Annotated in this window: 53 protein-coding genes (2 of these 53 only partly in view); 19 read left to right on the forward strand and 34 right to left on the reverse strand. The window is 59.7% G+C overall.

Annotated features, from left to right (window positions below):
* The 6 genes from IFT59_RS14790 to IFT59_RS14815 form a co-directional block, all read right to left on the reverse strand.
* On the reverse strand, positions 1–424 hold the beginning of the coding sequence (locus IFT59_RS14790) for an HD-GYP domain-containing protein (protein ID WP_082476371.1). Its footprint begins 812 nt before the window's first position; 424 of the gene's 1,236 nt are visible here — the first part of the coding sequence; it begins with the start codon at positions 422–424; the stop codon falls past the left edge of the window.
* 11 nt (positions 425–435) lie between these two features.
* Positions 436–2,628: an ATP-binding protein gene (locus tag IFT59_RS14795; protein WP_192087348.1), complete on the reverse strand. Its 2,193-nt coding sequence runs from the start codon at positions 2,626–2,628 to the stop codon at positions 436–438.
* Entirely contained in the window at positions 2,625–3,134 is a 510-nt protein-coding gene (locus tag IFT59_RS14800; protein WP_342366109.1) for a molybdopterin-dependent oxidoreductase, read from the reverse strand. The genes IFT59_RS14795 and IFT59_RS14800 overlap by 4 nt, the downstream gene beginning before the upstream one ends.
* Positions 3,135–3,475: 341 nt before the next feature.
* Positions 3,476–4,210, reverse strand: coding sequence for a helix-turn-helix transcriptional regulator (locus IFT59_RS14805; protein WP_062459805.1), 735 nt, complete (start codon positions 4,208–4,210; stop codon positions 3,476–3,478).
* A 102-nt stretch (positions 4,211–4,312) separates the two neighbouring features.
* Positions 4,313–5,770: a chemotaxis protein CheW gene (locus IFT59_RS14810; protein WP_192087349.1), complete on the reverse strand. Its 1,458-nt coding sequence runs from the start codon at positions 5,768–5,770 to the stop codon at positions 4,313–4,315.
* Between the two features lie 3 nt (positions 5,771–5,773).
* On the reverse strand, positions 5,774–7,876 hold the full coding sequence (locus IFT59_RS14815) for a methyl-accepting chemotaxis protein (protein ID WP_192087350.1): 2,103 nt from the start codon (positions 7,874–7,876) through the stop codon (positions 5,774–5,776).
* Positions 7,877–8,134: 258 nt separating this feature from the next.
* Here IFT59_RS14815 and IFT59_RS14820 point away from each other — a divergent pair, with 258 nt between their 5' ends.
* The 4 genes from IFT59_RS14820 to IFT59_RS14835 all read left to right on the forward strand — a co-directional run bounded on the left by IFT59_RS14820 (position 8,135) and on the right by IFT59_RS14835 (position 12,544).
* Positions 8,135–8,383: a hypothetical protein gene (locus IFT59_RS14820; protein WP_192087351.1), complete on the forward strand. Its 249-nt coding sequence runs from the start codon at positions 8,135–8,137 to the stop codon at positions 8,381–8,383.
* Between the two features lie 359 nt (positions 8,384–8,742).
* Positions 8,743–9,444: a gluconate 2-dehydrogenase subunit 3 family protein gene (locus tag IFT59_RS14825; protein ID WP_062577964.1), complete on the forward strand. Its 702-nt coding sequence runs from the start codon at positions 8,743–8,745 to the stop codon at positions 9,442–9,444.
* Positions 9,445–9,446: 2 nt separating this feature from the next.
* Positions 9,447–11,216 carry a GMC family oxidoreductase gene (locus IFT59_RS14830; RefSeq protein ID WP_062459814.1) on the forward strand — a complete coding sequence of 590 codons (1,770 nt, stop codon included), beginning with the start codon at positions 9,447–9,449 and terminating at the stop codon, positions 11,214–11,216.
* 11 nt (positions 11,217–11,227) lie between these two features.
* Positions 11,228–12,544: a cytochrome c gene (locus IFT59_RS14835; RefSeq protein ID WP_192087352.1), complete on the forward strand. Its 1,317-nt coding sequence runs from the start codon at positions 11,228–11,230 to the stop codon at positions 12,542–12,544.
* Between the two features lie 64 nt (positions 12,545–12,608).
* On the opposite strand, the gene IFT59_RS14840 is transcribed toward IFT59_RS14835, so the two are convergent.
* From IFT59_RS14840 to IFT59_RS14855, 4 genes are all read right to left on the reverse strand, one after another.
* Positions 12,609–13,583, reverse strand: coding sequence for a GGDEF domain-containing protein (locus IFT59_RS14840; RefSeq protein ID WP_192087353.1), 975 nt, complete (start codon positions 13,581–13,583; stop codon positions 12,609–12,611).
* A gap of 118 nt (positions 13,584–13,701) precedes the next feature.
* Positions 13,702–14,007 carry a hypothetical protein gene (locus IFT59_RS14845; RefSeq protein ID WP_192087354.1) on the reverse strand — a complete coding sequence of 102 codons (306 nt, stop codon included), beginning with the start codon at positions 14,005–14,007 and terminating at the stop codon, positions 13,702–13,704.
* Between the two features lie 39 nt (positions 14,008–14,046).
* A complete protein-coding gene (locus tag IFT59_RS14850) occupies positions 14,047–15,636 on the reverse strand; it encodes a globin-coupled sensor protein (RefSeq protein WP_192087355.1) in 1,590 nt (529 codons plus the stop codon).
* 681 nt (positions 15,637–16,317) lie between these two features.
* Positions 16,318–16,500 carry an ArsR/SmtB family transcription factor gene (locus tag IFT59_RS14855; protein WP_192087356.1) on the reverse strand — a complete coding sequence of 61 codons (183 nt, stop codon included), beginning with the start codon at positions 16,498–16,500 and terminating at the stop codon, positions 16,318–16,320.
* 281 nt (positions 16,501–16,781) lie between these two features.
* On the opposite strand from IFT59_RS14855, the gene fliQ reads away from it, so the two are divergent.
* Positions 16,782–17,048 (forward strand): flagellar biosynthesis protein FliQ, encoded by a 267-nt coding sequence (gene fliQ, locus IFT59_RS14860; protein ID WP_062459823.1) that lies wholly within the window; start codon positions 16,782–16,784, stop codon positions 17,046–17,048.
* A 21-nt stretch (positions 17,049–17,069) separates the two neighbouring features.
* Here fliQ and IFT59_RS14865 read toward each other — a convergent pair whose 3' ends face one another.
* Both IFT59_RS14865 and IFT59_RS14870 read right to left on the reverse strand, forming a co-directional pair.
* Complete coding sequence (locus tag IFT59_RS14865; RefSeq protein ID WP_062459825.1) at positions 17,070–17,441, reverse strand: hypothetical protein; 372 nt, start codon at positions 17,439–17,441, stop codon at positions 17,070–17,072.
* Between the two features lie 151 nt (positions 17,442–17,592).
* The gene (locus tag IFT59_RS14870) at positions 17,593–18,465 is read right to left on the reverse strand and encodes an MBL fold metallo-hydrolase (protein WP_174197741.1); all 873 of its coding nucleotides are present in this window, start codon (positions 18,463–18,465) and stop codon (positions 17,593–17,595) included.
* Between the two features lie 466 nt (positions 18,466–18,931).
* Here IFT59_RS14870 and IFT59_RS14875 point away from each other — a divergent pair, with 466 nt between their 5' ends.
* From IFT59_RS14875 to arsK, 4 genes are all read left to right on the forward strand, one after another.
* A complete protein-coding gene (locus IFT59_RS14875; protein WP_192087357.1) occupies positions 18,932–19,465 on the forward strand; it encodes a lipocalin family protein in 534 nt (177 codons plus the stop codon).
* Between the two features lie 300 nt (positions 19,466–19,765).
* Positions 19,766–20,098 (forward strand): metalloregulator ArsR/SmtB family transcription factor, encoded by a 333-nt coding sequence (locus tag IFT59_RS14880; protein WP_113111623.1) that lies wholly within the window; start codon positions 19,766–19,768, stop codon positions 20,096–20,098.
* A gap of 46 nt (positions 20,099–20,144) precedes the next feature.
* Positions 20,145–20,852 carry an arsenical resistance protein ArsH gene (arsH, locus tag IFT59_RS14885; protein WP_062459832.1) on the forward strand — a complete coding sequence of 236 codons (708 nt, stop codon included), beginning with the start codon at positions 20,145–20,147 and terminating at the stop codon, positions 20,850–20,852.
* Positions 20,849–22,069 carry an arsenite efflux MFS transporter ArsK gene (gene arsK, locus IFT59_RS14890; RefSeq protein ID WP_192087358.1) on the forward strand — a complete coding sequence of 407 codons (1,221 nt, stop codon included), beginning with the start codon at positions 20,849–20,851 and terminating at the stop codon, positions 22,067–22,069. Before arsH ends, arsK begins: the two co-directional genes overlap by 4 nt.
* Positions 22,070–22,115: 46 nt before the next feature.
* Here the strand turns inward: arsK and arsB are convergent, their stop codons facing one another.
* The 17 genes from arsB to IFT59_RS14975 all read right to left on the reverse strand — a co-directional run bounded on the left by arsB (position 22,116) and on the right by IFT59_RS14975 (position 37,940).
* Positions 22,116–23,186, reverse strand: coding sequence for an ACR3 family arsenite efflux transporter (arsB, locus tag IFT59_RS14895; protein WP_192087359.1), 1,071 nt, complete (start codon positions 23,184–23,186; stop codon positions 22,116–22,118).
* 83 nt (positions 23,187–23,269) lie between these two features.
* Positions 23,270–23,704, reverse strand: coding sequence for an arsenate reductase (glutaredoxin) (arsC, locus tag IFT59_RS14900; RefSeq protein ID WP_062577944.1), 435 nt, complete (start codon positions 23,702–23,704; stop codon positions 23,270–23,272).
* Positions 23,701–24,228, reverse strand: coding sequence for an arsenate reductase ArsC (locus IFT59_RS14905; protein ID WP_192087360.1), 528 nt, complete (start codon positions 24,226–24,228; stop codon positions 23,701–23,703). The genes arsC and IFT59_RS14905 overlap by 4 nt, the downstream gene beginning before the upstream one ends.
* The gene (locus IFT59_RS14910; RefSeq protein ID WP_192087361.1) at positions 24,225–24,578 is read right to left on the reverse strand and encodes an ArsR/SmtB family transcription factor; all 354 of its coding nucleotides are present in this window, start codon (positions 24,576–24,578) and stop codon (positions 24,225–24,227) included. Before IFT59_RS14910 ends, IFT59_RS14905 begins: the two co-directional genes overlap by 4 nt.
* Before the next feature lie 97 nt (positions 24,579–24,675).
* Positions 24,676–27,177 carry an ATP-binding cassette domain-containing protein gene (locus IFT59_RS14915; RefSeq protein ID WP_192087362.1) on the reverse strand — a complete coding sequence of 834 codons (2,502 nt, stop codon included), beginning with the start codon at positions 27,175–27,177 and terminating at the stop codon, positions 24,676–24,678.
* Positions 27,178–27,249: 72 nt separating this feature from the next.
* Positions 27,250–28,317: a substrate-binding domain-containing protein gene (locus IFT59_RS14920; RefSeq protein ID WP_192087363.1), complete on the reverse strand. Its 1,068-nt coding sequence runs from the start codon at positions 28,315–28,317 to the stop codon at positions 27,250–27,252.
* 23 nt (positions 28,318–28,340) lie between these two features.
* Positions 28,341–29,336 carry an ABC transporter permease subunit gene (locus tag IFT59_RS14925; RefSeq protein WP_197978120.1) on the reverse strand — a complete coding sequence of 332 codons (996 nt, stop codon included), beginning with the start codon at positions 29,334–29,336 and terminating at the stop codon, positions 28,341–28,343.
* Positions 29,333–29,569, reverse strand: coding sequence for a hypothetical protein (locus tag IFT59_RS14930; protein WP_062577932.1), 237 nt, complete (start codon positions 29,567–29,569; stop codon positions 29,333–29,335). The genes IFT59_RS14925 and IFT59_RS14930 overlap by 4 nt, the downstream gene beginning before the upstream one ends.
* A gap of 276 nt (positions 29,570–29,845) precedes the next feature.
* Complete coding sequence (locus tag IFT59_RS14935) at positions 29,846–30,907, reverse strand: ketopantoate reductase family protein (RefSeq protein ID WP_192087364.1); 1,062 nt, start codon at positions 30,905–30,907, stop codon at positions 29,846–29,848.
* A 72-nt stretch (positions 30,908–30,979) separates the two neighbouring features.
* The gene (locus tag IFT59_RS14940; protein ID WP_192087365.1) at positions 30,980–31,279 is read right to left on the reverse strand and encodes a Dabb family protein; all 300 of its coding nucleotides are present in this window, start codon (positions 31,277–31,279) and stop codon (positions 30,980–30,982) included.
* A gap of 143 nt (positions 31,280–31,422) precedes the next feature.
* Entirely contained in the window at positions 31,423–32,481 is a 1,059-nt protein-coding gene (locus IFT59_RS14945) for an iron-containing alcohol dehydrogenase (protein WP_192087366.1), read from the reverse strand.
* 9 nt (positions 32,482–32,490) lie between these two features.
* Entirely contained in the window at positions 32,491–33,348 is an 858-nt protein-coding gene (locus IFT59_RS14950; RefSeq protein ID WP_192087367.1) for an intradiol ring-cleavage dioxygenase, read from the reverse strand.
* Positions 33,349–33,386: 38 nt separating this feature from the next.
* Positions 33,387–34,445 (reverse strand): SDR family oxidoreductase, encoded by a 1,059-nt coding sequence (locus tag IFT59_RS14955; protein WP_192087368.1) that lies wholly within the window; start codon positions 34,443–34,445, stop codon positions 33,387–33,389.
* Between the two features lie 4 nt (positions 34,446–34,449).
* Positions 34,450–35,433, reverse strand: coding sequence for a zinc-dependent alcohol dehydrogenase (locus IFT59_RS14960; RefSeq protein WP_062459863.1), 984 nt, complete (start codon positions 35,431–35,433; stop codon positions 34,450–34,452).
* Positions 35,434–35,455: 22 nt separating this feature from the next.
* On the reverse strand, positions 35,456–36,469 hold the full coding sequence (locus tag IFT59_RS14965; protein ID WP_192087369.1) for a Gfo/Idh/MocA family protein: 1,014 nt from the start codon (positions 36,467–36,469) through the stop codon (positions 35,456–35,458).
* Positions 36,466–36,750, reverse strand: coding sequence for a YciI family protein (locus IFT59_RS14970; protein ID WP_062459867.1), 285 nt, complete (start codon positions 36,748–36,750; stop codon positions 36,466–36,468). Before IFT59_RS14970 ends, IFT59_RS14965 begins: the two co-directional genes overlap by 4 nt.
* A gap of 116 nt (positions 36,751–36,866) precedes the next feature.
* Complete coding sequence (locus IFT59_RS14975) at positions 36,867–37,940, reverse strand: 2,3-butanediol dehydrogenase (protein ID WP_062459869.1); 1,074 nt, start codon at positions 37,938–37,940, stop codon at positions 36,867–36,869.
* 504 nt (positions 37,941–38,444) lie between these two features.
* On the opposite strand from IFT59_RS14975, the gene IFT59_RS14980 reads away from it, so the two are divergent.
* Positions 38,445–39,347 carry an NAD(P)-dependent oxidoreductase gene (locus IFT59_RS14980; protein WP_062577915.1) on the forward strand — a complete coding sequence of 301 codons (903 nt, stop codon included), beginning with the start codon at positions 38,445–38,447 and terminating at the stop codon, positions 39,345–39,347.
* 94 nt (positions 39,348–39,441) lie between these two features.
* Positions 39,442–41,139 (forward strand): extracellular solute-binding protein, encoded by a 1,698-nt coding sequence (locus tag IFT59_RS23130; RefSeq protein WP_192087370.1) that lies wholly within the window; start codon positions 39,442–39,444, stop codon positions 41,137–41,139.
* Between the two features lie 136 nt (positions 41,140–41,275).
* On the opposite strand, the gene IFT59_RS14990 is transcribed toward IFT59_RS23130, so the two are convergent.
* Together IFT59_RS14990 and IFT59_RS14995 are read right to left on the reverse strand one after the other, a co-directional pair.
* Positions 41,276–41,704 (reverse strand): DUF3429 domain-containing protein, encoded by a 429-nt coding sequence (locus IFT59_RS14990; RefSeq protein WP_062577910.1) that lies wholly within the window; start codon positions 41,702–41,704, stop codon positions 41,276–41,278.
* Positions 41,701–42,696 carry an NAD(P)/FAD-dependent oxidoreductase gene (locus IFT59_RS14995; protein WP_192087371.1) on the reverse strand — a complete coding sequence of 332 codons (996 nt, stop codon included), beginning with the start codon at positions 42,694–42,696 and terminating at the stop codon, positions 41,701–41,703. The genes IFT59_RS14990 and IFT59_RS14995 overlap by 4 nt, the downstream gene beginning before the upstream one ends.
* Before the next feature lie 209 nt (positions 42,697–42,905).
* On the opposite strand from IFT59_RS14995, the gene IFT59_RS15000 reads away from it, so the two are divergent.
* Positions 42,906–43,322 carry a thiol-disulfide oxidoreductase DCC family protein gene (locus IFT59_RS15000; protein WP_249407601.1) on the forward strand — a complete coding sequence of 139 codons (417 nt, stop codon included), beginning with the start codon at positions 42,906–42,908 and terminating at the stop codon, positions 43,320–43,322.
* 126 nt (positions 43,323–43,448) lie between these two features.
* On the opposite strand, the gene IFT59_RS15005 is transcribed toward IFT59_RS15000, so the two are convergent.
* Together IFT59_RS15005 and IFT59_RS15010 are read right to left on the reverse strand one after the other, a co-directional pair.
* Positions 43,449–44,831, reverse strand: coding sequence for a GntP family permease (locus IFT59_RS15005; RefSeq protein WP_062459880.1), 1,383 nt, complete (start codon positions 44,829–44,831; stop codon positions 43,449–43,451).
* Between the two features lie 197 nt (positions 44,832–45,028).
* Complete coding sequence (locus IFT59_RS15010; RefSeq protein WP_192087372.1) at positions 45,029–45,952, reverse strand: helix-turn-helix domain-containing protein; 924 nt, start codon at positions 45,950–45,952, stop codon at positions 45,029–45,031.
* A gap of 145 nt (positions 45,953–46,097) precedes the next feature.
* Between IFT59_RS15010 and IFT59_RS15015 the strand changes: the two genes are divergently transcribed.
* The 6 genes from IFT59_RS15015 to IFT59_RS15040 all read left to right on the forward strand — a co-directional run bounded on the left by IFT59_RS15015 (position 46,098) and on the right by IFT59_RS15040 (position 54,301).
* Complete coding sequence (locus IFT59_RS15015; RefSeq protein ID WP_192087373.1) at positions 46,098–47,333, forward strand: ABC transporter substrate-binding protein; 1,236 nt, start codon at positions 46,098–46,100, stop codon at positions 47,331–47,333.
* Between the two features lie 84 nt (positions 47,334–47,417).
* Positions 47,418–48,326 (forward strand): carbohydrate ABC transporter permease, encoded by a 909-nt coding sequence (locus IFT59_RS15020; RefSeq protein WP_342366110.1) that lies wholly within the window; start codon positions 47,418–47,420, stop codon positions 48,324–48,326.
* Positions 48,326–49,177 (forward strand): carbohydrate ABC transporter permease, encoded by an 852-nt coding sequence (locus tag IFT59_RS15025; protein WP_184655817.1) that lies wholly within the window; start codon positions 48,326–48,328, stop codon positions 49,175–49,177. The genes IFT59_RS15020 and IFT59_RS15025 overlap by 1 nt, the downstream gene beginning before the upstream one ends.
* Positions 49,174–51,276 carry an alpha-galactosidase gene (locus IFT59_RS15030; RefSeq protein ID WP_192087374.1) on the forward strand — a complete coding sequence of 701 codons (2,103 nt, stop codon included), beginning with the start codon at positions 49,174–49,176 and terminating at the stop codon, positions 51,274–51,276. The genes IFT59_RS15025 and IFT59_RS15030 overlap by 4 nt, the downstream gene beginning before the upstream one ends.
* The gene (locus IFT59_RS15035; protein WP_192087375.1) at positions 51,273–52,370 is read left to right on the forward strand and encodes an ABC transporter ATP-binding protein; all 1,098 of its coding nucleotides are present in this window, start codon (positions 51,273–51,275) and stop codon (positions 52,368–52,370) included. The genes IFT59_RS15030 and IFT59_RS15035 overlap by 4 nt, the downstream gene beginning before the upstream one ends.
* Positions 52,370–54,301 carry a beta-galactosidase gene (locus IFT59_RS15040; protein WP_192087376.1) on the forward strand — a complete coding sequence of 644 codons (1,932 nt, stop codon included), beginning with the start codon at positions 52,370–52,372 and terminating at the stop codon, positions 54,299–54,301. The genes IFT59_RS15035 and IFT59_RS15040 overlap by 1 nt, the downstream gene beginning before the upstream one ends.
* 214 nt (positions 54,302–54,515) lie before the next feature.
* Here IFT59_RS15040 and IFT59_RS15045 read toward each other — a convergent pair whose 3' ends face one another.
* Complete coding sequence (locus IFT59_RS15045; protein ID WP_249407602.1) at positions 54,516–55,325, reverse strand: transporter substrate-binding domain-containing protein; 810 nt, start codon at positions 55,323–55,325, stop codon at positions 54,516–54,518.
* 237 nt (positions 55,326–55,562) lie between these two features.
* Between IFT59_RS15045 and IFT59_RS15050 the strand changes: the two genes are divergently transcribed.
* On the forward strand, positions 55,563–57,671 hold the 5' portion of the coding sequence (locus IFT59_RS15050; RefSeq protein WP_192087377.1) for an EAL domain-containing protein. Its footprint extends 174 nt past the window's final position; 2,109 of the gene's 2,283 nt are visible here — the first part of the coding sequence; the start codon lies at positions 55,563–55,565; its stop codon lies beyond the right edge, outside the window.

Below are 57,671 nucleotides of genomic sequence, written 5' to 3' on the forward strand. Positions count from 1 at the left end.
CTTTCTCGACCTCGATACGAAGCCACTCGGCCTTGTCAGCAAGCTTGTTGCGCGCGTCCACGAGGGCGACCAGGTTCTTGATCCGGGCCTGGAACTCCAGCGGGTTCACGGGTTTCGTCAGAAAGTCGATCGCGCCTGCATTGAGCGCCGCCATGCGCGTCGCCGTATCGGTATCGGCCGTGACAAATACCACGGGCTTGTCGCGGTAATTCTCGAAGCGAACGAGTTCGGTCAATAGCTCGATGCCGCTATAGACAGGCATCTGGAAATCGATGACGGCGATGTCGAATTCGAGCGCTGGAGCATCTGCCAGCACGTCTTCGGGATGAAGATAGGGAATGGCGACGCAGTCCGGCAGTTTCTCGACGAGTCTCGTCAGGAGAGAGAGGTTCGTTTTATTGTCGTCGACAAGTAGAATGCGCATGTGAACGTCCCTTATGCGACAAGGAGCTGCCTGTAGCGGGTGACTGTGTCTTCAAGGTCTGCAAGTACGGTTTCGGTGATTGATGCATGACGGAGGTCCTGAGACCGGTCAGCCACGTCTTGAAGACCGACGCTGCTTGCTGCGCCCTTCAGAGTGTGCAGCAGATGATCGGTATGACGGTGGTCATTGACGGCCAAGGCGGAGTGAAGATCTGTGAGGAGTAGGCTTGCGTCTTCGAAAAAGCTCGACAGGAGTTCGTCGAACGTCTCTTCGCCCAGTGCCTCCACGATCTCCAACCGCCGGGTTTCGAACGCGTTATCGATGCTCGGACTTTGGACAGCCTCCACAGCAGTTTCCGCAGCCGCCTCCAGAGACCCGATGATACCCCGAAGCTGATGCATTGAGACCGGCTTCGACTGGAACCCCGTCATCCCCGCCTCCTCGCAAAGCCGCCTGTCGTCGTCAGAAGCATTCGCGGTCATGGCGATGATGGGAGCATTCCGGCTAAGGCCGTTGGAAGCGCGAATTTGCTTGGTAGCCTCTATGCCGTCCAGCCTCGGCATCTGCATGTCCATGAGGACGAGATCGAAGCGGGTTGTCTCCGCCAGTTTGACGGCTTCCAGCCCGTCGTTCGCGATCGTGACCAATTGGCCGAGATGGGCGAGAAACCCGGCCGCGACCTGCTGATTGATCACGTTGTCCTCGACAAGAAGGATATTCCATGCCTGAAACTGTTGGGGCGCAGCCTTTGCCGCCAAGGCGTCGACAAGACCCTTCTCGGCCGGGTTGGCAGGGATTACGAACCAAAAGATGCTGCCCTCGCCTTTGCGGCTGTTGACACCTATTGTTCCCGACAGCGCCTCTACGATCTGCTTGCAGATGGTCAGTCCCAGTCCCGTACCACCGTATTTCCGGCTGATAGACGCATCGACCTGCGAGAACGGCTGGAATAGCTTGCCAAGACCTTCACCGTCGATCCCGATGCCTGTATCTTCAATCTCAAACCTCAGCTGTGCGTCTTGCGGCTCGCCAATCTCCAGCACGCGCAACGTGACGGTGCCCTCGCTCGTGAATTTGATGGCGTTGCTCAACAGGTTGAGAAGAACCTGACGCAGACGGGTGGGGTCCGATGATATGACCGGCGTGGTGAACGAGGTCGGCAGTTCCAGCGCAATGCGATTTCCATGTTCAGTTGCTCTGTCTCGTACCATTTCGACCGTGGCTGTGACGACGGCCCGAACGTCAACCGCGCGGGTCTCGACGTCCAGTTTTCCGTGTTCGATCTTTGCGAAGTCGAGGATTTCGTTGATGATCTCGAGAAGAGCCTGACCAGAACGCCTGATGGTCTGCAGGCCAGGTGCAACTGACGGCGGTAGGGGGGACAACTCCAGTAGTTCCGCAGTTCCGAGAATGGCGTTCAGAGGTGTGCGGATCTCGTGTCCCATCGTCGCCATGAACTGGGACTTGGCGCGGTTCCCGGCTTCCGCCGCGAGATATGACTCCTTCAGCTGGTTCGAAATCGCCTCCAGGCTGAGACCGGCAAGCTGAACTGACTTGAGCTGACGTCGCAGCGTAAGAATGAGGAATACCACGCAGCAGACAAGAAGTGCGACGAGACCCGCCGATTTCATCTGAAGGTCAAGGACTGCGTCCCGTGCCTCAGCCCGTTCGATGCTGACGGTGCTGTTCGTATAGAGAAGCAGTTTTTCCGTATTCTCTACGAGCCTCTCAAACTCTGAATCTGCTGTCTCTAGCTGCACCGGATCCACGGGGTCGCCTGCGGCCAGTCTGTCGAAAACTGCGCTGCGACCGAACACCGCGTCGCGAATGGCAGTGACCTGCTCGGCAACAGCCGCATCCAGCTTGAACTTTGTCTCGAACGAGGTTTTGTCGAGAATATTCATTCGCGAGTACAGAATGTCGTAGCGCGTCCCGAGAGCCTTGATGCGCTCCGGAGTCAGGTCGTTTTCAACGAGCATGATGTGCAGGGTCTCGTGCAACCGGCGGGCTTCCCGGTCGAGCTGGTAGACGGACCACAAAGCGTTCTCGCGAATGCCGTCCTGCAGGGCGGAGTATTTCCTTGAGATATCGGCAAACAGAAAAACGAGGCCCAGCAACAGCAACACGGCAAAGCACTGCAGCACGACGGTCGCCTTGCTGGCTTTCCGGATGATATCGCCACTCTGCTGGGCGGCAGTGATCATTCAGTGACCTCGATATCCTTGATCTGCCAGACCGACCGGGAGAAGTATTTCTCGTTGAACAGACCTTGGTCCTTATCGAAAGGATACACGAGGAAGAGCGGGCCCTTGTCGCGGACAGACATCAGCTTGCCGTCCATGCGGGTGGCGAGCATTGTGTCGAGCGAGGTTGCATCTTCCATCGGCAGGTCAGCGGCATAATCGTTGAGCGCAATGACCTTGAGCTTGTTGCCATGGGCCCCCGCTGCCTCGAGTACAGACCGCAGAAGCGGGCCGGAGAACTTGACCACGCCTTCGGTCCAGGGGGTCTCCATTTCACCCGTGCGGCCCGCAAGGGCTTCGAGCATAGGCATGTCGAACTGGGCTTTGCCACCGACGTTGGGATGATCGAGCTTGGTGCCAGTCACCGTAAGCACCACCTTGCCTTTCGGCAAGTCAAGCGCCGTCGCCTGAAGAGGAAGCAGCGCGCCGGCGACAATGACGGCTGCGATCATGATGCGGTTTATCACTTGAAACTCCAAGATACGAAGTAGACTCGCGGCGCGCGCGACAAGCTGTCAAAACGGGGGGTACCTATTGGCCAGCGTCCCATCGGGGCATGCGTGGTGGAATACACCGCGCGCTCCTCCCAGATCGGCGTCATGCCGATTGCGTGTTCAACGCTGTGGACGCCTTAATTCTAGGGCGGAGGCATTTATATTAGGTGAATCTTGAAATGAGAATTGGAGTAGAAAGAGACGTTACGAGACGTAGCGCTCAATTCTTACTTCTTTGCTGTTGCCTCAGGCGCTTACGGTCGAAAAGATGACCGCCCCCTTTGGCAGATCGCTTTTTAGCTAGGGCGATGCGATCAGGCGATGAGCCGGCGGCGTATAGCTTCGGCAATGGCCTGCGTTCGGTTGGTCGCGCCGATCTTCTTCACGGCCGACTTTATGTAACTGTTGACCGTATCGTTCTGGTATCCAGTCGCGACCGCAATCGCCTCGCTCGTCAGCCCGAGACTGGCCTGGGTCAGGCAGGCAATTTCACCCTTGGAAAGCCGAAGCTGGTGGGCAGCGAAGCGATCCATCAGCGGCTTGGTGACAGCCGTGTGAATGGATTCCGCTACCAGCGAAAGGAAGATCAACTCCTTTTCGTCAAACGGTGTCGAGCGGGAAAAACAGATCGCTCCGTAAATGACATCGTTCCTGAGGATCGGGATAAGCGTTCGGTTGTGCAGGCCGAAGGTTCGTTGGAGGTAAACGAGCCTCTGCGGCGGCGGAGTTTCCGCGTAGACCTCGCTCTCGACCACGATCACGTTCGAGGCCTTCGCGGCTAGGACGAACGGGTCGGTCAGATAGAGGCGATCCGCGTCATAGGCGTCGAGGAATGCAGGAGGCATGTCGGTGTCGATCGAAAAACCCTGACCGAACCTGTAGTGGTCGACGTCGAGACCGCTGATGGAGATGTAGTCAAAGGGAACCGCCAACCGCAGGCGGTCAACGATGTCGTTTTTTCCGAAATGACGGTGCTTCGGCACCGAACGCAGGTCGCAATAGTCGTCGAGAGCGTTTGGATCAAGAATGGAAAGCGCGCTGACGGGCATATCAGAATCCGTTGGAAGATCGTCAACACGAGTTTTGGCGTCTCAGCGTTAACAAAAGGTAAAGACTCAACCTTGGATTTTGCAACCAACAGTCGGGCTCTTTCAAGCGAGAGCTTTTCTGAGGTCGATATATGGGAGGAGCCGCCCGTCCGCTGACCGAACCATGAAGTCTCCCAGGATCCGATGCTCGAACCCGCTGGAGTCCGTAGCGTCCGGTCCTGTCGCACATTTCGAGGCCATTTCGATCCGTGCCAGACTGTCGACCACCAGGCCAGTCGTCTTGAGGCCGTCCGACACGAGCAGAACGCGACTTTCTTGGCCGGGAGGAACTGCAGGCAACCGGAGCCGTCTGGCAAGGGAGATGAGAGGGATAGCTGTGCCACGGTGGACAAACAGGCCCATCGTGCCGCGTCCGACATTGTTCAACGAAACGTAGTCTTCCGGCATCTCGACGATCTCCCGGACATCGGCAACCGGCGCTGCCATGTCTCCCCCTGCTCTGAAGACCAAGTATGGCAGCAACGCGTCTCCGCGCTGCCCCGGCGCTCGACCGGCCGCCGCTGTCTTGCGCTTGGTGGATGAAAGTCGCGAAAACATCAGCAGGACATCGTCACTCATCATTGTCCGCTCGTCGAGGACGAGAAACAATGTCCGTCCGTCGACGGAATAGACACCGCTGAGAACAGACCCGGTCTCTACGGCATTATCAGGCATCGCCATAATGTCGTCCAACGGTATCGGCCGTATATCGACGACGGTATCGAGCGCAAAGCCCAGCAGCCGGTCGTCGGGGTAACGCAGGACGAGGACGGACGACTGCTTGCGTTCCGACAGGACGCCCATGCCAAGCACCCGAAGCGTATCAAGAACCGGCACCTGGGTGCCATGATGATCGATGACACCGAGGCAGGTCTCCGTCTTCATCGGCGAATCCTTCAACTGCGCGGTCGGCGCGGTGGCCTCGACCACCCCGGCCGCAACGCCGAAAGAAAACGCGCCGCACGTGAACAGCAGAAGCGGCTTCGCATTCGAGCTCGTCTTTGCGACCGCCTTCACGACTGGCTCTTGCACCGACGGAATTCCCGGCAACGCCAAGATGCGCTCCGCTGCCAGGACCGAGATTACCTTTCCGCTGTGGAAGAATGAATGCGTGACCAAAGGTCCCCGTACGGCGGGTCGCGACACGCCCAGTTCATCGAGTGCCGCGACGTCTTCTGTCGCGATGCCCCGCACTTCGTCAGCAAAAATGCATATCAGCCTCTGTCTTACCCGCAGGACCAGAATCACGGCGCCGTAGGCCTCCGTCGCCGGCAGGCCGAGCATCGGTCGGATATCCATAACCGGGATGGTGCTGCCTCTCAATTCGAACAACCCGCACAAGCCGGTTGCCGCGATGCCTGCATTCGATAGCCCACCGGGCGCCGGAACGACTTCTCGGATATTCTCGACACTGATGGCAAGCATCGCCTCGCCAATGCGCAGGAGGCCGAACTGCTGCGTTGCAGGGCGACTGCCTCTCAGCACTTCCGGCATCGCGAGAGATCTGACCATCTGGTTCATGGGTTAACCCACTTTGCGCTGTTGCGCCGTCGATGACGTCAGGTCATTGATGAGCTCGACAACATTCCTTGAGACACGCTGCTGAGCATCCGTCGATTGCGCAATCTCCCGGATGGACTCGCCGGTCTTGTTCACGCTGCCGACGATCCGTTCGAAAGCTAGTCTCGCATGCTGGGACCGGTCCGTTCCCTGGTTGACGCGCATGGTCGATTCCTGGATGAGCTTGGATATCTCGTGCGCAGCTTCCGAACTTCTCTCGGCGAGCTTCCTGACCTCGCCCGCGACGACCGAGAACCCGACCCCATGTTCCCCAGCCCGTGCGGCTTCGATTGCCGCGTTGAAGGCGAGAAGGTTGGTCTGACTGGCGATCTCGCCAATCACCTTGACGATATCGGAGATTTCCGTGGAGGACTTCTGGATGAGATCGATTGCCGCGATCGCGCTGCCCAGCGCTTCTGAACCCTGTTCCGCATTGCCCTGCGTCTCGGATGCAAGCGTGGTGGCCGTGCGGGTGTTAGCGGTGATTTCCGCGATCGATCCGGACAGTTCTCCGACAATGCTGGTCATTTGCTGAGATTTCGAACGGATGTCATGCTCGAGCTTGACCTGATCGGTGATGTCGCTGGCATACTTCACCACGCGCACCGTCTCGCCCCGCAGATTGACGATCGGGCTGTAGATCCCCTGAATGTGCACTTCCCGGCAATACTTTCCGACGCGGGCAAAACGCCCCGAAAAGAATTCTCCCTTGTTGAGACGCAGCCAGAAATCCCGGTAGTCTTCCGAGACGATGTAATCCTGGCTGCAGAACATGCTGTGGTGTTGCCCCGTGATTTCGCGAAGCGAGTATCCCATGACCCGTAGGAAGTTCTCGTTGGCGGAAACGACATGTCCGTCGAGATCGAATTCGACGACTGCCTGCCCGCGCGAGATCGCGTCGACCCTTCCCTCGAACTCGATGTTGCGCAGTTTCGCCTGCGTGATGTCAGAGGCGAACTTTACGATCTTGATCGGGCGGCCTGCGAGGTCGAGGATCGGATTGTAAGTCGCCTGAAGCCATATGTCGTTACCGCTTCTGGTGAGGCGTCGGTATTCCCCTCCTTCGAACTGGCCACGTCCCAGCCGGTCCCAGAAGGAAGCGTATTCCGCTGTCTGCGTGAAGGCAGGGTCACAGAACATCCGGTGATGCTTGCCCCGGACTTCTTCCAGTGAGTAGCCGACGGCGGCAAGAAAATTCTCGTTCGCGTCAAGGATATTGCCGTGCAAGTCGAACTCGATGACGGCCTGGGCCCGGCCGATCGCGTTGACCTTGCCTTCGAACTCGGCGTTCCGGATCTTGCTGGCAGTCACGTCATAGGCATACTTGACCACCTTGCAGGGGTTGCCGTTGAGATCGAAGATGGGATTGTAGGTCGCCTGGATCCAGACATCCTTTCCGCCCTTGGCGAGACGACTGTACTCTCCGCTCTCATAGTCGCCGCGCCCCAACCTCTGCCAGAATGCCTTGTAGGCGGGTGTTCGGGTTTGGTCGTCTCCGCACAGCATCCGGTGATGCTGACCGATGACCTCTTCCCGAGCGAATCCCATCAGGGTGAGGAAATTTTCGTTCACTGCGAGGACGTGGCCTTCGAGGTCGAATTCGATCACGGCCATTGCGCGGTCGATCGCCGCTACTTTTCCCAGGAGTTCCGCCTCTACCGACTTGGTCGCTGTGACATCCATCGCGTACTTGACCACGCCAACGATCACGCCGTTGTCGTCGAGGATCGGATTGTAGCTCGCCCGTATCCAGACCTCGCGTCCGCCGCGTCCGATGCGCTTGAACTCACCGTCGTGGAGCTTGCCCTCCGCCAGATCATTCCAAAACGCGGCATATTCGGGAGCTTCCACGATCTCCGGCTCGCAGAACATCGAGTGATGCCGGCCACGCACCTCGGCCAGCGAATAGCCCATGAGGGAAAGGAAGTTCTCGTTAGCGTTCTTTACCGTGCCGGTTAGATCGAATTCGATGACCGCTTGCGCACGGTCGATTGCGCGTGCCTTGTTGCGCAGAACGGCGATCTCGTTGAGGTCCGAAAGGGTGCTGACAGAAGACTTTACAGTCATGGGAGAGCACTTTCGGTAACCAGGCAAACTTCGAATTTCATCACGAACCCCCTCCATCTGAAGCAACGGCACGACCGCGACGGTCTGATACCCGAATTTTAGAGGCAACTAACTAATGAAGGATTATTAGAGCCTGCGTCGTTAAGCGTCCGTTTCCGGTCGTACTGGCGCCGTCGCGGTAACCAAGTCGCTGTAACCAAATTTTGACGGGTTAGCGCTCATCCTTGTCCTGAATTGTAGTGAGTACGGGATAGGAACATGCGTTTCAGCGCTCAGCGGCTTGGCGATCTCGCCGGTATCATCCGGCATCTGAACTGGCGCCTCAGCCCGCTCAGCCGGATGGGTGTCGCCCGGATGGTCAACGACACGACGGCAGCGCTGGAAACTCTTGCTCGCAGCGAGGCCGATCTCTCGATATTGGAGCAAGCTGAAATACGGGCTATTGCCTCGCGGCTGATCGTGATCCTCCAGGACGCGTATTCCGGCAAAACACCGACAATCCACTGACGTCGGCAACCGGCCGTGTCCCTCCCGCCTTTTTGATCGGACCGGTCCTGCGGATCCCGCCACCCGAATTTCGAATGCCGAGAGCGATCCGCCGGCAAATTGACAATTGATAATAATACTCGATGAAGTCGAGCAAGCCACGAACTTCCCGCAGAGGTAGGCATTTGTGCGCACGCATGGCAGCATCGCTAATTAGCGCAAAATTTTTCTCATAAATCGTACCTCATAAGCATTGCATACTCAAACCTTGCGGGTTTAAAGGTCAGCAACGAATGAGGCCATATGTCGCAGCGACGGGTGCCTCACGTTTCCAGCCTATTCGGTTCCGGCCCCCTGTCGGGACACCAAGGAGCGATACAATGAGAGATGTCCCGGGGTTACCGTCCCGCCGTAGCTTTTTGAAAGCTTCGGCGGCAAGTGCAGCCGTCGTCGGCGTGGTGATGCAGGCGAAGGCGGAGACCCCGCCGGCCCCGCCACCGATCGAAGAATACCAGCCGGTCTGTCTCAAGCCCACTGAGTGGGCCTTCGTTATGGCTGCCACGGCGCGGCTCATTCCCTCCGAAGGCGAAGGTCCCGGTGCCATCGAGGCCCGCGTCCCCGTCTTTATCGACAAGGAACTGGCCGGTGGATTCGGTGAGGCGGCAGACTGGTACATGGAAGGTCCGCACGATGCCGCAGCCCATCCGTTCCGCGGCTGGCAATCGCCTTTGACGCCGCTGCAAATCTATCAGCAGGGTATCCCGGTGTTCGACGCATGGTGTCAGCAGACGCACGGCAAGATATTTGCCGAGCTTGACGCCGCAACCCAGGACAAGGCCCTGACCTCGCTCCAGAAAGACGAGATGAAGATCAAGCCCGAACTGCGCGACTTCTTCACGATCCTCTTGCAGAACACCAAGGAGGGCTACTTCGCAGACCCGATGTATGGCGGCAATCACGGCATGCAGGCCTGGAAATATATCGGTTTCCCAGGTGCCCGCGGCAGCTACAAGGAGTGGGTGTTGAAGCACAACGTCGCCTACCCGCTCGGTCCCGTTTCGATTTCCGGTGAGAGGGCATAACGATGGCACGCACTGCAAAGAAGAAGGACGTCGTCATCGTCGGTCTCGGCTGGACCGGCTCGATCCTCGGCATGGAACTCGCCAACGAGGGTCTGGAGATCGTTGCGCTCGAACGCGGCCATGACCAGAACACCGTTCCGGACTTTCAGTATCCGAACATGATCGACGAGCTGAAATACGGCGTTCGTCTCGGCATGATGCAAAAGCCGCGCAATTCGACCCTGACGATCCGTCGCAACGTCGATGAAGCTGCCCTGCCCTATCGCAGCCTCGGCTCGTTCCTGCCGGGCATCGGTGTCGGCGGTGCAGGGACGCACTGGAACGGCCTGAACTGGCGTCCGCAGCTCTCGGAATACCGTCTGCGCTCGCATGTGGAAGAGCGCTGGGGCGCCGGCATCATTCCGGAAGACATGAACCTGCAGGATTACCCCGTCAGCTACGAAGAGCTGGAGCCGTTTTTCGATCGGTTCGAGCATGTCGCGGGGATTTCCGGCAAGGCCGGCAATCTCAATGGCAAGAAAATCGAGGGCGGCAATCCGTTCGAGGCACCGCGCTCGCGCGAATACCCGATGCCGCCTATGCCGGTGACCTGGGACGGAGCCAAATTTGCCGAAGCCGCGAAAGCTGCCGGCTGTCACCCGTTCCCAAGCCCGGGCGGCATTGCCTCGCAGGCCTATGTCAACGAATACGGAATGCAGATGGGCCCTTGCAACCACTGCGGTTTCTGCGAGCGCTACGGCTGCTACAACTATTCGAAATCCTCGCCGCAGACGGCGATTCTCGACGCGTTGAAGCGCAAGCCGAACTTCGAATACCGCACCCATGCGGAAGTGTTGAAAATCGAAATGGCGCCCGACGGCAAAACCGCGACCGGCGTGACCTATTTTGACGAAAAGGCCGGCGAAGAGGTGTTCCAGCCCGCGGATCTGGTAATCCTGGCCGCCTACCAGTTGCACAACGTCCATCTGATGCTGCTCTCGGGCATCGGTCAGCCGTTTGATCCCGCAACGAACGAAGGCGTCACCGGTCGCAGCTATGCCTACCAGATGAACGGCGGCTACACGATGTTCTTCAAGGACGAGGTGTTCAATCCGTTCATCGGCACCGGTGCCAACGGCATGTCGATCGATGATTTCGGCATGGACAATATCGACTTCGGTCGTGAAGGCTTTATCGGCGGCGCCTACTGGCGTGCCGGCCAGTCCAACGGTCAGCCGATCCGCTCCATGGCGCTCCCCGCGGGCACGCCGACCTGGGGTGCCGGCTGGAAGAAGGGCATCGGCGAGTGGTACGGCCACTCGATGTCGATCGGCTCGCACGGTTCGCACATGTCCTATCGCGGCAACTATCTCGACCTCGACCCGACCTACAAGGATCGCCACGGTCGTCCGCTGATGCGCATGACGTTCAACTGGCAGCCGAACGACATCCGCATGACCCAGTTCATGAAGTCGAAGATGGAGCCGATCGCCAAGTCGATGAACCCGACCTCAATGCAGGAAGGCTTCAAGAAGGACGGCGCCATGTACGACGTGCGTCCTTACCAGACGACGCACAATGTCGGCGGCACTGTGATGGGTGACAATCCGAAGACATCGGCAATCAACCGGTATCTGCAGGCCTGGGACAAGCACAACATCTTCGTGATGGGCGCCGGCGCCTTCCCGCAGAACACCCAGTACAACCCGACCGGCATGGTCGGCGGCCTGGCCTATTGGGCGGCGCATGCGATCCGGACGCAGTACCTGTCCAATCCACGGCCCCTGGTGTGAGGAGCGCAACGATGAAAACCTTTCTTCGCGTCATTCTCATCCTCGCCGTTCTCGGCGTCGTCGGCCTTCTCGCCTTCATCTTCGTGCCGGTCCAGCGCACTGCCGCGGTTGCCCAGCTCCCGGCTGATTACAAAGCACCGGCAGGCAGTGGCGAATACGCCATGCGGGCCGGTGACTGCATGGCCTGTCACACCGCGGAGGGCGGCAAGCCCTTCGCCGGCGGCCGGCCGATCCACAGCCCGATGGGCACGATCTGGGCCACCAACATCACACCGGACAAGGAAACCGGCATCGGCAATTACACGCTCGATGATTTCCGCGCGGCGCTCTACGACGGCGTTCGCAACGACGGTGCGCATCTCTACCCGGCCATGCCTTACGAAAACTATCGCAAGCTGACGGAACAGGACATCCAGGCCCTCTACCAGTATTTCATGACCGAGGTGCCTGCAGTTTCCAACAAGGTCGAGGAAACGGCACTGTCCTTCCCGTTCAACCAGCGCTGGGGCATTCGCGCCTGGAACTGGCTGGCGCTGGGCAAGCCGGGCTTTGAACCTGTTTCGCAGGACGAGCAGTTCAACCGTGGTGCCTATCTCGTGCAGGGCGCCGGACACTGCGCCGCCTGCCACAGCCCGCGCAACCTGCTGATGGCGCAGGACGGTACCGACGAGAGCAGCGCTGCCTTCCTGACCGGCGGCGAGATCGACGGCTATACGGCACCTGACCTGCGCGGCCCGCAAAGCGCACCGCAGAAATGGTCCACCGAAGAGCTCGCGGCCTATCTTACGACTGCCCGCAACGCGCATTCCACGGCAACCGGCGAGATGATGCTGGTGGTGCGCGATTCGCTGCAATACATGACGCCCGAGGACAATCTGGCGATCGCAACCTACCTCAAGAAGATCGGCAGCACTGGTGGTTCCACGGCACCGGCAACGCCTTCGGCGGCGCCTGAAAAGGCCGAGGTTACCGACACCGAGAAAATGCTGACGGAAGCCAAAGCGGATATGCCGCTCGGTCCCCGCCTCTATCTCGACAATTGCGGTGGCTGCCACTTTGTCAACGGCAAGGGTGCCGCGGAAATCTTCCCGGAGCTTGACGGAAATTCGCTGGTTACCGCGAAGTCTTCAAAGGGCCTGTTGGATGTCATGCTGCACGGAGCGGAACTGCCTTCGACCAAGGACCGTCCCATGCGCGTGCGCATGCAGGGCTATAACGACCGCCTGAACGACGAAGAAGCGGCAGCACTTGCCACCTTCCTGCGCCAGGCCTGGCATAACGACGCTCCGCCGGTCACTGCGGAAGACGTCAAGGCTGTCCGCCGCTAGACCACGACATCAGACCCTGCCGGTTCGTAACCGGCAGGGTCTTTACACGTCGCCATGGGTGGCATCAGCCGTTGGCCGTTGCCAAGGCCTCCGGCGGCCCGAGGATCGCAATACTTCGCCGCGTCAGTTTGGCGTGATACATGCGCCGATCTACGAGAGCGACAAGAGCCGTTCTCGACCACTTGACCTCGCTTGCAAAGCCAAAACCCAGCGCCGCACCGACGCGCAGCGTTTTGCTTCCGATCGTGACGGCGTCCAGCACAGTGTCCATCATCACGGCGAGCCTCTGCTCCTGCATTTCACTGTCTCCCATGTCTGACTGGAACAGGAGGGCAAACTCGTCACCGCCCAACCGCGAGACGAATTCGCCCGCTCTCAGGGACGACAACAGCCTTTTCCCGATAACCGCAAGCAACTCGTCCCCGACCGGGTGACCGTGCATGTCATTGACGATCTTGAAGCCGTTGAGATCGAAGATTGCGAGCCCGAACTCCTCATGGTTGGCGCGATCTTCGATAAAGTGAGCGATCCGTTGCTCGAACCCAAGACGGTTCGGAAGCCCGGTCAGGCTATCGGTGACGGCCGCGACTCGCAACGCCTCTTCCTGTCTGATTTGCGCGCTCGTCTGTTCGGTGACATCGGTCAGCGCCTCGAGATCGTAGAGGTCGTTTCCAATCTTGATCCGGCGTGCGGAGATCATCACGGAAATTAGCCGCCCGTCACGATGCCGGATCTTGCCCGACTGCGCGGAGTAATACCCAACGTCGTCAAGGAGTTTGATCCTGGCAACACGGTCTGAGCCATCGACGATCAGGCCGACATCTGTCAGTTTGCGACCAACCAGTGCCGTTTCGTTCATCCCGACGAGGTCCATGTAAGCCTGGTTGACCCGCACATAAACGGAGTTTGGCCCGGCCATCGAAATGGCATAGGCAAGCGGAGAGATGTGAAACAGCGTCTGCAACATTCCGTCCAGCCCATCTCCGCCTTGTGTCACATTGGAAAAGAGTGAGGCTGCCGCCCGTTCATCCGAAAGCATCGGCCTAACCCTTATTCGCTTTAGGGAATTGCCACAGCAGGACGACCGGTGACGGCAAGAACCGCAGATCCACCCGATATTGCATGTCGCAGGTTCTGTCTGTCATCATTCCCTCGCCTCAACCTCGCCCGATGGAGAGGTTCGCGGCTGAAAAACCTCCAGCTAGTTTTGCGTCCACAATACGTGTCACAAACTCGACGACCTCCGTGATCTCTATCCATTCGGCCCCGGCTGCTTTGGATCCCGACCTATACCCTTGGCGACCCGCAAACCACGTGAGCATGTTCAGATCGAACTGCGCCGTATTGCCGATGTCCAGGTGCTCGAGATTCCTCCTGACCAAAAGGATCAGTTTATCGAGCGCTTGTGCGGTGGAGAGCCCGGCAGCCAGCAGTGCGAGTGGTATTGCGATCAGCATTTTCACAAAACTACCCTCATGATGTGGCGTACCGGGTCGCCATGCTCAGAATTCCGACCAGCCTTCATTGGCCGCCTTCGACCGCTGTAGTTTGCCAGGAAGCGACTTGATCATTTGTCGCGCAGGCGAAGCTGCAGGCGCATGCGCCCGACCGTTGCTTTGCCCCACCGCGCTTGGCGTCGTTTTGAACCCGGCGACAAGCTCCGAAAGTCTCTCGGCCTCGTTGGAGAGTTTTATCGTCGCCGCAGACGTCTCTTCCACCATGGCAGCGTTTTGCTGCGTGATCGTATCCATGCTGCCCACGGCAGAGTTGATTTCAGCTATCCCAGTCGCCTGTTCGCGCGACGACATGGCAATCGATACCATGTGTTCGTCGATCGTCTGCACCTGTCTGCCGATGCTTCTCAATGCCTTGCCCGTTGTGTTGACAAGATCGACGCCGCGCGCGACATCCTGAGAAGATCTCGAGATGAGATCCTTGATTTCCTTGGCGGCCCGGGCTGAGCGTTGCGCGAGCTCCCGCACCTCCTGCGCCACCACCGCAAAGCCTTTCCCCTGGTCACCGGCACGGGCTGCTTCGACCCCCGCATTGAGTGCGAGGAGGTTCGTCTGGAACGCGATTTCGTCAATGACACTAATGATGTCGTTCATTTGTTTGGATGACTCGACAATGTCGCTCATCGCCTTGACGGCCTGCTCTACGATTTCTCCGGACGTTGCTGCCTCTGTTGCAGAGGCCGTCACGACCGCCTGGACTTCTGTCGTCCGGGTTTGAGACTGCCGCGCGATTGAACTGATCTGCTCTAGCGCTGCCGCTGTTTCTTCAAGCGCCGTGGCCTGCCGTTCGGTGCGCTTTGCCATTTCGTCGGTCGCAGTGGCGATTTCGGCCGACTGAGAGAGAACGAAGCCGACCGTGCTTGAGATCTCGGAAAGAGCACCGTTGAGGCTCGATACGGAATCGTTGAAATTATGCTTGAGCCCGTCGAAACTGACCGCGAGGGGCTGTTCCAAGGGCCGGGTCAGATCACCGCCGGAGAGAGATCTCAACGCACCTTCGAGGGCTGAGAGCGCTGTGTCTTGTTCCGCTTTCAGCGTCGCCTGCTCCGCTTCAGCCTTGGCTCTCTCGTCCGCAAGGACGTCGAGATAGACGGAGATCGCATAATCCATGTCCACAAGGGCCGCTTTGACAACGGTCGTTACGTCGTCTCCGATCTTCTGGCGTTTGCCGCGCACCAGAAAACTACCAAGCTCGTTATCGATGACGGCGCGCACGATGTTCTCGATCATCAACGCATAGCCGCCAATGTACCAGCGCGGTTGAAGCCCAAGCCTTGCATGGGCTTTGCCGATCATGGTGACTTCATCAACATAGGCTTCGTCGAACTTTGCCGAGGAAATCGTTTCCCAGTGTCGAGCCTGTCGTCCTTTTGCCTGGGTGATGTGATTTTCACCGGAAAAGTATTTGGAGGTTTCCGGGTGATGACGGACCTTGGCGTAAAACACATCGAGCGCGCTATCGAGCGACCCGTTAATGATGGGCGCCAATGCTGCGAGTGTCCTGCGCTGTGGATCACCAAGACCAGCGAAGTCCAGTCGGTCGTTAAGCGTTGCCTGTGCTGATTTCTGCGTACTCATGTATGTCCCCTGCTGCGGTCCCTTGGTAACAAGGCATGGTTGGTCTGCCCGCTAAAGCGAGTGCGATCTGTTGCTGACGGGAACGCAGTCCATCACCGGCGCGCGTGCTTCGAAGCCATCGCGGGGCAAGCAAGGGGGCTCAAAAACCCAGATGTCTACCGAACAGGTGTTAGACTGTCAGGTGGCGGCTGTTCCTGATCTTCACGGCCATAAAACCCTCATGGGTATGCGGCGCCACGGCGCCTATCTGGCACCACAAATCTAGGATTCAGGGGATAAAAAACCGTTAATAGTTCGCCCTATGCTATAGTAGCAGAACTTGATTTAAGCAGCGCGATCGTTTGACCGAGGCTATATCTGGCAATCGTCAAGCATAGAGCCAAAAATACGAGTTTTTGCCTTAAAATTCATGCCGCATGTAAGCGCTGCTATGACCGGCAGCGTGCTCATTGCATTCTCAAGACAGCGGTCGATATTGACAGAAGAGAGCTGGGACATCGTCAAGGTCATTGCGTAGGGTCTAAGCGTAGGCAACCGCCACAGCATCGTGAGTCTCTGCGACGGGACAGAATATGCTTTGCATACAGTCAAGAACCTGGCGGACACCTTCCTCGTGAGAGCGATAGAAAACCGTCTGCGCTTGTCGACGCGCCGAGACGAGGTTCGCGTCCCTGAGAATCTTCAGATGTTGAGAGATGCCGATTGGCTGAGATTCACCGCCTTTGCGAGTGAACGCACGTCGCGCTCCCGATCCTGCACCAGACAAAGGACTTTGAACCGTGCGGGGTGCCCCATAACCTTCAGTAGATCGGCGGCGTCGCCCTCATCGAAGGGAAGAACTTCTCCCGACAGACCGATGTCCATAACGCCTCCAACCACCATTGAATAAAATCGCGTATCTTCATGGACCGAACCGAGTCCGGCGCCACATCAGCGAGAAGTAATACAAGCAAGATACAAGCTGCGGCGGCTAAGCATCTCCGCATTACGTCTCTGCTTCAATACGCAAATTGTACGTTATTTTATCGCAGTCCAGACGTTTTACGCATCTTAACAATACTTAACTCTGACAACCGCCGAATCTGTATTAAGGCAGATACGAAACGCGGTCTCGCCGCCCAATATACATTCAATGCTGGTGTGAAATGACAGAAGCAGACGCGTTGGAGATCCTGCGGATCTCTGTCTGGGCAATGCTCCTTGCGTCAGCGCCCGCGGTTTTCACCGCGATGGCAGTCGGCCTGGTTATCAGCCTTGTCCAGGCTCTCACGCAGGTCCAGGAAAGCACGCTGAGCTTTGCGCCAAAAATTGTTGCTGTCTTTGTAGCGCTGGCAGTGGCCGCCCCGTTCATAGGCGGCCAACTCAATCTTCTCGTTGTCGAGATTTTCTCTCATGTGCAGTCGGGTTTCTAGGCCGGCTGCGATCTCAAGAGGTCAGGCGTCTGCAGTCTCTCGCACTTCGTCGAGCAGGAAGAACACGACCACATAGCGGGTCGCATAGGATCGGCCGCCCTCGGCATCGCCTGCGTCCGAACCTCCGTCGGCCGGGTGCCATTGCTGGTAGTGCGGATTGTTGGCGATCAGCGTGATCGCTTTGCCAGTACGGCTACCGCCAAGACGATAGCGTGTTTCCGCCAACGGCCAGACACGTTCGTAATCCTGTTGCGTGAGACGGACCTTAAGAGCATGGCGCGTTACCGTTTCGCCCTGCGAAACATCTCCCTTGCGGGCCACTGGAACCTCCAGCGAAACCTCCTCAGCCCCATCCAGTATGAAGTCAAATTCCTCAGGCCACGTCCGCTTCATGTAATCGCTCCTCCAAGCTATACCGAGGGTTGCCGACGACTGTATCGTCGTCTGCCGAGACAATATGCAAACATTATCCCCTTCTGAAAAGCATCAAACCGCCTACGGCCGCACTATTTCGTGAGGTTGCGCTTGGCGCCGACAAAATGTCTTACCAGGCCGCCACAGGGAAGGCGTCGATCGGGATCTTCAGGTACCTCACGCCGTTCGCCTCCTTTGGCGGCAGCTCTCCTGCCATCAGATTGACCTGCAGGGCATGCAGCATCAGTTTTGGAAACGGCAACGTTTTGTCACGGCTGATGCGGGACTGGATAAACTCGTCACGCCCTGACCGGAGGTGAATGTTCTGCGCCTTCTGTTGCGCGACGGTGCTCTCCCAGAGCGCTTCCCGCCCGCCATGACGATAATCGTGGCCGGTGAACAGCCGGGTGTCGTCGGGCAAGTTCAGGATTGCCTCGATCGACGACCACAGATCTTCAGCGCTGCCTCCGGGAAAATCGGCGCGGGCCGAACCGCTGTCGGGCATGAACAGCGTGTCGTGGATGAAGGTCGCATCACCGACCAGATACGTGATCGATGCCAGTGTGTGGCCGGGCGAATGCATGACGCGGCCCTCGATCTCACCGATCATGAACCGGTCGCCATCCGAAAACAGCCGGTCCCACTGGGATCCGTCGGTTGGCATCGCCGGCGCATTGTAGATGTCCTTCCATAGCGCCTGGACCTTGACCACGTCGGCGCCGATCGCGGTCGGCGCGCCGGTCTTCGACTTGAGGTATGCTGCTGCGGTGAGATGGTCTGCATGGGGATGCGTGTCGAGGATCCACGCGACGTCCAGTCCCTGCATCTGGATATGTGAAAGGAGCGCATCGGCGTGACGCGTGGCCGTGCTTCCGGATTTCTCGTCGTAGTCGAGAACCGGATCGATGATGGCGCATTTCTTCGTGGCCTTGCAGCTTACGACATACTGGATGCTGCCGCTACGCGCGTCGTAAAAACCAGCGACTTCGGGTTGGGCACTCATGGTGTAAAATCCGGCTTGTCAAACGCCTGCACTGGCGCGGCTTTATGATGGTCTGGCCACAGGATGTCCACGAGGCAGGTCTGATCGCAGCAACGCTGTGACAGCGGGCAAGACGAGGACATCAAGCGTCACGGCGGCCCCTCCTAAGTCAACCTCTCACGAACGTCAACTCGGAGCCCTTTGCCGCAATCTTGCTTACCAAGCGATAGGGCCAACCCGATAAGCCGCGCCCTTGGATCGAGACCAGCCGAGCAGTTGTTCGCGCGTGGCAACGCGCTTGATTTTGCCCGTCGCAGCCATAGATCCACATCGTTGGCCGGCAAACAAACTGGTTGTGCCTGTGGCGCATGTCTCGGCGACCCTGAATGCGGCTGATGTGTGGTTCCGTTTGGCAACAGCGAGTACTTCCGCGGGGAGTACGGTTGCCTCGAGATCACGCGGGATCGGCAACCGACAGGATGAGTATATGCACAATCTTATCAGAAATCTCAGCTTGCACTTTATCACATGCCTTTTCGCGATCGGCGTCGTATCGCAGGCCCTCGCCGCTCCCGATGTCGTCAAAGTCGGGCCGGATCACTACCAGGGGACATGGCTGGAAATCGGGAGGACCCCGATGTTCCTGACCGACGGCTGTGTTGCCGGTTATTCCACCTACCGCAAGGGCAAAACGCCTGACACGGTCATGGTCGAAGACGGTTGTCGTGTCGATACTCCAAACGGTCGCCTCAAGACGATCAATGGGACCGGGAAGATCCAGGATTACGGAACGACGAACGCAACGATGCGCGTCCGCTATCCACTGCTCATCACCTTCACCTACCGCGTGCTCTACAAATCGCCGGATAAATCCTGGTTCATCAGCGCCAACCCGTCGATGTCGGACCTGTGGATCTATTCGCGAACCGTACCATCGAAATCCAAGCTCAACCGCATGGTGCGCAAGGCGAGCGAACTCGGCTACGACGTAAAGAAGCTGGAATTTCCGCCAGCCCGCTAGGCTGACTGGAAAGCGTCCGAACGGTTTGGCGTCCACGCGACAAGACAACCGTTCGGAACGCGAGCTTCGCTGCGGCTTCGAACCTTGGTTTTATAAAGCTCGGCCCCTACCCTGCGACCAGCTTGAGAGACCGAATGGAATTCTGGGATCGAGCGCGCGGGCTTCGTCACGCAGATTGTTTTCGGCCAATATTTCAATAATCCTTGAAGTATTGAATAATTATTGTTCTATAGCCTTTACAGGGCTTTGAAAGCCGGGCAAGCGCCCGCGCCTGATCACTATTGGACAAGGAACGAACTGGTGAACGAGCGACAGGTCCTTGATGCGTTTGGCGCACTGTCACAGCAGACCCGACTGCAGGTCATTCGCAAGCTCGTCGTCGCAGGCCCGGGCGGACTGGCGGCGGGTATGATTGCCGACGCTGTGAACGTGTCGCCTTCCAACATTTCTTTTCATCTCAAAGAACTGGAACATGCGGGCCTGATCAGCGCTCAGCGGGAGTCACGCTCCATCGTCTACAGCGCGAATTTCGAGACCCTCAACGGCCTCGCCCATTTCCTGATGGAGAACTGTTGTTCGGGCCAATCTGATGCCGGTTGCGGGCCTACAGAACTCGCAGGGTCTGCGTTATAGGAGCCCCAAATGCGAACGTTTCATTTTTTTTCGATGGAGTATCCAAATGGCTGATCTGCCAGCCGCCTCGCTTGATCTTATTTCCCAGCCCGACCTTGAGGCACTTCGCCCACCCTATTCGCAGCACAAGCCGCGGATCCTGATCCTCTATGGATCGCTGCGGAAGATTTCGTTCAGCCGTCTTTTGGCGGAAGAGGCAGCACGGCTCCTCGAGCACCTTGGATGCGAGGTGAAGATCTTCAATCCCGAAGGTCTGCCCCTTCCAGATGGCGCACCGGATACGGATCCGAAGGTTCAGGAATTGCGCGCGCTTTCTCTCTGGTCGGAAGGCCATGTCTGGGTCAGCCCCGAGCGGCACGGTGCGATGACCGGCATTATCAAAGCGCAGATCGACTGGATCCCCCTCACGACCGGTTCGGTGCGACCGACGCAGGGCAAGACGCTCGCCGTCATGCAGGTCTCCGGTGGCTCGCAATCCTTCAACGCGGTCAATCAGTTGCGCATTCTCGGTCGCTGGATGCGGATGATCACCATTCCGAACCAGTCGTCGGTTGCCAAGGCATGGCAGGAGTTCGACACGGATGGCCGCATGAAACCCTCGGCCTACTACGATCGCGTCGTCGATGTCTGCGAGGAACTGGTCAAATTCACATTGCTGACCCGGGATGCGTCCGACTATCTGACAGACCGCTATAGCGAGAGGAAGGAAGAGGCCGCAAAGCTCGAACAGCGCGTGGATCTGAAGTCGATATGAGCGAGCGGCCGCCGATCGGCACTATCCTTGCCCTGGGCCTCACCCAGATCATCGGCTATGGAACTCTCTATTACAGCTTCAGCATTCTTGCACCCGATATGGCGCGAGACCTGAACTGGTCGACGGAGTGGATATTTGCCGCACTTTCGGCGGCACTTCTTCTGGGCGGCTTGACCGCTCCCTGGCTCGGCCGGGCCATTGATCATTTTGGCGCAGGACGGGTGATGACGGCCGGATCCGCGATTGCTGCGGCAGCGCTGGTCGCTTGTGCCTATGCGCCGGGAAAGAGCGGCTTCGTCGCCGCTCTGGTCGTGATCGAGATCGCCGCCAATCTCGTACAATATGGCGCAGCCTTTGCGCTGCTGGTGCAGGCAAGCCCCCGCACCGCCCAGCGCAGCATCACCTATCTGACCCTGATCGCCGGCTTCGCCTCGACGATCTTCTGGCCCATCACAACGGCTCTGCACGCCCATCTGTCCTGGCAGAATGTCTACCTGGTGTTTGCCGGGCTCAATCTGCTCGTCTGCCTGCCTCTGCACGCCTGGCTGTCCTACGGCCTTGCCCAGGGGAAGTCGCAGAAACAGAACGGCACGGCGCAAGTCGTCGAAGGGTGCCTCAGCCCGGACGTCCGGCAGTTCGGGTTCAAGCTGATGGTGGTGGGGTTCTCTTTGCAATCTCTCGTCAGTGCGGCGATCCTGGTGCATATGGTGCCGCTGCTGTCGGGTCTTGGCCTTGGGGCCACGGCCGCCATTGTCGGCACGCTGTTTGGTCCGTCACAAGTGCTGAGCCGGTTTGCCAATATGGTGCTCGGCGGCAATCTGCCGCCGCTGGCTTTGGCAACGATTGCCGCCACGTTGATCCCCGGGGGTGTATTGATCCTCACCCTCACCGCTCCGTCGGTGACAGGCGCCATGGCGTTTGCCGTTGTCTTCGGTTTGGGCAACGGTCTTTTCAGCATCGTCACCGGCACCCTGCCGCTGATGCTGTTTGGCAGCGCTGGCTACGGCAGGCTGCAGGGCAAGGTCATGGCCGCACGATTGATCCTGTCCGCGACCGCACCGTTTGCGCTGGCGTTTGCCATGGCCCATATCGGTACGCTGTGGTCACTGACCATCACAACAGCGCTCGGGGCCTGTGCGATTGTCGCCTTCGTCGGGATTGCGCGACTGGAGCGCCGCCACAAGTCTGGCGATCATCTCGCGAGCCGTCCGGCCTGAACCAGTACGCCGGGATCCGTGCGTCCTTGGTTGCCCGCTGGGAGCGCTACACGGCCGGGCTTCCTGCCGATTTGGTAAAATATCTGCGGCCCATCCACAGTGCCATCTGTACCAAAAGGATCAGCACAGGAACCTCGACGAGCGGGCCGATGACGGCCGCAAATGCGACCGGGGACGCCAGGCCGAACGCGGCAATGGCAACCGCGATAGCCAGCTCGAAGTTGTTGCCGGCCGCAGTAAAGGCAACCGCTGTCGTGCGCGGATAATCCGTCCCCACCGACCTCGCCATCCAGAAACTGACAAGAAACATGATGAGAAAGTAGATCGTCAGCGGAATGGCGATCATCACCACATCGCCCGGCAGGCGGACCACGTCTCCGCCCTTCAGGCTGAACATGGCGACGATCGTGAACAGAAGGGCGGCCAGGGTCATAGGGCTGATCTTCGGGAGGAAGACATTTTCGTACCAGTCCCTGCCCTTGCTCGCGGTCAGCAAGCGGCGCGACAGATATCCCGCAAGGAACGGAATACCGAGATAGATCAACACCGCTTCCGCAATCGTCCAGAACGAGACGTCAATCACACTGCCTTCAAGACCAAACAGCGGAGGCAGGACGGACAGGAAAAACCACGCATAGACGCTGAAAAACAGGATCTGGAAAATCGAATTGAAGGCAACGAGACCCGCGACATACTGGTTGTCGCCCCGGGCAAGCTGGTTCCAGACGAGAACCATTGCAATGCAGCGGGCAAGACCGATCAGGATGAGGCCGGTCATGTATTCCGGATAGTCCCGCAGGAAGATCACCGCCAGCGCGAACATCAGCACCGGACCGATAATCCAGTTCTGCAGGAGAGAAATCGCCAGAACCCGCTTGTCGGCAAACACCTGAGGGAGTTCCTCAAAGCGCACTTTCGCCAGAGGCGGATACATCATCAGGATGAGGCCGATTGCAATCGGAATATTGGTGGTGCCGACGGACAGGCTGTCGAGCGCTGCGGGCAGGCCGGTAAAGACAGTTCCGAGCAGCACACCCAGTGCCATGGCGGCAAAAATCCAGACGGTCAGATAGCGGTCGAGGAACGACAGACGCAGTGTTGGTTCTTCGGGACGCATTTGCGGCCTCCTTGGCAGATAGACATCGTCCGCAGCCTTGCCATGAAGACTGGGCCGCACGGGTTCGGCTTGAATGGCGTGCGTCAGACGACGCGACGGCCGGTTTGGTCGACGACGATTTCGCCGTCTTCCTTCGCAAACGCAGCCTGCTGGCCAGCTGGAAGAATATCCAACACCGCTTCCGATGGTCGGCACAGCCTGACACCGGCAGGCGTGACGACGATCGGGCGGTTGATCAGGATGGGATGGTCCATCATGGCATCGACCAGTTGCTCATCGGACAAGGAAGGGTCGCCCAAACCGAGTTCGGAAAATGGCGTTCCCTTTTCGCGAAGAAGATCGCGCGCGGATATTCCCATCCGGTCGATCAACTGCTTAAGCAGCGCGCGCGCTGGCGGGGTTTTGAGATACTCAACCACATGGGGTTCGATGCCGGCGTTGCGGATCATCGCAAGCGTGTTGCGCGAGGTCCCGCAGTCCGGGTTGTGGTAGATGACGATATCGATGGGGTTAGTCATGCAACGTCAGGCCTTTTGTTTGTCGATCCTTCGAGCTGACCGATTTCCTGAAGCTTGGCGGTCAAGCTTATCCTTTCGAGGCTTTCCAAAGGCAGCGCGGCGAAAGCCGCGATACGCAGCTTCATGTAGCGAAGCGCTGTGGTGAAGGCGATGCGCTTTTCCGCGTCGGTCCCCTCCACTGCAGCAGGATCCTCGATACCCCAATGGGCGGTCATCGGTTTTCCCGGCCAGACCGGGCAGGATTCGCCAGCAGCGTTGTCGCAGACCGTAAAGATAAAATCCAATTGCGGAGCCTCGGCACCCGCAAACTCGTCCCAACTTTTTGACCGAAGTCCCTCCGTGGGAAACTTGTGGCCAACAAGCACATCGAGCGCCATTGGGTTGACGTTGCCTTTAGGCTGGCTTCCCGCCGAGTAGGCATTGAATTTCCCAGCGCCAATTTTTCGCAGAACACTTTCCGCGAGGATCGATCTCGCAGAGTTGCCGGTGCACAGAAACAGGACGTTGAATGTCTTGTCGGTCATGAGAGCGCCTTTCCCGGAGGGCAGCACGGGGTGAGTTCCGCAATCAGCGGCGCGCAGAGCTCTGCGTTTCCGCCACAGCAGTCCTTGAGAAGGAAGAGCACCAATTCCCGTAACGTCTCCATCTCCACACGGTAGGTAACGACGCGGCTTTGGCGCTGCGAAGAAACAAGACCCGCGCGTGACAAGATGTTGAGATGCGCAGACATCGTGTTTTGCGGCACCGCGAGCGCGCGCGCTATGTCACCTGCGGGCAGTCCATCCGGTTCATGCCTGACAAGCAGGCGAAAAGCTTCGAGCCGGGTTGGCTGAGCAAGCGCCGCAAGGGCGAGAATACCGACTTCTGATTCCATATATCCAGAATACTGGATTTATGGAATCAGTCAAGATGCGCGGTCCAGATCGACTTCTTCCGCTCGACGGCAGGTACTCGTGTTCAGAACCAGGAAGTCAGTGCGATTTCCGCCGGCCAGCGCTTGCGTAGATCAGCGCTGCCACCACAACCAGCAATCCCTGGAAGAGATACTGGTAGGTCTGGGTCAGCCCCAGGAATGTCACCGCGTTCAGCACTTCGGTCAGAAGCACGGCTCCGAGAAGGGTTCCGATGAAGGTTCCCCGCCCGCCCGAAAGGCTCGTTCCGCCCAGAACGACTGCGGTGATGCTGGCCAGCGTGTAGTTCACGCCCTGGCGCGGGTCACCGACACCGATCTGCGTCATCAGCATGATGGCACCGACAGCGGTCAACAGCGAACAGGCGATATAGCCGCCGATGAAGGTGAGTTCGACAGGAATGCCGGCCCGGCGCGCAGATTGTTCATCGGATCCGACCGCCCGCAAACGCCAGCCTGCACGTGTCCGGCGCAACAGCGTTTCGGCGCCGACCGCTGCAACAACCAGTACCAGAAAGGCGACCGGGAAAGGACCCAATTGCCAGTTGACCCAGTCGGTGACCGTCGCGCTGATATAGCCATCCGGATTGTCGCGCAGCAGGAAGCTGCAGCCCTGGATCGCGATATACATGGCGAGCGTCGCGGCAATCGGGGTGAAATTCGCAAATCGGATCAGCACACCGTTGATAGCCCCGGTCACAAAGGCGCCGGCAAACATCAGGAGGAAGCCGACCGCCATCATCGCAGTGGAATTGTCGTCGGTAATGAAGAATGACGCGACCACGACCAGAAATCCGGCGAGAGGACCGACCGAAAGATCGATCCCGCCCATCAGCAGCGCCACTGTCTGGCCCATCGCAATAAAGCCGAGTGCGGTCGCCAAAAGCAGGATGTTGTAGATGTTGTAGACAGAGAAGAAGTTCTCGTTCTGGCCATAGACATAGAGCCCAAGGAGCACGGTCACGATGGCAAGCGGGACCGCCGGAGCATTGTCCGACCGCAGAAGGTCGCGCCATCGGCTGCCGGTACTCGGCTGTGCCACAGTCAAACTGCTGTCGCCATGCGTCTCCGCTCCAACGGCAGCAGCGACTATTCGTTCTTCGGTGACGTCGTCACCTTCGAGGATCTCGACCACATGCCCGCGCGACAGCACGACGACCTTGTCGCACAGCCCTTCGAGCTCCACGGCATCGGAGGAGTTCACCACAACCGGCGTCCCTGCCTCCGAGACTTCGCGCAGAATTCGGTAGATTTCAAACCGGGCTCCGACATCCACCCCTTGCGTCGGTTCGTCCGCAATGATCAGTCCCGGCTCGGACAAAAGTGCGCGGGCCATGACCACTTTTTGCTGGTTGCCGCCCGACAGCGCAAAAATCGGCGCTTCGATCCCGGGCGTCTTGACCGCCAGCTCACGGAAGATCGCACCGACCTGCGCCAGTTCCTTCTTGCGGCTCATCACGCCACCGACCGCGAACTTCTCAAGCGCGGAATAAGTTGCGTTTTCCCGAACGGTCAAACTGCCGGCGACACCTTCGACGTGGCGATCCGACGGCATGAAGGCCGCCTCATGGAGGAGTTCCGGTTGGGCGAGTGCGCGCCCGCGTAAGACGATCTGCCCCTCGGCAGGCCTCAGCCCTGCAAGAACCCGCATCAGTTCCGGCTGACCGTTGCCGGCGACACCGGCGATCCCCACGATCTGCCCGCGCGGCACGTCGAAGCTGATGTTCTTCAGGTCCCTGTTGGTGATGCCCACCACGGACAGACCGGTCTCCGTATCGGCTGATGACGCTTTCGGCGGGAAGGCCGATTCCAGAGTACGCCCGACGATCAGGCCGACCAGGTCGGAATCGCTGATCTCGCCGATGACGGCGGAGCCGCGCACGCGACCATCCCGAAGCACGGTGACCCGATCGGCGATCTGGCGAAGTTCGGCCAGGCGGTGGGTGATGTAGATGACCGATGTGCCAGCGGCCGCCACCTCGCGGATGCGGGCAAACAGCATGTCGGTCGAATCCTGGTCGAGCGAGGCGGTGGGTTCGTCCAGGATCAGCACCTTCGGCTCGAGCGCCAGCGCCTTGGCGATCTCCAGCAAATGCTTCTGCGCAACAGTCAGACCGTCGGCGCGCATGCCAAGAGGGAGATGCAGGCCGACCTTGGCAAGCACGCGCCGGCCCACATCGTCGGGCTTTGCGCCCGCAAACACCGAGGCTGGCAAGGCCACGCGCAGGTTTTCCAGGATCGACAGATCGTCCAGAATGGCAGGATGCTGGAAGCAGATGCCAATCCCGTGGGACTTGGCGATTTCCGGGGTCATTTGCTGTACGGCGCGGCCTTCGAAGTGAATCTCTCCCTCGGTCGGCTGCAGCGTTCCGGAAATGATGTTCATCAGGGTCGATTTTCCGGCGCCGTTCTCGCCGAGAAGGGCATGCACTTCGCCGGCGCGGAATTCCACACTGACATCGGCCAGTGCCGCGACAACCGAGAAATATTTCGAGATGCCCGAAAGGCGGATCACCACATCCCGAGCGTCCAGCGCCACGTCTTGACTGTTTCGTGCCAACATTATTTGCAATCCGTCCTGGTGACAGAGCCCCGGAAGGTAAACCCTCCGGGGTCAGCGATGCGTGAGTTTCAGTTACTGGCCGACGGCCTTTGCCTGGTCTTCCGGCTTCAGCGCCGAGGACATGTAGATGGCGCCCGGCAGATCCTTGCGGCACTGAACGGCATTGGGCTTGCCCGATACGGAATTCTCGTAGGCAGGCGCCTCGAAGATCTGCTCCTTCGGCTTTTCGCCGCCGGTTGCAAGCGCGACGGCCCACTGCACGGCCAACCGGACATTGTCGTTACCGGTGGCGACGGTGAACAGCTTGAAGTCCGGGTTGCTGGCGTGGTTGTCCTGCCAGAAGCAGCCGAGCGAGTTGCCGTCTGACGTAGCCAGTGCCGGGATCGATTTGCCCTGCTTGGTGAAGGCCGGCAGAGCACCGACCAGCGACGGGCCGAAGTCGGAGACGATGACGTCGATCTTGGCGTTCTTGGCGATTTCGGCGGTCAGCACCTTTTGCGTCAGCGCCGGATCCCAGTTCGTGACGGCAAAAGGCGCCTGATTGACGAAGACATACTCAGGCCCGAGCACACTCTTCAGGCCTTTCAGCTCATCCAGGCCCTGGCTGTTGCCGGCAGGTCCGCTGAGGAACAGGACATTGCCACCCTTGGGAAGCACACCCTTGATCCACTTGCCCCAAGTGACGCCGTCGTTTTCGAAGGACGAGCCGATGAACTTCGAATAATTCATGCCTTCCTTGCCGCCAACAGCGACGCGGTAGGGCACAATGATCTTTCCGGCCTTGAAGACGCTGGTGATGGCCGGCAGCATGGCCGGGCCGGCGTCGCCAAAGACGACCAGTGCATCGACGCCCTTGGCGGCCATACCCTTGATGTCGGAGATTGCCTTCTGGGTGTCGCCCTGGCCGTCGGCATACTCATACTTGGTGATACTGGGGCACAGTTCGACGGTCTGCTTGCCGGATGCCGTCGTCACCTGACGCCAGCTGTTGCCGCCGTAGCCGTCGAGAAGGGCAAGCGTCGCCTTCTTGGGCCCGCACCAGGACGGTGTCTCCGCCTTGGCCAGACCCGCACCTCCCAGTGCGATGACCGCAGTCGCAACCGAGACTGCCAGGCCCTTCTTCAAATTTGCGTAGTTCATGTCTGCTCCTCCACTTGTTATTGTTAGGTTGTTTTTCTGACTTTCCCGCTCCACCGGAGCGAGTAGACGCCGATGCCGAAACCGAGGGCCAAAGCCTGGATGATGGTTTGTGCTGAATAGGGCACACCAACCGACAGCGCGAACTGGCTCAGCTGGTTGAGGAAGAAGGCCGCCAGCACCGTCGAGATGGGAAATCCGCGCCCGCCGAGCAGCGACGTGCCTCCCAGCACGACGACGGCAACCGACGGCAGCAGCAGGCTATCGCCTTGGAAGGCCGTGGGTTCGCGGGTGATGCCGGCAATCAGGACGCCGGCCAGGCAATAGAATAGCTGGGCATAGACATACGCCATCATCTGATAGGAGCGCACGCGCAGGCCTGCGGCCTCTCCGGCAGCAGGGCTTGCGCCGATCGCCTCGAACCGGCGGCCGCCCACGGTCTTTTTCAGCATGAAGGAGACCAGCGCGGTGGCGCCGAGGGCGAAGTAGACGGCATTGGGCAGGCCGAAGGTTTCGCCGCCGGCAATATTGGCGAGCAGGCCCGTCGTAACAGACGGCACCCCGCCCGACATGGCAAAGACGGTCGCATAAAGCAGTGCGTTGGTGCCAATCGTCGCGATGATCGAGTTCAGGCGGAAGATGCTGACCAGGATGCCATTGAGAAAGCCGATCGACAGGTTGAAGGCCAGCGCTAAGAGCACCGCCTGATACAGCAATCCGTCATTCTGCTGCGGGTAATGCGTCGAGACCACGACGGCGAGAGAGACGGCACCGGGAAGCGAAAGGTCGAAACCACCCTGCTGAACCACCATCAACTGGCCAAGGCCGACGATGGCAATGATCGCCGCAAAAGGAAGACTGCCTGACAGGGCACCCCAGGATACGCTTGAGGGCGCAAAGACCAGGCAGGCGACCAGAAGGACCATGGTTGAGAACACCACGGTCACGAAACTCCGCGTCAGCTTCATCCGGCCTGGGGCATAGCTGTCCGCCCGTGTGGGGATTGTTGAGACTGCACTCACCGGTCGGCTCCTTTTGATGATCGCACCTCACCCGAGGCGATGGCCGGGCGGCGCAAACCGATCTCTTCGGCGGCGTTGGACGCCGCCTTGAAGTCTGCAAAGAGACACGTCGGTTTGTCAGCAAAATCAGGCATCGCGTCCTCCTCCCAGAGCCGGTTATGGTTCATACCTGGAGGAAGCAATCTGCTGGACAGATCCTTGGCATCGTCGGCCTCAGCCTCAAGCTTCGGCAAGCCTGTAGCTGGCTCCGAACCGCTGCGCGGTCAGAACTTCAGAAGGCACGATGATTTGCGGATTGCCCAAATTCTTGCTCCTCCAAGAATTTGTCACTCTGACCGGTCAGCATCTCTTGCTAAAACAAGTACGCAATCCGGCGCTTCAAATACGTCAGGAAATTCTCTCCTCCGAACTCCTTCCGATCAACTGTATGTATTTTGAAGACTACGAAAACCCTGAAAATATCCGCTTTGGATAAGTGTATTCGAGACGGGAAACATATCAGTGCACCCTCAGCCCGCCGGGATGCTGGCCGCATAGGTTTCGATCAGCAAAGCGGCGTTTTCTGGTTTCGCCTCAAGCGTGTTCGCCTCGATCTCATAGGCAAGGTCTACGACCCGCTGATTGATCGGGGCCGTCCGGCCATGCGCTTTCAGCGTGTCGATGACCCAGCCGTTGACCTCCTGGATCTCGGCCCGCCGGCCCTTCCGCCAGTCCTGCAGCGAGGTCGTGAGCGTATCGGCTTGCGAGAAGACGGTGAGCACCTCCTCGAAGATCTGGTCGACGTAGCGCTCCGGATGGTTTGTGGTGACCGGTGGCATGCCGATGATCGGGACGATCTTTGCGCCATCGGCAATCGCCGCCTGCATGGCCTCATAGCCGGCCGCCCGCATCACCTCTAGCATTCCCGTGCTGCGGGCTGCATCGCCGAGCGGCAGGTTGACGATGGCAGACGGAATAAGTTCGGCGGCGTTGACGACGAGCTTCATCCATTTGGCGGAGCGGATATCATCCGTCACCTCGACGGTCCCTGTGCAGCGCAGAAGTTCGGCGACCGACTCCACCCTCTCCTGGGTCTGCGGATCGAAGGCGCCGAGCGCAAACCAGGATGTGTCGTGATCGTTCTGCCGGTTGGTGACGCCGGGTACGAACATGTTGGAAGCGATCTCTATGACGGCGCCGATAGTCCGCTCCCGCCCGACGATGGCCGCGATGTCCTCGTGCGTCATGCCGTTCTGGAGGCCGATCACAAGGCCGTCCTTGGCCAGCACCGGCTCGATCAGCTGGGTCGCCCATTTCGTGTCGTAGGCTTTGACCACCAGGAAGACGAGATCGAACGGCTCCTTGATCTCCGCGACTTCGCAGAGATGCAAGGCCTTGACCCTGGCGTTGATCGTGCGGGTCGGCAGATTGACGGTGATCCCATTTTCCCGGATCGCGTTTACATGGTCGGGCCATTGCTCGATGAAGGTCACGTCATGACCGGCGAGCACGAAGTCCGCTCCGATCGATGCACCCTGTGCGCCGGTTCCGAGAAAAGCAATTTTCGGCGTCTTGCTGAAATGGGAGGTCATGCGATGGTCTCCTAGAAGGGCATGAAGGCGGGGCCGCGCCGCGCTTATCGCGCGGTCAGGCGACACGTGTGGTCAGCAGATATAATCGACCTGATGGCGGGCGATCCGGATGCCCTCGAGCTCGGCTCGCACCTTCGCGTGCGCCGGATGGTCCGCGTAAAGCTTCAGAGCGGCTTCGTCGTCGAACTCGGAGTAGAGAACTACGTCGCAGGCATAGGAAATGCGGCTGATGTCCAACCCCACCTCAATTGTAATCAAACCAGGGATCTGTCCTTTGAGGCCTTCGAATTTGGTCTTGATCAGACGCGCAGAGGCGAGTTTTTCCTCGGGCGTCTCGCCGCGCACGTTCCACATGACGATGTGCCTGATCATGGCTTGTCTTTTCGCTCGGATGAGCCGTCGTCCACGACGTGGGCCGCGCCCAGTTCACGAAGCCAATCCGATATCACCTGCCAGTATTCACTAAGCCACTTGCTCATCGCTACCCCCTCCCAAGGGCCGTTCATTATAGGACGTTATTCTGGTCGCTGGCCCTCGTAAGCCCCGGCCAGGAGCTGGCGCAAACCATCCTTTTCCAGCACTCGCGGGTTCCAATAGGCGTTGGCCATGGCCTGCTCGACGGCAGGATCGATGCCGTCGTCCGGCATGCCCATAGTTTTAAGAGCCATCGAAGCCCCTAGTCCTTGAGCCAAATCAAACAGCCCCGTTGCCGCATCCTTTGCGCCGAGCGCCTGCGCAATACGCGCCATGGCTTCCGGCGCGGCCGGTGCGTTATAAGCGACCGCATGCGGCAGAAGCGCCGTGTGCATGGGGGCGTGCGGCAGGTTGAACATGCCGCCGAGCGTGTGGCAAAGCTTGTGGTGCAGCGCCATCCCGACGGATCCAAGGCACACGCCACAGAGCCAGGCCCCATAGAGCGCGTCCGCCCTGGCGTCCGGATCATTCGGTCGACGGGCAATGATGGGAAGCGCGCGGGCAATCGCGGCAATCCCCTGCTCCGCCATCAGCGAAACAATCGGGTTGGCCTCGCGGGCATAAAGCGCTTCCACCGCGTGGGCGATCGCGTTGATGCCGCTCGTGACCGACATGGCAACCGGAAGGGTCAGAGTGAGGTCGACGTCGTAGACGATCACCTCGGGCAGGATGCGCGGATCGGATTTCGTGACCTTTCGTCCGTTCTCGGTCTCACCCAGAATGGGCGTCGCCTCCGAGCCCGCATAGGTCGTTGGCACCACGATCTGCGGCAGGTCGGTGCGAAATGCGATGGCTTTGCCAAGGCCTGTCGTCGAGCCGCCACCGATCGACAGCACGGCATCGGCGGAGAGGCTCTCGACCGTTCGCATCGCATCCTGCGTCACCTCGACGGGCGTGTGCATCTGCGCGTTCGAATACATCCCGGCAAAACGGGAGCCTAGAACCTCTGCGATCCCTTGCGCCTGTTCCGCCTGCTCCGGCGTCGAAAGGACCAGGATGCGCCGGACGTCCAGCCTGTCGGCTTCGTCACCCAGGCGCGATACCGTGCCGCTTCCGAAAATGACGCGGGCCGGATTTCCATTATAGACGAAATTATCCACGCCTTGCTCCTATCTAGACTGTTGCGGAGGGACGAGGATGAAATCGAACTCCGAACGCCACAGCGTCTCGCCATCTTCCATACGGTCGAACGGTGCCACAAGGGTCGACTTGACGCCAAACACCGCGTCGGACTCGAGATACGCATCACCGCCGACAAACGTATGCGTCACCAGTTTCTGGTAGCCTTCGGCACGCACCATGTAATGCATATGCGCTGGGCGATAAGGATGCCGTCCCAGATGCGCCAGCATCTCGCCCACAGGACCGTCGTCGGGAATGGGGTAGGACACCGGCTTGATGCCGATGAAGCTGTAATGTCCGTCGGCCTCGGTGACGAATACGCCGCGATTGTTCCATTTCGGCTGAATGTCGGGCTGCTGGACGTCGTAGTAGCCGTCGGCATTGTCGGACCACACGTCGATCCGCGCCCCCTCGATCGGCTTGCCCTCGAGATCGAGCACACGGCCGAGGAACAGGCAGCTCTCGCCCTTCCCGTCCAGACAGATCTGCGCGCCCATTTCCCTCACCGGGGCGCCTTCGACATGGAACGGCCCAAACACGGTGTTCTCCGTTGCGCCCTCGGGCCGACGGTTGTTGATCGCATCCACCAGCATCGACAGACCGAGCGTATCGGACAGAAGAATGAACTCCTGCCGCTCCTGCGTGCAGATCTGGCCGGTGCGGGTGAGAAACCCGATCGCCGTCTCCCACTCATCCTGCGTCAGTTGGACCTCCCGGGCAAAGTCATGCAGATGCTTCACAAGGCTGGCCATCACTTGCGAAAGACGCGGATCAACGTCAGCGCCCATGCGCGCATTGACGGTGTCGACCGAGTTCGTCTCCGTAAAGTAACCGATGTCCGCCATGGCCTGTCGATCTCCTTGCTGGTCGCGTGGTCCTGTCATCACGGAATGATCCGGTCGGCGCGCAGGCGATCGAAGGCGTCCGTGAAGGACTCCGTCGTGTCCTGGTAGGCGAGGAAGCCTGCCTTGCGGCTGCGGCCCATGTCGTTGAACGTTTCCACCTGCCGTCCGAGGTCGGCATCCGTGTGCCAGAAGGAGGCGACGCGCGAGAGCGCATTCTCCTTCAGACCGTGCTTCTTCACGAGCGCATCCCAGATCGGCGCGGCATCGGCCATCTTCGTCTCGAGCGGCTGCGGAGAGCCCGGATAGTCCGCGGCCTCGATTCCGAAATAGGCGGCGATGCTCGGCCAGAGCCACTTCCAGCGGAAGACATCGCCATTGACCACGTTGAACGCCGTGTCGGCAGCTGCTGGCGTCGTTGCGGCCCAGGCCAGATGGTTGGCGAGGATGCGGGCATCCGTCACGTCGGTTGCCGCCTGCCATTGCTCGGCGGATCCGGGAAACACGAAGGGCATCCCGGTTTCCTTGCAGAGAGAGGCATAGACGCCAAGCGTGGCCGCCATGTTCATCGCGTTTCCGACCGCATAGCCGATCAGGGTGTGCGGCCGATGCACTGACCAGGTGAACCCCTCGCGGGCTGCCGCCGCAAAGACCTCGTCTTCCTGCACATAGTAGAAGTTCTGGTTGGGAAGGCGCTCCTGCTCTTCGCGGAACGGCGTCTGCGGCGCGACTTTCGCATAGTTCTCGAAAGGCCCAAGATAATGCTTGGTGCCGGTAACGAGGGCGACATGGTTCACACCTCGGCCACGCAGGGCATCGAGAACGTTGCGGACGATCGCACCATTCACCTTGCAGTTCTCGTCTTCCGTCTCCTGCCGCGACCAGGCGTTGATGAAGACATGGGTGGGCCGGATACCCTCGAGGGCGGCAGCGACGGAAGCAGCGTCGGTGAGGTCGCAGGACAGGGTCCGGACGGCCGCAATCGGGCTTTGCGACCGCGAAAGGCCGGAAATTTCCCAGCCGCCCTGGGCCAGCAGGTATTCGGCAAGATTGCTGCCGGCAATGCCGGTCGCACCGACAATGAGAGCGTGATGTGTCATGTTCTCATCCATTCAAAAGAGTGATCTTGATGCTCTTGGTCGCGTCCTTGCCAAAGTTGAAGGCTTGCACCGCATCGGTCAGAGCATAGTCATGGGTCTGGATCGGCGAGAGGTCGATGCCTGTTCGCTCCAGGAAGCGGATCGCGGCCGGCCAGACTCCGGGCGAGCCGATACAGCCCCGAACCGTCAGATTCTTCATCTGGATCTGGCCGATGACAACAGGGACTTTGCGGCCGATGTTGATGCCGACCATCGACATGCGCCCGTCTTCTCTTGCGTAGTCGAACGCCGCCGCAAGCGAGGCATCATGTCCGGAGGCTTCGACCACCAGATCAGCGCCATGACCACCGGTCATCTCGCGGATCCGATCTGCCGCGCCGCCATCGGATGGATCGATCGCAGCGTCTGCGCCGAGTTTCAGCGCCACATCGCGACGGGTTGCGAGCGGATCAACGACGATGACGCGCGCACCCATGCCAATCGCAGCCGCTGCCGACACCAGGCCGATGGTTCCGCCGCCGGAAACGACGACCGTCTCGCTGGCATTGGTGCCGCCGGACCGCAGCACCGCATAGAAGCCGCAGGTAAACGGCTCGATCAGCGCCGCCTTCTTGTCGTCCACCGCGTCCGGCAGCTTATGCAGCCACTCCGGATTGACGGCGAAGAACTCCCGGTCGGCGCCGCTTATCGAAAAACCGAAATGATGAAGCCGCTCGGGCGTGCGCACCACGCATTCGCCGACGACACGGTCTCCCGCCTTGAAGCCCGTGACGTTGCGACCGACCTCGACGATCTCGCCGCTCCACTCGTGGCCGGGCGTCACCGGATAGGAGATCGGAATGATGTAGCGACCGGCCAGAAGTTCGTAATCCGAGTGACAGATGCCGACGGCACGGGTTCGGACGAGGACCTCGTTGGCAGAGATTTCCGGCATGGCCAGATCGGCAATGACAGGCTTGTCCGGTGCTTCGAATACCAAGGCTTTCATGATGCTCCTCCCAAAGCCAATCTCAAAGTTGCTCGACTGCGCCCGAGCGGGCAGACAGGATGATCGCTTCGAGCAGCGCAATATTGTCGATCATTTCTTCGCCGCTAATCGGATAGGTCTCTCTGCCGCGGACAGCGCGCGCAAAAGCCCGCAGGTTGTCCCGGACCGGCTCGGCCGGTGACACTTCGCGGGTCGTGATCGGCTGGCCCTTCCAGCCCTCGGTGACGATCCACCCATCCGGCGATTCCACATGCGCTTTGTCCCGCACCTCGATCCAGCCGAGCGTGCCGAACACCGCAAAGCGCGAGATGAACGGCGTTGCAAGTGTGGCGGACACATAGGCCGACCCGCCGGACTTGAAGCGGATATGCGCACTCATGGTGTCGCCCTGCGAGATTTCCGACGCGAGGTTTTCGCAGATGACGCGGACATCCTTCGCCGGCCCCATCAGCTTGACGGAGAGGTCCGTCAGATGGATGCCGGTGGCAGTCATGCCGCCCGCCGGCGCCTGTTCGGCATCGAGCCGCCAGTTGGACGGATCGAGCCCCAGGAACTTGTCATGGCTGAAATTGGCTTCGATCTGCAGTAGGCGGCCAAGGCGGCCCGTGGCCGCGGCATCAAGGATCTCGGCAATCGGCGGTTCAAAGCGGCGCTCGTGTCCCATGCCAAGCACCAGACCGGCCTTCTCGCACAGCGCGACAGAGGCTTCGGCGTCCTTCCTGGTCATCGCAAGCGGCTTTTCGCAAAAGACATGCTTGCCGGCGGCAACCGCCTGCGCGATCTGGCTCTGGTGCAGCGAATGTGGCGTTGCCAAAATCACGGCCTCGACCTCGGGATCGGCAAGCGCCTCGCCGAGTTCGGAGGAGAAACGCATGCCCCGTTCCGCGGCAAAGCCCTGCTCTGCCGGGTTGGGGTCGACGCCATGCACGAAGTGCATTTCAGCACCTCCCGCATTGACCAGCGTCGCCATTTTCTTGCCCCACCAGCCAAGGCCGACAATGGCCGCCTGGACGGGTTTTCCCTCGTAGCCGCTCATCGGTTGTCCACCCGCTTGGCAAAGGGATGGATGTTTACCGACGCCCAGACGCCGGCAGCATTGAACGGATCTGCCTGGTTGAAGGCCACCACCTCGTCCTTCGTGTCGGCCTCGAGCAGGAACAGCGAGCCGATCATCGTCTCGTTGTCGTCGGCGAGAAGAGGACCGGAGATTACGGTCTTTGTCTTGGCAGATGCCAGATAGGCCTTATGGGCATCGTAATGGGCGAGGCGCTTGTCAACGGCGCCGGGATGGTCGAGGCAATGAACGATGTAATGCATGATAACCCTCTTGGATCAGGCTGTTTCAAGTGCTGCAGACCGCCCGCAAATCACCTTTGGTCGGACGGATCTGCGTGGCGGCCGCGCTTGTCACGGTCCGCGGCAAGCGCAGGGTGTCAGCCCTGCATGTTGACCAGAATCTTCATGTGTGACGCATTGGGATCGAGCAGAGCCTCGAAACCCTTCTCGACCACATCCTCCGGCGAGATCTGCGCGGTCACAATCTGCTCAACCGGAAAGATGCCGGCGCCGATCATCTGGGCGATGCGTGGCCAGATCGTCACCGGATAGCACCACGTCGCCTCCACTGTGATATCCTTCAAGGCCCAGAGCATGGCGTCGATCGAGGCAGGTTTGACATGCAGGCCGACCTGGACGACCGTGCCTCGGCGCTTGACAGCCTTGACGCAGAGATTGAGAGAGGCTTCCGCGCCGACGCATTCGAGCGCCACATCGACGCCGACGCCGTCTTCGGTATGCTGCCGGAAAAGGCTTTCCGTATCCGTTTCGCGCGGGTCGAAGACGATCGCCTCCGGGACCAGCTTCTGAGCCAGCGCGCGGCGGTTTGGATTGAGTTCGGAAACGAAGATCGTCGTCGCACCGGCTGCGCGGGTCGCCAGAAGGACCAGCGCTCCGATCGGCCCGACACCGGACACGAGGACCGTGCTTCCGGCCTCGACACCGCCGCGATCGACGCCATAGAGCGCGACCGCCGCCGGTTCGATCATCGCCGCCTGAACGTCGCTGACGCTGTCAGGGACCGGAAAGACGTTGTAGCTGTTGACGACAGCGCGCTCTCCCATGCCGCCCCAGTCCCAGGACAGGCCGACGCAGGCCATTTTCTCGCTGAGATGATACTGACCGCGGCGCCCGTAGTAGTCGTCGCGTGGGGAGATGAGCGGCTGCACCGACACGCGGGTTCCGGGCGAAACATGCGTGACGTTGCGCCCGACTTCGAGTACGCGCGCCGAGAATTCGTGGCCTAGAATCTGTGGCAGTGTTGCGCCCGAATAGACATGAGGCGTGCTCGGCGTGACGATCGGTCCGGCAATGTATTCATGCAGGTCGGTCCCGCAAATGCCACAGACCAGCGGCTCGATCAGCACCATGTCGTCCCCGAGCGGACCCGAAGGCGCCGGGACATCCTCCACCCGGATGTCTTTCTGTGTGTAGTAGCGAACGGCTTTCATCTGACTGTCCTTCCCGAAATAACTGCATCTGCCTGCGTTGCCAGCCGCGCCCCGCCAATCTCCGATGTCACGAGGCGACATGGCGGCAGTAGCCTCACCAACGCATTGCCGAGGTTTGCTAGCGGCGAATATCCAAACTTCTGAAATGATCGTCTTGCATGGCGGATCCTCCTCCGATCCTCGACATATCCTGCGAAACACACGGCACAGGGGAACGACGCTCGACAGCGCGCACCATGATCCTTGTTGTCAGCTAAGTTCCTCCCACGGAACGCTGAACGGTCCGACTTCAGGCTAGTAGATAACGGAACCTGTCACAGCCCTCCTTTTGTCCAGAATGGATATTTTGCAGAGAGCATTCGGTAAGCTGTCGCCCTAGTGTTTTGGAGGGAGGAAATGTCTGGTCCGCGCTGTTCGATGCGCGCGCTGGGCGTATGGATCCCCAGGCGATGGCCAGATCGGTGGTCCGTCACAGCCTGTTGTCGATTGGGACGGGAGGACGCAATGAACGAAGAAATTTCAGTCGGCTGGGCTGGCATAGGCAAGATGGGCGCTCCGATGAGCCGCCGGGTGCTGGAAGCCGGTTACCGGCTTCACGTCTATGAACCCTTGCCCGAAAATCGGGCGACGATCGTTGCGGAAGGCGCCAATGTCGCCCACACGCTTGAGGATCTGGCCGCGAAATCCGACGTCGTGATCCTGACTATTCCCAACGACGCCGTTTTGCGCGACCTCATCTTCGGCAAGGGTGGCCTTGCGAGCGTCATGACATCAGGCCAGACGCTGGTGGAAATGAGCACTGTGTCGCCCGCGATCTCCGCCGAAGTGAATGAAGCCATGAGCGCATGCGGCGTCCATTACCTGCGCGCACCGGTCTCGGGCAGCACGGCGACCGCGTCTGCGGGAACCCTTTCGGTTATGGCGTCAGGTCCGGAAGACGCCTACAAGCGCCTTGATCCTATCTTTGGTTGCTTTGCCTCGCGTCGCTTCTATGTCGGCCAGGCCGAGGAGGCCCGCTATCTGAAGCTCGTCCTCAACGCCCTGGTGGGCGCCACATCGGCTCTGCTGGGCGAAGCGCTGACGCTCGGCCTCAAGGGAAACCTCTCGGTTGAGACCATGCTCAATGTCATTTGCGAAAGTGCAGTTGCGTCGCCTTTGATCGCCTATAAGCGTGACCTTCTGGTCCAGCGCAATTTCGATCCGGCTTTTTCGGTGTCGCAGATGATGAAGGACTTCGACCTGATCCTCGACGCGGCCCGGGCAGACCATATCCCGATGTACATGGCATCGATGATCCGTCAGCAATACGAGACCGCCTTTACGGAAGGGCTGGCCGAAAAGGACTTCTTTGTGCTGTTCGAGCAGTCCGAACGCCGCGCGGGTCTGCTGCCGCCAGCGGAAAAATAATCACCACATTCGCGTCAGCACCTGGAGCGCCTAGCCAAGAGGCGCTGCAATGGCTACGAACATCGTCTAGTGACGCGACGGACGGGGGGCCGACGTGAACGACTACGAAATGCTGCGGGTGATTGAGTTCCTGGACAAGACCCGGCGGCCCTTCGGCGACGTGATCGGCGGATTCGACGAAGACCCCGGCTGGAAAATCGTGGTCTTTCTGATCAAGGCCCATATCCACAGCCAGACTGTCGCCATCTCAACGCTCGGCCAGGAATCCGGCCTGCCCTACGCAACTTCCATGCGGCTGATCAATCGCATGGTGGACAGCGGCTACATTTTGAAAGTCCCCAAGGGGCCCGGCGCCAAGACCTTTTCCCTGCAACCGAGCGAAAAGCTCCTGCAGTCCTTCCAGGCTTATGCCGGAAAGACGAAGTCCCTGCTTGCCCAGACGCTCGGCCTGCGCGGCGGCGAGCAGGAGGAAGACTATTATTTCGGCGGGACCCCTTTGGGCTCGCAGATCATCCCGCCCATGCGACTGGTGCAGAAGCGGGTCGAGTCGCATATCGAACTGCGCTTCCTCCTCAACGACGACAACTACTTTTCGTCCATGCGCAACATGTGGGCCGACTTCCGCAACAACCTCGCATCGAAGAAGAACTTCGACCTTCTGCCACTGCCAGATCTCTATCGCCGCATCCTGGACAATCGCAACAAACCGATCTCTGACTACGATGTTCTCGCCATCAACATGCCCTGGCTTGGCGAGTTTGCCGAAAAGGACATCATCCGCCCCTTCGATGCCCTGATTCAGAAAACCGGTATCAACCCGCTCGACTTCCATCCTTCCATCTGGTCGACGGCCCGTTGGGATGGCCAGGACTATGGCGTTCCGGGCTACTGCACGATCGAGATCCTCGCCGCCCGGCGGGACCTGTTCGCCGATGCCGGGCTGGATTTCCCGCGAAAGTTCGAGGACGTGCTTGCCGCAGGCCGGTATTTCCACGCCCCGCAGCACGGCATGTATGGCGCAGTCTGGGACGGTGCCCGCGGCATGCCGATCGCGTCGAGCTTCATGTTCTTTCTCGGCGCTTGCGGCCAGCCGACCATTTCACTGCGCAAGTCCCGGGCGGGCTTTACGCTGGAGGGTGTGAACCTCGAAGAACTGCACTGTACCATCCAGTCGGATGCCGCCCTCTCCGCGCTGGACTTCATGCGGCGCCTGATCGAGATCTCGCCGCCGGGCATTCTCAACATGGCGTGGGACAAGACGCTTGACGTGTTCATGAAGGGAAAGGCCAGTCTCGGCTATTTCTGGACGATGCGCGCGGCAAGGTTCGAGTACGACGTCCAGTCCGTGGTCAAGCGGCGGGTCGAGTACCTGCCACAGCCCTCCGGGCCCGGCGGCACCCGCGCCTCGCCGATCGGCGGTTTCCTTTTCTGCATTCCGTCCAATCTGCCCGAAGCCCGGGTGGAACTCGCCGCAGACGCAATCGCCTGGATGGCGTCGCGCGAGGCCATGAAGGCCCATGTCAAGAACGGCTTTCCGATCGCCCCGCGCTTCTCGGTGAGTGCGGACCCGGAAGCTGCGGCGAGTTCGCCGATCGTGCGTTTTGTCGATCAGCTCGCGAAGAAGAACCTGCTGCACACCTGGCAGCGACCCAATATTCCGCAATATTCAGCGATCGAAAGGATCCTTGGCGAGGAAGTGCATGACGCATTGTCGGGGGCAAAGTCAGACAGGACAGCATTGGCGGATGCGGCCGATCGGATCAACCGGGAGCTTAAAGCCTCAGGGAAATGACGCACCGGGCCTGCGAGCTAGAAAGAGACGGACAGGCAGTCTTGAGACGGCCACCGGAAGTGTGCCATCGAGATACCTGCGGCTTCGGCAACCTATCGAGTTGATGACACCTTAGAGCGCAGTTTCAGCCACCCGTTCAAAAGACGTAGCGGAAAAGCATGACGCCATAGGCAAGCGCGACAAGCGCAGTCACCCGAATGCGCAGTTTCCAATACCACTGCCGTGAAGGATCCGTAGAAAGGGTCCTGTGGTCGGCGATCAGCAGAAGGGCAAACAACAACACCTGTACCAGCAGGGCTATCGGCAAAGGACTGGCAACCAGTGTCGCAAAGGCAATGAGAGCCAGCACGTTACTGGCGACAATGATCACCAGGTCGCCCCTGCCGGTTTGAGCGCTTCCCCAGAGGGCTCCGGCCATAAAGGATGCGATGACTGCCCCGTAGGACAGGAATGCGGGTGCCGTTTCAAAACCGAGAACGGTCGAGGGGGCAAATGCCAGCAGCCAGAACGGCAGGGCCCCGCAATAGGTCAGAAGCGTGGAGATGGTCCGCGGGGTTATTGTCATGGCGCTACCTTTACGATCTGTTTGAGCGCATCGCCAAGGGCCGCGGCGCTGAGGAACGCTGCCTCGACCCGCCCTGCGATGCACCAGTCTCCGCAAGCCGCCAATTGGGACACATCATCGAGAAGGAAAGCCTGTCCGGCCGGCCGATCGACATTGGCATAGCGCCAACGATGGATGGTTGCAGCCTCAGCCTCACTCGGGGAGATCGGAATATAGCGCTGGAGCGCCTCCAGCATCGTCCGACGAACGTCTTCCAGTGGCTCCTCCAAATGATCGTCCGACCACTTGGCCGTCGCGTTCACCACTAGACAGGGCTCGTCAGGCCGTTCCGGCTTGGAATTGTTGCGGGAGATCCAGCCGATGACCGAATCATCGACACGGGCGGCAGCAAAGGGAAGCTTTGCATCCTCGGTCTGGCGGATCATCAGCGTGAAGCAGGCATTCATCCGGGTTTTTGCCAGCGCCCCGTGATGCGTAAACTCGTCAGGAAGAAGCAATGCCGACTGCGGGGCTGGCGCCGCTAAAACCAGCCAGTCGAACGGGCCCTCGCGGCGATCGCCGATTTTCAAGAACCACTTACCCGCCGTGCCGCTGATCGCCTCCACAGGCGCGTCGGTCTGGATATCAAGGCCTGCCGCCATCGCTTTCGCAAGCGCGTTCATCGAAGGGCTCCCGACATAACGCGTGGTGTCGCCCCCCGACAAAGCCGCGAGATTGCCGTCGGGCAGCGTTGCAAGCGCACCGGTCCAGGGCTCAATCACTCTGTCGGCCTGCGCCGTCTCCAGCGCTGCACGGAAACGTCCGTCCCTGATGGTGAAATACTGCGCTCCATGATCAAAAGTCACGGCATCGGTTCGCCGTGTCGCCATCCGTCCGCCGACGCCTCTGCTTTTCTCGAAAATCCTGACATCGGCACAGTCGGCCATGGCTCTGGCCAGAGTCAGGCCGGCGATCCCTGCACCGACGATGCCCAGTCGTATTCGTCTTGCCATGTCTGTCGATCTCCGGCGGTGGCTGAGGCCATCAATGCCCCATAGGTTCCGCCGCCGCAAGCCGATCAGGCTGCGTCTCTGGTTTCCATCTTGGATGCGGCCTTGGTTGAATACGTGGGCGCTCGTGGGCGCAAGGTGCCCTATATCGGGGATAGAGGGCACCGATCCAGCAGGTAGGCTGTGATGTAACCTATGCTTGCGGAACATCTATGCAGATGGGATGGTTTGGAATTCTTCGCACTCGAGGTATTAGCCATGCTCATCAACACTGCGACGTCATGATGGGGCAAGTCACGGTCTGGTTTGACAGCGGCTGTCCGCTTTGCCGGCGCGAGATCGCGATCATCCGGAGGCTGGACCGCCGCAATGCAATCCGCTTCATCGACGCCTGCGATCCCATGGCATCGTGTCCTGTCGATCGTGTGGAGATCCTGTCGCGGTTTCATGCCGAAGAAGGGGGCAAGCTTTTGTCGGGGGCGGCAGCCTTTGCCGCAATGTGGCGGGCGATACCCCTTTTGCGCCCGCTCGGTCTTATCGCAGGCTGGCCTCCCGCCACGCCATTGTTCGAGATGGCCTATCGGGGGTTCCTGCGACTGAGGCCGTCTCTGCAGAAGTTTTTCCGGTAATGGATACCGTGGTCACGGCGCTGTCTGAACGCGGCTTGCTGCCGACCGTCTCGAAATTTGCCGATTAGCGCGGGGGAAGCCAGGCACGCCTTCATCAAGAGCGTGCCTGGCTATGAAACCGGGTTGTTAGGCCAGCCAGAAGATGATCCCGGAAAGCGCAAAGCCAACGAGGCCCACCAAGGTCTGCATCGCGGTCCAGGTCTTGAACGTGGTCTTGATGTCCATGTTGAAGAAGCGACCGACCAGCCAAAAGCCGGAGTCATTGACATGCGACAGCATGACAGAACCGGATGCGACCGCGATGACGATCGCTGACAGCTGAATACCCTGATAACCGGCAGCCTGCACCGCAGGCTGCACCAGACCAGCAGCCGTGATGAGTGCAACCGTCGCGGAGCCCTGTGCAACGCGCAGCGCGGTCGAGATCAGGAAGCCTGCCACCAGTATGGGCATACCGATATCGGCAAGTACATCCGACAAAGCGTTGCCGATCCCCGAAGCACGCAGAACGCCGCCAAACATGCCGCCCGCGCCGGTGATGAGGATAACAGAGCAGACAGGTCCAAGAGCAGAGTCAACGATGCGCTCCACCTTGATGGGATCGCGACCGCGCATTGGCCCAAGAACGTAGCCGGCGACGAGAACCGAAATCAGAAGTGCGATTGGAGTAGAGCCTACGGTGCGGGCAAGCTGGAACCAGCTGGCATCCTTGCTGACCCATTCCTGTGCGCGCGCGAAATCGAGGCCGGTATTCATGAAGATGAGAACGAGCGGCAAAAGAAGAAGTGCAACGACGAGGCCAGGGCTCGGCAGGGAGATTCTCTCGTCGTCGGAGGATTGCTCATCAGTGACGTTGTCGGGCACCGGCAGGTAGATGCGTTTGCCGATCCAGCTTCCGAAGAAATGGCCCGCAACGACCCAGGTCGGGATGGCGACCAACAGACCGACGATGATCAGAAGTCCGACGTCGGCGCCCAGCAGTTCGGCTGCGGCGACAGGCCCGGGATGCGGCGGCACGAAAACGTGCATGCACGAGAACGCGGTCGCGACCGGGATGCCGTAGAGAAGAAGGCTTCCGCCAAGGCGACGCCCTACCGTGAACATCACCGGAAGCATGACGACGAGGCCTGCATCGAAGAAGATCGGGAAGCCGAAGAACAGCGACGCGATGCCCAACGCCAGCGGTGCACGTTTTTCGCCAAATCGGCGGACGAGGTCATCCGCAAGAGCCTGCGCACCACCCGATACTTCCAGCAAGCGACCCAGCATGGCGCCAAGGCCGACAAGCAGAGCAACGCCCCCGAGGGTCGAGCCAAATGCGGACGTGAGGGTGGTGAGGATATTCCCCGCCGGAATTCCCGTCACGAGCGCGGTCAGGAAACTGACGAGAATGAGCGAGACAAAAGCGTGGATGCGAAACTGGATGATAAGAACCAGCAGCAGCGCAACGGCGCCAGCCGCAATGGATATGAGCGTACCCGCTCCCAGGGTCTGTTCGAACTCCGGCAAAATTATACTCCTACAGGGCTTAGCGGTTGTGTCTGCGCGATGTACGGAGGTATCGCCCAGAATGCAAACTCAACCTCAATCGACGTGCACGACCACGTTAGGGCCGCTGCTCAGCGCGGCTTACAGGAATTGCCTGCGAAGGCTCTATTCAACTTGAAATCGGACGTTCAACCAGAACGGCTGGTCATCAAGCAGTGTCAGTCGCGTCGCGCATTTGCCTGCATCCTGCGGCGAAACGCGGATGGCCGGTCGGCGAAGCGGTCGGTGAAAGCTTCGTAGAAGCGCGAGACCGAGCCGAAGCCGGATTCGAAGGCGACATTCGTGATCGACATGTCTGTCGAGATCAAAAGCGAGCGAGCCGTGTCCAACCGGTGGCGGGCAATCGCCTGGTTCATCGTCTGGCCGACCGCCCGCTTGAACAGGCTCATGGCATAATTTGGATGAAGTCCCACATCCCGCGCCACGTGATCGACGGAAATATCGCCGAGGGCGTGTTCGGCAATGAAGCGCAACATCTGCTCCACATGACCGGCGCGCCCGCTGTCACTGGATGAGAGGCCGGCAATGGCAGGGGCGTGTTCGCGCAGATCCCGCCAACCTTCCCGTTCGATCCTCAAAACCCGGGCCGTGAGCTCGGTTCGGACGATCTCTGCCAGTCCCTCGTCACCCTGCAAGAGTTCCTCGCGCCATCTGAGAAAGACGTCCTCATCGAAAGGCCTGATAACGGTCGCTTCGATGACCGCACCACGGAAGACGGCATCCCGGAACCGGCTGAGAGTGGCAAGACCAAGAAAAACGGACATCGGAACATAGAGACAGACAAACCGCGTACCATTTTCGATCTCCGTCACCTGATGCGGAACCATTCCCCAGAAAAGGCAGAGACGACCCGCGCCGATCGTCAGTTCCCGCCCGTCGAACCAGTAAGTCATCTGGCCCTGGGTAAGAAAATTCAGTTCGATCTGACTGTGCATATGCGGGCCTGCCATCCGCTGCACGACAAGAGTTTCGCCGGCGCAGAACCGATGGTCGCCGAACACGACAAGCGGGTGCCGCGGATCGAGATCGGGATGTGCCGGAACCGATCCGTCCTTTGAAATGGTTGATGCGGCCTTATCCATCTTAGGATCCCGGAAAACATTCCCTGAAATACGGTGGAACTCTACGGGTTTGTGGCGGAACCTCAAGACGGGCTGGAGGAGCTCGATCGGTAAGGCTGAAATCTAGGACTTCATCCGGTTACCGATGGTCACAAGGGAGGAACACATGACCGTTCTAAGAAAGAGGCTGCTTGGCCTCGTATTGTCGACTTTTCTGATTGCGCCATCGGTTTTCGCGGGCGAAATCACAGTCAATTCAGACCATTCGGATCCCGTGCCGAAAAAGGCGATGGGCGATCTGATTGCGGCCTTCGAGAAGGCCAATCCCGACATCAAGGTCAAGTGGAACAATTTTGACCACGAAGGCTATAAGGCCGCGATCCGCAACTTCCTGACCGCAGACGCGCCTGACGTCGTCGCCTGGTATGCCGGCAATCGCATGGAGCCCTTCGTCAAGGCGGGACTGTTTGCCGATGTGAGCGATGTCTGGGCGGCCAATGGCTATGACCAGCAGATGAAGGCTGCCGTACCGTCGATGACGATCGACGGCAAGAAGTGGGGCATGCCCTACACCTACTATCAGTGGGGCATCTACTACCGTAAGGACATCTTTGCCGAAAAGGGCATTACCCCGCCAAAGAATTGGGCCGACCTGATCGCCGCGAGCGCCAAGCTCAAGGCTGCGGGGATCACGCCCTTCACGATCGGCACCAAGGCACTCTGGCCGACCGGCGGCTGGTTCGACTATCTCAATCTTCGCGTCAACGGCTACCAGTTCCACATGGACCTGACGGCCGGCAAGGCTCCTTACACCGATCCCAAGGTAAAGGCCGTGTTCGAGAAATGGGCAGAGCTCGTCAAGCCCGGCTACTTTATCGAGAACCATGCGGCGATCGACTGGCAGGACGCAGTCCCGCAGCTCGTCCAGGGCAAGGCCGCCATGTATCTGATGGGCAATTTCGCCGTCGCCACCATGAAGGACGGCGGTTTGAAGGAGGAGCAGATCGGCTTCCTTCCCTTCCCTGAAATCACCCCCGGCCTGCCGAGGGCTGAAGAAGCGCCGACGGATACGTTCCACATTCCGGCCAAGGCCAAGAACAAGGAAGACGCCAAAAAATTTCTCGCTTACGTCGGCTCGGCCCAGGCACAGTCGACGATGAATGCGACGCTTGGCCAGCTGCCGGTCAACAACCAGGCCGAAAAGCCGAAGGACGTCTTCCTCGAAGCAGGCTTCACGATGCTATCAGGCGCCCAGGGTCTTGCGCAGTTCTATGACCGCGACGCCAATGCCGAAATGGCAAAGGCCGGCATGGAAGGCTTCCAGGAGTTCATGGTCAAGCCGGACAAGATCGACGCCATCCTGGCGCGGCTCGAGAAGGTCCGCACCCGCGTCTACAAGTAGCGCTTCCTCCCAGGAGACCGGGCGCAGCGACCGCAAGGTCCTGCGTCCGGCCGCAATCCTAAAAGAATCTGCAGGAGTATCGTCGTGAGCTATTCCGCAAAGCAGCCGTCGCGCCGCTCTAAGAACAACAGGGAATGGCTCACGCCATGGCTGTTTCTCGCCCCCGGCCTTTTCATGTTCATCGTCTATGTCCTTTTGCCGATCTTCCAGTCGATCTGGATCAGCTTTCATGACTGGGACGGGCTGGGCGAAAAGGTCTGGATCGGGCTTGGCAACTACAGCGAACTTCTGGATGACGATTCCTTCTACGTTTCCCTGAAGAACAACGTCATCTGGCTGCTGCTCTATCTTCTGGCGATCCCTGCGGGCCTTGCCGTAGCACTTTTTCTCAACCAGTCGGTCACCGGGATCCGGCTCTACAAGTCGCTGTTCTTTTTCCCGTTCGTCATAAGCCAGGTCGTGGTCGGCCTGATCTTTACCTGGTTCTACGCGCCGGATTTCGGGCCGTTTTCGAAACTGCTGGAATGGCTGACGGGCGAGCAGGTGGCGGTTCTGGCGGATGAGCACTACGTCACCTACGGCATCATCATCGCCGGCCTGTGGCCGCAGACGGCCTATTGCATGATCCTTTATCTCACCGGTCTCAACAACATTAATCCGGAACAGGTCGAGGCCGCGCGGATGGATGGCGCCAAGGGGCTCAAGCTTCTCTGGTACGTCGTCCTGCCGCAGCTTGCGCCGGCGACTTTCATCGCGATGGTCGTCACCGTCATCGGTTCGCTGCGCTCCTTCGACCTCGTGTCGATCATGACCGCCGGCGGTCCTTACGGATCGAGCCAGGTTCTCTCCTACTTCATGTTCGAACAGGCATTGTCGGAATACGGTTTCCGCATGGGCTATGGCGCCGCGATCGCAGTCGTACTGTTCCTGATCATGATGGTGTTCATCTCGCTCTTCATCGTGCGGATGCTTGTCCAGGAAAGGAACGCCTGATGTTCCCCTCCCCCATTCAGAACGCATCGCCTTGGATGCGGACCAGCTACAAGGTGCTCTTGCCTGTGTCGCTCGTCCTCTGGCTGCTGCCGCTGATCGGCGTCGCCATCACCTCGGTGCGGCCGGCGGGCGATCTGGCAGCCGGCAACTACTTCGGCATGCCCTCCGGTTTCGCCGGTGTCGAGAACTACACGGCCGTCTTCCAGGATTCTCCGATCGGTCTCTACATCCTGAATTCGTTCAAGGTGACGATCCCGACGGTCATCGGCGCGGTCGGTATTTCATGCCTGACCGGCTTTGCGCTGGCGGTCTATCGCTTCAAGGGCAATCTCGTCCTGTTCTTCATGTTCGTCGCGGGCAATTTCATTCCCTTCCAGATCCTGATGGTTCCGGTTCGCGACCTGACGCTGAAACTCGGTCTCTACGACACCGTGACGGGACTGGTGCTTTTCCATGCGGCCTTCCAGACCGGTTTCTGCACGCTCTTCATGCGCAACTTTATCAAGGGCCTGCCCTTTGCCCTGATTGAATCAGCGCGCGTCGAAGGCGTTTCTGAATGGAAGATCTTTCGCCATATCGTGCTGCCGCTGATGCGGCCGGCGATTGCGGCTCTTTCCGTCCTGATCTTCACCTTCGTCTGGAACGACTATTTCTGGGCGACCGTGCTCGTGCAGGGCCAGCACGCCATGCCTGTCACCGCCGGCCTCTATTCGCTGAACGGCCAATGGGTTGCCGCCTGGCATCTGGTGTCCGCCGGATCGATCATCGCGGCCCTGCCGCCGGTCGCCATGTTTTTCCTGATGCAACGGCATTTCATTGCCGGCCTGACACTTGGAGCCACCAAGGGATGAGTGACATCGTAACTGTCGGCTCGGGCGATTTCGCGCTGAGCCTGCGCCTGCCCGAAACCGGAATGCCTGAATTCCTGGCCTTCGGCCGCCCGCCGGTTGTCGCCGATCCGCTGTTTGAGATCGAACGATCGAGCCGAATCAACGGCATGGACGTCGCTGTCCCCTCCGCCGTCCTGCTGCCATCTGGTGGAATGGGCTTTTTCGGCTGGCCGGCGATTGCAGGCCACCGCGCCGGCCGCGATTTCATTCTCGCCTTCAGCGGCTGGTCGGCAGCACGGGACGGAGCACAGACCGTGCTTTCGGCGAACGACCCGGTCGCACGGATCGGGATCTCCATCACGCTTACGGACCATGCGTCCGGCGTGCTCTCGATCGCAACCCGGCTCTCCAATGCGGGCGATAGCGACTACCAACTCGATCGCTGCATGGCCGCGAGCTTCCTGGCGCCCTCAGGTGAGACAACCATCACCAGTTTTACCGGCTCGTGGGGCCGTGAATTCCAGACGCGTCGCGAGACGCTCGGCAATGGCCTATGGATGCAGGAAAACCGCCGCGGCCGCACCTCGCACGACCGTCTTCCAATGCTGTTCGTCGAAAGCGCTGACCAGCGTTTTGGCGTCACGCTCGGCTGGAGCGGCAATCACCAGATCGCCATCGACCGGACCGATGACGGCCAGCGCCTCGCCCATCTCGGCGAACTGTTCGAACCCGGCGAGATCATTCTTGCGCCCGGCGAGAGTTACCAGAGCCCGGTCGCCTATGCCGGGCCACACAGCGAGGCATTTCATGCCTTCGTCCGCACCGAGCTTGTCCAGTGGCCGGGCGGCTCCATGAGCCCAAGGCCTGTCACGCTCAACACCTGGGAAGGCAACTATTTCGACCACCAGCTCGACTCGCTTCAGGCGCAGGCTTCTGCGGCTGAAGCACTCGGCATCGAGCGTTTCGTTCTGGACGACGGATGGTTCGGCAAACGCGACGACGACACGACGAGCCTTGGCGACTGGGATATCGACCCGCGCAAATATCCGAACGGACTGAAACCGCTCGTCGATCACGTGACAAGCCTTGGCATGCAGTTCGGCATCTGGTTCGAACCGGAAATGGTCAATCCGTTGTCCGACTTGTTCACCGCCCACCCGGACTGGGCGCTGCAGGTCGAAGGGCGGCCACTGCTTGCGTCCCGCAACCAGCTCGTGCTCGATCTTACCCGGCGGGACGTCTCAGACTATCTGTTTTCGAAGATTGATGCGGTGCTTAGCGGCCACGCGGTTTCCTATGTCAAATGGGACATGAACCGCGACCTGACCCATAGCGGCGGTCGCGACGGCAGGGCGAAGACCGCCGCCCAGACACGCGCCGTCTACGCGCTGATGGATCGCGTTCGCGCCGCTCACCCCGATGTCGAGATCGAAAGCTGCGCGTCGGGCGGTGGCCGGATCGATTATGGCGCGCTCGCCCGCACCCATCGCGTCTGGACATCGGACTGCACCGATGCGCTGGAGCGGCTGGAAATCCAGCGCGGCGCCTCGGTTTTCGTACCGCCGGAAATCCTCGGAAGTCACATCTCCGCAGACCCCAACCACCAGACCAACCGTCGCCATTCCCTGAGCTTCCGGGCGCTGGTGGCGATGGCCTATCATTTCGGCGTCGAACTCAACCCGCTGGAGCTCTCGGCAAAAGAGCGCGCCGAACTGGCGCTCTGTATTGAGACCCACAAGCGGCTTCGCCCTCTTCTGCATGCGCCCGGCGCCAATTTCCGGCTTGAGCCGATCGACGGCCGTTATGTCTGGGGTGCCGCCAGCGCTGAAAAGATCGTCGTCATCGTTGCGCAGGGACCGCAGATGGTGGGCGAACAGCCCTCTCCGCTGCGATTGCCCGAACAGATCACGCGCTTCCGCGGAACCTGGCGCATCGAGACCGTTCTGCCCGAAGAGCCCGAGTTCATCCGCATATCGGACGGTCAGAAGCGCCTGCTTTCGGGCGAGATCACTTTCGATTTGGCGAATGCCGGTCTTGCTGGCCTTCCCTTGCCGATGCTTCGGCCCGAAAGCGCCCTGCTTCTTGAACTAACACCTAACCATGGGAGACAGATGCGATGAGCGACGTCAGCCTGCGCGCCGTCAAGAAAAGCTTTGGCGCCGTCAATGTCATCAAGGGTGTCGATCTCGATATTGCCGATGGCGAGTTCTGCGTTTTCGTCGGCCCGTCCGGCTGTGGCAAGTCCACGCTGTTGCGGATGATCGCCGGCCTGGAGAAGATTTCCGAGGGCTCGCTGTCGATCGGCAGCCAGGAGATGACCGACGTCGGCCCGTCCGAGCGCGGTGTCGCCATGGTGTTTCAGTCCTATGCGCTTTATCCGCATATGACGGTTGCGGAAAACATCGGTTTTGGCCTGAAGATGACGGGCCATCCGAAGGCCCTGGTCGCAGAGCGCACAGCCTATGCGGCAAAGATGCTGCAGCTTGAGCCGCTGCTGCAGCGCAAGCCGGGGCAATTGTCGGGTGGTCAGCGCCAGCGCGTCGCGATCGGCCGCGCCATCGTCCGCGATCCGGACGTCTTCCTGTTTGACGAACCGCTCTCCAATCTGGATGCGGCGCTGCGCGTGCAGATGCGATCGGAGCTGTCGAACCTGCATCAGGATCTGAAGGCGACGATGATCTACGTCACCCACGATCAGGTCGAGGCGATGACCATGGCCGATAAGATCGTCGTGCTGTCGGCAGGTCGCATTGAGCAGGTCGGTGCGCCGCTCGAGCTCTATCACCGGCCGAAAAACCTGTTCGTCGCCGGTTTCATCGGTTCGCCGAAGATGAATTTCCTCACCGTTCCCGTGACATCAGGAGAGAACGGCAGCGTCACCGCAAGCCTTCCCGGTGGCGCATCGCTTTCGCTCGACACGCACGGCGCGTCTGTGAAAGGCGCAACGATGACGCTTGGGATTCGCCCCGAACATCTGGATGCGACCGGCAACGGCGACGTCGTTCTCGAAGGCCGCGTGAAGCTTGCCGAACATCTCGGCTCCGAGACCCTGTTCTTCGTTTCGCTCGCCGATGGTGCAGAAATTTCGGTAAAGGCCGACGGTCTTGCAAGCCAGCGCGCAGGTGACCTTGTCCGCATCGGCATTCCGGCCAGGGCCTGCCATCTGTTCGATACCGACGGCCATGCCGTCGTCAATGGAGATCTCACACGATAATGCTTGGCGTCTGCTACTATCCGGAACACTGGAACGAAGACCGCTGGGAAACCGATGCGCGGCGCATGCGCGAACTCGGCATTTCCTTCGTGCGCATCGGCGAATTCGCCTGGTCACGGCTTGAGCCGAGCCGCGGCAATTTCGACTTCGCATGGCTCGACCGGGCGATGGACGTTCTGACAAAGGCTGGCCTCAAGATCGTGCTGGGTACGCCGACGGCGACACCGCCAAAATGGCTGATCGACGAATATCCCGAGATTCTCCCCTATGACGAACAGGGGCGTCCGCGTGGTTTCGGCTCGCGGCGTCACTACACCTTCTCCTCGGAAACCTGGTGGCGCGAGAGCGCCCGCATCGTCGAGGCGGTCGCGAAACGGTACGGCGACCATCCGGGTCTCGTCGGCTGGCAGACTGACAACGAATACGGTTGCCACGACACGACGCTGTCCTTTGGACCTGAAGACCTGAAGGCATTCCGCCGCTGGCTGCGGCTGCGTTACCAGTCTGCCGAGCAGCTCAACGAAGCCTGGGGTTCGGTGTTCTGGTCGATGGAAGTCGGAAGCTTCGACGACGTCGCGCTGCCGAACCTGACCGTGACCGAAAGCAACCCGGCGACGCGGCTCGATTTCTGGCGTTTTCATTCGGATCAGGTCGCAGCCTATGACGCGATGCAGTGCGAGATCATCCGCCGGCATTCGCCGGATCGCTGGATCACTCATAACTTCATGGGTTTCGTTCTCGACTTCGACCATTTCCAGGTGGCCGACAATCTCGACCTTGCCTCCTGGGACAGCTACCCGATCGGTTTCGTCGAAAAATTTCCGTTCTCGGAGGCGGAGCGCAATCGCTGGGCGGAGACGTCGCATCCGGATATCGCGCCGTTCCACCACGATCTTTATCGCGCGGTGGGCCGTGGCCGGTTCTGGGTGATGGAACAGCAACCCGGCCCGGTAAACTGGGCGCCCTGGAACCCGATCCCGAAGCCCGGAATGGTGCGCCTCTGGACCTGGGAAGCGCTGGCCCATGGCGCGGAAGCCGTCAGCTATTTCCGCTGGAGGCAGGCACCCTTCGCGCAGGAGCAGATGCATGCGGGTCTGAACCTTCCCGGCCTAGACGAACTTTCGCCCGGCGGCCGTGAAGCGGGACAGGTAGCGAGCGAGCTCGCCACCTTCGGAACTCTGCCGGAAACACAGACGGCTAAAGTTGCTGTTGTCTTCGATTACCAGAGCTACTGGACGACGGTGATCCAGCCACAGGGCAAGGACTTCCGTTACGAAGAACTGACCTTCCGCTGGTATGAAAGCCTTCGGCGCCTCGGCGTCGATATCGACTTCGTGCGCCCCGGCGCGCCGCTGGATGGCTACGCGCTCGTCGTTCTGCCCTGCGTCACGGAAGTATCCGCGGATCTGGAGAGGGAACTCCGCCAATTCGACGGCGTGGTCCTGATCGGTCCACGAACCGGATCCCGAACCCGCAACTTCACCATTCCCGACAATCTGCCCCCCGGTCCGCTCGCCGATCTCACAGGCCACCGCGTCCTGCAGGTCGCCACCCTGCGGCCGGGCCTTGCCCAGCCTGTGACCGGACAGATCTCAGGCGCGGCAATCCGCTGGCGCGAAGATATAGAAGCGACCGGCGATGTTCTTGCCCGCTTCGGCGATGGCATGCCGGCCCTCACCCGCAAGGAGAAGATCCATTACCTGGCCTGCTGGCCGGATGAGTCACTCCTTGCCGCAACGATGAGCCTGGTTCTGGACGCTGCGGACATCCCCACGTTCGAGCTGCCGGAACATGTTCGTATGCGGCGACGCGGCGAGCTCGTCTTCGCGTTTAACTACGGTGCGGAGGACTGGACGGTACCAACCGGGATCCGCATCGTGCTCGGCGAGCGCACTCTTCGCCCGTATGAGGTTGCTGTCTGGCGGGCGTGAGCGAGCCAGACAGCAACCAAACACGCGCCTGCCAAACGGTTGCTCGGGAGCTGAACGGGCCCTATGGAACGGTGCGGAACTGACCGAAATGATGCGAGCGGATCTCCACTACGACATTCGCTGAGCTGTATCAGGATTCCGGCTTAGGCCGGTTCGCGGCAGGGTGTCGACCCGACATCCTGTTTCGATCTTCAGGAATGCCAGATGGCCCGCATCAACGGATGCTGAAGGGGAAATATTTCGCGTTGATGCTGTCATAGACTTCGCCAGCCTGAAGCTCCGCCAGGGCCGCATTGATCTTTGCCGTCAACGCAGCATCGTCCTTGCGGAAAGCGATGCCCGCACCTTCGCCGAAGATCGATGTGTCCTTGACGTCGGTGCCAACGAACTTGCAGCAACGTCCTTCATTTGTGTTCGTGAGCCAGTCGTACACGGCAAGCTTGTCTTCAAGCATGACGTCAACGTCCTCGTTTGCCAGCGCCTTGTAAAGCTCCGGCGAGGAGCGAAACACCGTTGTCTCGGCGCTTGGGAAAAACTTCTTGATGTATGCCTGCTGTGAGGTCTCCGCCGCGATGCCGACGCGCAGGCCCTTGAGGCTTTCGTCCGATATGGTGGTCAAGACCGAGTCTTTGCGTGCGATAAAGACGGAGGGACTGTCGTAGTATTTGTCCGAGAATGTCACGAGTTTGCGTCTCTCTGCACTCATCGACATGGACGATACGATCATGTCGTATTTGTTCGAAAGCAGATTGGGGATCATGTCGGTCCATTCCTGGACGACCAGTTCGCAGGAAAGCCGTGCCGTCTCACAAAGGGCCTTGGCGATGTCGACGTCGAAACCCTGCAGTTGACCGCTGGAGTCCACGTAGTTGAAGGGAGGAAAGCCTCCCTCAAACGCAACCTTGATCTTCTGATCTCCTGCCCGGTCGGCAGCGACTGCCTCTCTAAGGTTATGTGTGGGCAAAAGGAGCCACGAAGCAGCTATACACAGTGTGATCAGCGCTCTGGGGTTCATTTTCGGCATCTGGCTCTCCTCTTGTCGTCCGGGCTCGATTCCCGTATTGGGAATATTAGAACATACAAGGATTAAGAGCTTCTCTCGCATGCTTGTCAGCGGCCAACCAGAAGCTCATCTTGACCCCGGCCGCCTCCGGCATTGCGTGTTTTCGTCATCAATCGCGAATGCTTCAATTTTGAGACATGCTTTAAAAGCATTTCGTAATTAATTCCCTCTACACTTCCCTGGGCGAGGGGAGATTCCGTGTCTTCAAACTGGGTGTTTTCATTGTTGACGCGACTGTCGGCTCGTTCGTCGTCGCAGTCGGTTTTGATCCTGCTGACCGGAACCGGTCTTGCAATATTAGGGCTCGTTGTTCTCGCAGCCATTTGGGCCGGAAGTGAAAGCGACTCTGCGGCGCGCGACAGGCAACGAGAGCTGGTTGACGGCAGGCTGCAAAATCAGGTCGACCGCGTTGCACAGGATATGCAACTGCTGGCGGAAGGCTATGCTTCATTCTTATCGCCCGGCTCTTCGGACAGCGGCACGGAGATATCCAGAAGCGCGTCGATCCAGACGTTTGGTCGGATCGCCACATCCGTCTTTGGCTACAGCGCCGTTTTTCTGATTTCGCCCGACGGAGAACTCGCACTCCAGCCTGACCCCGATAGCGTGCGTCGTTTCAAATGGGTTCGTCCCGTCCTTTGGCCAATGATCTCGGCCGTAACAAAAGGCCTGGAAACCGATGGGCAGCACGCTCCCGCTCCCCAAAAGAATCAGGTGGAGTTGCTCCGGCTGGAAGGCAGGCCCTCGATTGCGGGCATCGTTCCGGTGGTTCATCAGGTGCAAGATGATCCAGGTAAGGTGAAGGCGGAATACTATCTTATCGCCATCCGGTTTTTGGACGGCCCGACGCTCGATATGTTGAGCAGGGAGCAGGGACTCGCGGGGGCACGTTACGCTCGCACAGCGGATTACGAACCGGGTGAGGTCGCGTTCCAGGTGGCGTCCACCCGCACGGCAGAGCCCATCGGATTTATCGTCTGGAAACCGGACCTGCCTGGTTCTCGCGTTATCGCGCGTCTCCTGCCCTTCCTGTCTGCCGCCGGACTTGTCGTCACCATCTTGTTTTCCGCCCTGCTGCTGCGCCTGCGCTATAGCCTGAAACAACTCGCTGCTAGCGAGACCCATGCGCGGCATCTTTCCCATCACGACGTGCTGACCGGTCTTCCCAACCGCGCTTTGTTTGCGACAAGACTTGAGCAATGTCTTACCGAACTCGGGACACAAGACCGCGAGACTGTCGTCGCGCTGATCGACCTCGACCGATTCAAGCAGGTCAACGACGTCTACGGCCATCTCGCTGGCGATGAGCTGTTGCGTATCGCCGTAGAGCGGATGAAGTCGCTTCTTCGGCCTGGTGACACACTTGCGCGTTTCGGCGGCGACGAGTTTGCCCTCCTCATCCCCTCTCTCGGCCACAACCGAAGCATCATCGGTTTGTGCAACGAGATCATGGCGCGCATCAGCGACCCGTTTCATCTTGTGAACGGTACTGTCGTTGTCTCTATCGGCGGTTCGATCGGATACACGGCCCCTGAGGGCGCGTTTACCACCGCCCGGGAACTCCTTCGTCGGGCAGACGTCGCACTCTACGATGCCAAGGAAAGTGGCCGCGGCCGCGCGGCAGAATACAATAGTTCGCTGGACACCCGCGCAAACGAACGCACCGAACTGCGGAACGAACTGCGCATCATGCTCGAAAGAGATGAAGGTCCGGGTGCCACGCAAGGGGTGATGCGCGACAACAGGGTAGGTCATCTGGAAGTTTTTGCTCAAGGCGTCCATCAGGCAGACAGGTCAGGTGATGTTACAGGTGCGGAAGCTCTTGTCCGATGGCGCCACCCGACAAGGGGGCTTCTGTCGCCTGACAAGTTTATTCCGATTGCTGAAGAAGCCGGGATGATCAACCAGCTGGGCCGATGGGTCTTGCTCACGGCGGCCGCCGCTGCCGCGTCCTGGCCGGCTCATCTCTCGATTGCCGTCAACGTCTCCCCGTCACAAATCGGACAGCGCAACTTTGCCCAGATGGTTCTGTCGATTCTGAGAGATTGCGGGCTTTCGCCGGATCGCTTGGAGCTTGAAGTAACAGAGGCTGCCATTTTCAACCTCGACGAAGGCGCGGCCGAGAACCTGAACCTACTCAGGTCACGCGGGGTGAGAATTGCGCTCGACGATTTCGGCACCGGCTTTTCGTCGCTGAGCCATTTGATTGACCTCAAAATCGACCGCGTAAAGATTGACAGGTCCTTCGTCCAATTGCTGGGCTGCAAGGCAGAAGGTGCCGCCATCGTCTCCGCTATCGCCAGTCTG

This window comes from Rhizobium sp. CFBP 8752, from assembly GCF_014842035.1.
Classification (GTDB): domain Bacteria; phylum Pseudomonadota; class Alphaproteobacteria; order Rhizobiales; family Rhizobiaceae; genus Neorhizobium; species Neorhizobium soli.

Excerpts from the sequence above, each read along its gene's own strand:
- IFT59_RS15035 (WP_192087375.1), top strand. The coding sequence starts at position 51,273 with ATGAGCGACGTCAGCCTGCGCGCCGTCAAGAAAAGCTTTGGCGCCGTC.
- IFT59_RS14850 (WP_192087355.1), bottom strand. The coding sequence starts at position 15,636 with ATGAGTACGCAGAAATCAGCACAGGCAACGCTTAACGACCGACTGGAC.
- arsC (WP_062577944.1), bottom strand. The coding sequence starts at position 23,704 with ATGACTAACCCCATCGATATCGTCATCTACCACAACCCGGACTGCGGG.
- IFT59_RS14935 (WP_192087364.1), bottom strand. The coding sequence starts at position 30,907 with ATGACCTCCCATTTCAGCAAGACGCCGAAAATTGCTTTTCTCGGAACC.
- IFT59_RS14835 (WP_192087352.1), top strand. The coding sequence starts at position 11,228 with ATGAAAACCTTTCTTCGCGTCATTCTCATCCTCGCCGTTCTCGGCGTC.
- IFT59_RS15000 (WP_249407601.1), top strand. The coding sequence starts at position 42,906 with ATGCAGATGGGATGGTTTGGAATTCTTCGCACTCGAGGTATTAGCCAT.
- IFT59_RS14870 (WP_174197741.1), bottom strand. The coding sequence starts at position 18,465 with ATGAGTGCCCAACCCGAAGTCGCTGGTTTTTACGACGCGCGTAGCGGC.
- IFT59_RS15025 (WP_184655817.1), top strand. The coding sequence starts at position 48,326 with ATGTTCCCCTCCCCCATTCAGAACGCATCGCCTTGGATGCGGACCAGC.
- IFT59_RS14965 (WP_192087369.1), bottom strand. The coding sequence starts at position 36,469 with ATGAGCGGCTACGAGGGAAAACCCGTCCAGGCGGCCATTGTCGGCCTT.
- IFT59_RS14815 (WP_192087350.1), bottom strand. The coding sequence starts at position 7,876 with ATGACTGTAAAGTCTTCTGTCAGCACCCTTTCGGACCTCAACGAGATC.
- IFT59_RS14980 (WP_062577915.1), top strand. The coding sequence starts at position 38,445 with ATGAACGAAGAAATTTCAGTCGGCTGGGCTGGCATAGGCAAGATGGGC.
- IFT59_RS14940 (WP_192087365.1), bottom strand. The coding sequence starts at position 31,279 with ATGATCAGGCACATCGTCATGTGGAACGTGCGCGGCGAGACGCCCGAG.
- IFT59_RS14970 (WP_062459867.1), bottom strand. The coding sequence starts at position 36,750 with ATGCATTACATCGTTCATTGCCTCGACCATCCCGGCGCCGTTGACAAG.
- IFT59_RS15045 (WP_249407602.1), bottom strand. The coding sequence starts at position 55,325 with ATGCCGAAAATGAACCCCAGAGCGCTGATCACACTGTGTATAGCTGCT.
- IFT59_RS14805 (WP_062459805.1), bottom strand. The coding sequence starts at position 4,210 with ATGCCCGTCAGCGCGCTTTCCATTCTTGATCCAAACGCTCTCGACGAC.
- IFT59_RS14820 (WP_192087351.1), top strand. The coding sequence starts at position 8,135 with ATGCGTTTCAGCGCTCAGCGGCTTGGCGATCTCGCCGGTATCATCCGG.
- IFT59_RS14825 (WP_062577964.1), top strand. The coding sequence starts at position 8,743 with ATGAGAGATGTCCCGGGGTTACCGTCCCGCCGTAGCTTTTTGAAAGCT.
- IFT59_RS15030 (WP_192087374.1), top strand. The coding sequence starts at position 49,174 with ATGAGTGACATCGTAACTGTCGGCTCGGGCGATTTCGCGCTGAGCCTG.
- IFT59_RS14995 (WP_192087371.1), bottom strand. The coding sequence starts at position 42,696 with ATGGCAAGACGAATACGACTGGGCATCGTCGGTGCAGGGATCGCCGGC.
- IFT59_RS15015 (WP_192087373.1), top strand. The coding sequence starts at position 46,098 with ATGACCGTTCTAAGAAAGAGGCTGCTTGGCCTCGTATTGTCGACTTTT.
- IFT59_RS14910 (WP_192087361.1), bottom strand. The coding sequence starts at position 24,578 with ATGGAATCAGAAGTCGGTATTCTCGCCCTTGCGGCGCTTGCTCAGCCA.
- IFT59_RS15040 (WP_192087376.1), top strand. The coding sequence starts at position 52,370 with ATGCTTGGCGTCTGCTACTATCCGGAACACTGGAACGAAGACCGCTGG.
- arsB (WP_192087359.1), bottom strand. The coding sequence starts at position 23,186 with ATGCGTCCCGAAGAACCAACACTGCGTCTGTCGTTCCTCGACCGCTAT.
- arsK (WP_192087358.1), top strand. The coding sequence starts at position 20,849 with ATGAGCGAGCGGCCGCCGATCGGCACTATCCTTGCCCTGGGCCTCACC.
- IFT59_RS14990 (WP_062577910.1), bottom strand. The coding sequence starts at position 41,704 with ATGACAATAACCCCGCGGACCATCTCCACGCTTCTGACCTATTGCGGG.
- IFT59_RS14875 (WP_192087357.1), top strand. The coding sequence starts at position 18,932 with ATGCACAATCTTATCAGAAATCTCAGCTTGCACTTTATCACATGCCTT.
- IFT59_RS14810 (WP_192087349.1), bottom strand. The coding sequence starts at position 5,770 with ATGAACCAGATGGTCAGATCTCTCGCGATGCCGGAAGTGCTGAGAGGC.
- IFT59_RS14975 (WP_062459869.1), bottom strand. The coding sequence starts at position 37,940 with ATGAAAGCCGTTCGCTACTACACACAGAAAGACATCCGGGTGGAGGAT.
- IFT59_RS14950 (WP_192087367.1), bottom strand. The coding sequence starts at position 33,348 with ATGGCGGACATCGGTTACTTTACGGAGACGAACTCGGTCGACACCGTC.
- fliQ (WP_062459823.1), top strand. The coding sequence starts at position 16,782 with ATGACAGAAGCAGACGCGTTGGAGATCCTGCGGATCTCTGTCTGGGCA.
- IFT59_RS14830 (WP_062459814.1), top strand. The coding sequence starts at position 9,447 with ATGGCACGCACTGCAAAGAAGAAGGACGTCGTCATCGTCGGTCTCGGC.
- arsH (WP_062459832.1), top strand. The coding sequence starts at position 20,145 with ATGGCTGATCTGCCAGCCGCCTCGCTTGATCTTATTTCCCAGCCCGAC.
- IFT59_RS14855 (WP_192087356.1), bottom strand. The coding sequence starts at position 16,500 with ATGGACATCGGTCTGTCGGGAGAAGTTCTTCCCTTCGATGAGGGCGAC.
- IFT59_RS14840 (WP_192087353.1), bottom strand. The coding sequence starts at position 13,583 with ATGCTTTCGGATGAACGGGCGGCAGCCTCACTCTTTTCCAATGTGACA.
- IFT59_RS14960 (WP_062459863.1), bottom strand. The coding sequence starts at position 35,433 with ATGAAAGCCTTGGTATTCGAAGCACCGGACAAGCCTGTCATTGCCGAT.
- IFT59_RS14865 (WP_062459825.1), bottom strand. The coding sequence starts at position 17,441 with ATGAAGCGGACGTGGCCTGAGGAATTTGACTTCATACTGGATGGGGCT.
- IFT59_RS14955 (WP_192087368.1), bottom strand. The coding sequence starts at position 34,445 with ATGACACATCACGCTCTCATTGTCGGTGCGACCGGCATTGCCGGCAGC.
- IFT59_RS14795 (WP_192087348.1), bottom strand. The coding sequence starts at position 2,628 with ATGATCACTGCCGCCCAGCAGAGTGGCGATATCATCCGGAAAGCCAGC.
- IFT59_RS15010 (WP_192087372.1), bottom strand. The coding sequence starts at position 45,952 with ATGGATAAGGCCGCATCAACCATTTCAAAGGACGGATCGGTTCCGGCA.
- IFT59_RS14905 (WP_192087360.1), bottom strand. The coding sequence starts at position 24,228 with ATGACCGACAAGACATTCAACGTCCTGTTTCTGTGCACCGGCAACTCT.
- IFT59_RS14915 (WP_192087362.1), bottom strand. The coding sequence starts at position 27,177 with ATGTTGGCACGAAACAGTCAAGACGTGGCGCTGGACGCTCGGGATGTG.
- IFT59_RS14920 (WP_192087363.1), bottom strand. The coding sequence starts at position 28,317 with ATGAACTACGCAAATTTGAAGAAGGGCCTGGCAGTCTCGGTTGCGACT.